At 42.2% G+C, this 57,671-nt stretch carries 45 protein-coding genes, 1 rRNA gene and 1 pseudogene (1 of these 47 running past the window's edge); 16 read left to right on the top strand and 31 right to left on the bottom strand.

From position 1 onward, the window contains the following. The 5 genes from M1P97_RS20790 to M1P97_RS20770 form a co-directional block, all read right to left on the bottom strand. Positions 1 to 2,222 carry the 5' portion of a glycosyltransferase gene (locus M1P97_RS20790; RefSeq protein WP_249390090.1) on the bottom strand. Its footprint begins 436 nt before the window's first position, so the window shows 2,222 of its 2,658 coding nt (coding positions 1-2,222); its start codon is at positions 2,220 to 2,222; its stop codon lies beyond the left edge, outside the window. A 7-nt stretch (positions 2,223 to 2,229) separates the two neighbouring features. Beyond that, positions 2,230 to 5,349 (bottom strand): alpha-1,2-fucosyltransferase, encoded by a 3,120-nt coding sequence (locus M1P97_RS20785; protein ID WP_249390089.1) that lies wholly within the window; start codon positions 5,347 to 5,349, stop codon positions 2,230 to 2,232. Positions 5,350 to 5,411: 62 nt separating this feature from the next. Further along, a complete protein-coding gene (locus M1P97_RS20780) occupies positions 5,412 to 9,419 on the bottom strand; it encodes a glycosyltransferase (protein ID WP_249390088.1) in 4,008 nt (1,335 codons plus the stop codon). A gap of 8 nt (positions 9,420 to 9,427) precedes the next feature. Further along, positions 9,428 to 9,787: a DUF3244 domain-containing protein gene (locus tag M1P97_RS20775; RefSeq protein WP_249390087.1), complete on the bottom strand. Its 360-nt coding sequence runs from the start codon at positions 9,785 to 9,787 to the stop codon at positions 9,428 to 9,430. Between the two features lie 139 nt (positions 9,788 to 9,926). Further along, positions 9,927 to 11,768, bottom strand: a complete 1,842-nt coding sequence (locus M1P97_RS20770; protein ID WP_249390086.1) for a hypothetical protein — start codon at positions 11,766 to 11,768, stop codon at positions 9,927 to 9,929. A gap of 85 nt (positions 11,769 to 11,853) precedes the next feature. Between M1P97_RS20770 and M1P97_RS20765 the strand changes: the two genes are divergently transcribed. Then, positions 11,854 to 13,752, top strand: coding sequence for a glycosyltransferase family 10 domain-containing protein (locus M1P97_RS20765; protein ID WP_249390085.1), 1,899 nt, complete (start codon positions 11,854 to 11,856; stop codon positions 13,750 to 13,752). A 16-nt stretch (positions 13,753 to 13,768) separates the two neighbouring features. Here M1P97_RS20765 and M1P97_RS20760 read toward each other — a convergent pair whose 3' ends face one another. Beyond that, a complete protein-coding gene (locus tag M1P97_RS20760; protein ID WP_249390084.1) occupies positions 13,769 to 14,848 on the bottom strand; it encodes a hypothetical protein in 1,080 nt (359 codons plus the stop codon). A gap of 424 nt (positions 14,849 to 15,272) precedes the next feature. On the opposite strand from M1P97_RS20760, the gene M1P97_RS20755 reads away from it, so the two are divergent. From M1P97_RS20755 to M1P97_RS20740, 4 genes are all read left to right on the top strand, one after another. Beyond that, a complete protein-coding gene (locus tag M1P97_RS20755; protein ID WP_249390083.1) occupies positions 15,273 to 15,866 on the top strand; it encodes an HU family DNA-binding protein in 594 nt (197 codons plus the stop codon). A gap of 297 nt (positions 15,867 to 16,163) precedes the next feature. Further along, positions 16,164 to 17,474 carry an ATP-binding protein gene (locus tag M1P97_RS20750; RefSeq protein ID WP_249390082.1) on the top strand — a complete coding sequence of 437 codons (1,311 nt, stop codon included), beginning with the start codon at positions 16,164 to 16,166 and terminating at the stop codon, positions 17,472 to 17,474. A 125-nt stretch (positions 17,475 to 17,599) separates the two neighbouring features. Continuing rightward, positions 17,600 to 18,346, top strand: coding sequence for an MlaE family ABC transporter permease (locus M1P97_RS20745; protein WP_028730620.1), 747 nt, complete (start codon positions 17,600 to 17,602; stop codon positions 18,344 to 18,346). 2 nt (positions 18,347 to 18,348) lie between these two features. Further along, positions 18,349 to 19,119 carry an ABC transporter ATP-binding protein gene (locus M1P97_RS20740; protein WP_249390081.1) on the top strand — a complete coding sequence of 257 codons (771 nt, stop codon included), beginning with the start codon at positions 18,349 to 18,351 and terminating at the stop codon, positions 19,117 to 19,119. Between the two features lie 104 nt (positions 19,120 to 19,223). Here the strand turns inward: M1P97_RS20740 and M1P97_RS20735 are convergent, their stop codons facing one another. From M1P97_RS20735 to miaB, 10 genes are all read right to left on the bottom strand, one after another. Then, positions 19,224 to 22,136, bottom strand: a complete 2,913-nt coding sequence (locus tag M1P97_RS20735; RefSeq protein ID WP_249390080.1) for a M16 family metallopeptidase — start codon at positions 22,134 to 22,136, stop codon at positions 19,224 to 19,226. A gap of 153 nt (positions 22,137 to 22,289) precedes the next feature. After that, on the bottom strand, positions 22,290 to 23,576 hold the full coding sequence (metK, locus tag M1P97_RS20730; RefSeq protein ID WP_249390079.1) for a methionine adenosyltransferase: 1,287 nt from the start codon (positions 23,574 to 23,576) through the stop codon (positions 22,290 to 22,292). A gap of 240 nt (positions 23,577 to 23,816) precedes the next feature. Then, positions 23,817 to 24,008: a hypothetical protein gene (locus M1P97_RS20725; protein ID WP_075558884.1), complete on the bottom strand. Its 192-nt coding sequence runs from the start codon at positions 24,006 to 24,008 to the stop codon at positions 23,817 to 23,819. Positions 24,009 to 24,064: 56 nt separating this feature from the next. Next, a complete protein-coding gene (gene folK / locus M1P97_RS20720; RefSeq protein WP_195373332.1) occupies positions 24,065 to 24,514 on the bottom strand; it encodes a 2-amino-4-hydroxy-6-hydroxymethyldihydropteridine diphosphokinase in 450 nt (149 codons plus the stop codon). A 9-nt stretch (positions 24,515 to 24,523) separates the two neighbouring features. Then, positions 24,524 to 25,573, bottom strand: a complete 1,050-nt coding sequence (gene queA / locus M1P97_RS20715; RefSeq protein WP_195373333.1) for a tRNA preQ1(34) S-adenosylmethionine ribosyltransferase-isomerase QueA — start codon at positions 25,571 to 25,573, stop codon at positions 24,524 to 24,526. A 33-nt stretch (positions 25,574 to 25,606) separates the two neighbouring features. Then, the gene (gene truB, locus M1P97_RS20710; RefSeq protein WP_195373334.1) at positions 25,607 to 26,338 is read right to left on the bottom strand and encodes a tRNA pseudouridine(55) synthase TruB; all 732 of its coding nucleotides are present in this window, start codon (positions 26,336 to 26,338) and stop codon (positions 25,607 to 25,609) included. 6 nt (positions 26,339 to 26,344) lie between these two features. After that, the gene (locus M1P97_RS20705; protein WP_195373335.1) at positions 26,345 to 27,145 is read right to left on the bottom strand and encodes an undecaprenyl-diphosphate phosphatase; all 801 of its coding nucleotides are present in this window, start codon (positions 27,143 to 27,145) and stop codon (positions 26,345 to 26,347) included. Beyond that, positions 27,142 to 27,384 carry a DUF3098 domain-containing protein gene (locus M1P97_RS20700; RefSeq protein WP_129732024.1) on the bottom strand — a complete coding sequence of 81 codons (243 nt, stop codon included), beginning with the start codon at positions 27,382 to 27,384 and terminating at the stop codon, positions 27,142 to 27,144. The genes M1P97_RS20705 and M1P97_RS20700 overlap by 4 nt, the downstream gene beginning before the upstream one ends. A gap of 15 nt (positions 27,385 to 27,399) precedes the next feature. After that, complete coding sequence (locus M1P97_RS20695) at positions 27,400 to 28,278, bottom strand: cell division protein FtsX (RefSeq protein ID WP_075558889.1); 879 nt, start codon at positions 28,276 to 28,278, stop codon at positions 27,400 to 27,402. A gap of 149 nt (positions 28,279 to 28,427) precedes the next feature. Next, a complete protein-coding gene (gene miaB, locus M1P97_RS20690; protein ID WP_249390078.1) occupies positions 28,428 to 29,798 on the bottom strand; it encodes a tRNA (N6-isopentenyl adenosine(37)-C2)-methylthiotransferase MiaB in 1,371 nt (456 codons plus the stop codon). A 253-nt stretch (positions 29,799 to 30,051) separates the two neighbouring features. On the opposite strand from miaB, the gene M1P97_RS20685 reads away from it, so the two are divergent. Both M1P97_RS20685 and M1P97_RS20680 read left to right on the top strand, forming a co-directional pair. Then, the gene (locus M1P97_RS20685) at positions 30,052 to 30,489 is read left to right on the top strand and encodes a hypothetical protein (RefSeq protein ID WP_195373337.1); all 438 of its coding nucleotides are present in this window, start codon (positions 30,052 to 30,054) and stop codon (positions 30,487 to 30,489) included. A 78-nt stretch (positions 30,490 to 30,567) separates the two neighbouring features. Further along, a complete protein-coding gene (locus M1P97_RS20680; protein WP_249390077.1) occupies positions 30,568 to 32,064 on the top strand; it encodes an acetyl-CoA hydrolase/transferase family protein in 1,497 nt (498 codons plus the stop codon). A gap of 610 nt (positions 32,065 to 32,674) precedes the next feature. Here M1P97_RS20680 and M1P97_RS20675 read toward each other — a convergent pair. The 5 genes and pseudogenes from M1P97_RS20675 to M1P97_RS20655 form a co-directional block, all read right to left on the bottom strand. Then, positions 32,675 to 32,928 (bottom strand): annotated as a pseudogene (locus M1P97_RS20675) (ATPase); the annotation flags it as partial. Between the two features lie 188 nt (positions 32,929 to 33,116). Further along, positions 33,117 to 33,908, bottom strand: a complete 792-nt coding sequence (locus tag M1P97_RS20670; RefSeq protein ID WP_195373341.1) for a gluconate 5-dehydrogenase — start codon at positions 33,906 to 33,908, stop codon at positions 33,117 to 33,119. A 13-nt stretch (positions 33,909 to 33,921) separates the two neighbouring features. Beyond that, positions 33,922 to 34,764, bottom strand: a complete 843-nt coding sequence (gene kduI, locus M1P97_RS20665) for a 5-dehydro-4-deoxy-D-glucuronate isomerase (protein ID WP_195373342.1) — start codon at positions 34,762 to 34,764, stop codon at positions 33,922 to 33,924. Between the two features lie 40 nt (positions 34,765 to 34,804). After that, the gene (locus M1P97_RS20660) at positions 34,805 to 36,025 is read right to left on the bottom strand and encodes a DUF2264 domain-containing protein (protein ID WP_249390076.1); all 1,221 of its coding nucleotides are present in this window, start codon (positions 36,023 to 36,025) and stop codon (positions 34,805 to 34,807) included. A 5-nt stretch (positions 36,026 to 36,030) separates the two neighbouring features. Then, positions 36,031 to 37,233 carry a glycoside hydrolase family 88 protein gene (locus M1P97_RS20655; RefSeq protein ID WP_195373344.1) on the bottom strand — a complete coding sequence of 401 codons (1,203 nt, stop codon included), beginning with the start codon at positions 37,231 to 37,233 and terminating at the stop codon, positions 36,031 to 36,033. 224 nt (positions 37,234 to 37,457) lie between these two features. Between M1P97_RS20655 and pstC the strand changes: the two genes are divergently transcribed. From pstC to M1P97_RS20630, 5 genes are all read left to right on the top strand, one after another. After that, positions 37,458 to 38,645 (top strand): phosphate ABC transporter permease subunit PstC, encoded by a 1,188-nt coding sequence (pstC, locus tag M1P97_RS20650; protein WP_249390075.1) that lies wholly within the window; start codon positions 37,458 to 37,460, stop codon positions 38,643 to 38,645. A gap of 7 nt (positions 38,646 to 38,652) precedes the next feature. After that, positions 38,653 to 39,540 carry a phosphate ABC transporter permease PstA gene (pstA, locus tag M1P97_RS20645; protein ID WP_195373346.1) on the top strand — a complete coding sequence of 296 codons (888 nt, stop codon included), beginning with the start codon at positions 38,653 to 38,655 and terminating at the stop codon, positions 39,538 to 39,540. Between the two features lie 43 nt (positions 39,541 to 39,583). Continuing rightward, positions 39,584 to 40,336 carry a phosphate ABC transporter ATP-binding protein PstB gene (gene pstB, locus M1P97_RS20640; protein ID WP_195373347.1) on the top strand — a complete coding sequence of 251 codons (753 nt, stop codon included), beginning with the start codon at positions 39,584 to 39,586 and terminating at the stop codon, positions 40,334 to 40,336. Between the two features lie 25 nt (positions 40,337 to 40,361). After that, positions 40,362 to 41,036 carry a phosphate signaling complex protein PhoU gene (gene phoU, locus M1P97_RS20635; protein ID WP_195373348.1) on the top strand — a complete coding sequence of 225 codons (675 nt, stop codon included), beginning with the start codon at positions 40,362 to 40,364 and terminating at the stop codon, positions 41,034 to 41,036. Between the two features lie 378 nt (positions 41,037 to 41,414). Further along, complete coding sequence (locus tag M1P97_RS20630) at positions 41,415 to 42,509, top strand: porin (RefSeq protein WP_249390074.1); 1,095 nt, start codon at positions 41,415 to 41,417, stop codon at positions 42,507 to 42,509. On the opposite strand, the gene M1P97_RS20625 is transcribed toward M1P97_RS20630, so the two are convergent. Both M1P97_RS20625 and M1P97_RS20620 read right to left on the bottom strand, forming a co-directional pair. After that, complete coding sequence (locus tag M1P97_RS20625; RefSeq protein ID WP_249390073.1) at positions 42,506 to 44,971, bottom strand: glycoside hydrolase family 95 protein; 2,466 nt, start codon at positions 44,969 to 44,971, stop codon at positions 42,506 to 42,508. The genes M1P97_RS20630 and M1P97_RS20625 overlap by 4 nt on opposite strands. A gap of 34 nt (positions 44,972 to 45,005) precedes the next feature. Beyond that, a complete protein-coding gene (locus M1P97_RS20620) occupies positions 45,006 to 46,835 on the bottom strand; it encodes an ABC transporter ATP-binding protein (protein WP_249390072.1) in 1,830 nt (609 codons plus the stop codon). A 120-nt stretch (positions 46,836 to 46,955) separates the two neighbouring features. Here M1P97_RS20620 and M1P97_RS20615 point away from each other — a divergent pair, with 120 nt between their 5' ends. The 3 genes from M1P97_RS20615 to M1P97_RS20605 all read left to right on the top strand — a co-directional run bounded on the left by M1P97_RS20615 (position 46,956) and on the right by M1P97_RS20605 (position 50,459). Then, on the top strand, positions 46,956 to 47,432 hold the full coding sequence (locus M1P97_RS20615) for a radical SAM-associated putative lipoprotein (RefSeq protein WP_249390071.1): 477 nt from the start codon (positions 46,956 to 46,958) through the stop codon (positions 47,430 to 47,432). A gap of 151 nt (positions 47,433 to 47,583) precedes the next feature. After that, entirely contained in the window at positions 47,584 to 48,654 is a 1,071-nt protein-coding gene (locus M1P97_RS20610; protein WP_195373353.1) for a TIGR04133 family radical SAM/SPASM protein, read from the top strand. A 47-nt stretch (positions 48,655 to 48,701) separates the two neighbouring features. Further along, positions 48,702 to 50,459 carry a DUF4091 domain-containing protein gene (locus M1P97_RS20605; RefSeq protein ID WP_249390070.1) on the top strand — a complete coding sequence of 586 codons (1,758 nt, stop codon included), beginning with the start codon at positions 48,702 to 48,704 and terminating at the stop codon, positions 50,457 to 50,459. Between the two features lie 235 nt (positions 50,460 to 50,694). On the opposite strand, the gene M1P97_RS20600 is transcribed toward M1P97_RS20605, so the two are convergent. Next, entirely contained in the window at positions 50,695 to 51,648 is a 954-nt protein-coding gene (locus tag M1P97_RS20600; protein WP_249390069.1) for a hypothetical protein, read from the bottom strand. Between the two features lie 148 nt (positions 51,649 to 51,796). On the opposite strand from M1P97_RS20600, the gene M1P97_RS20595 reads away from it, so the two are divergent. Beyond that, positions 51,797 to 51,973: a hypothetical protein gene (locus M1P97_RS20595; protein ID WP_195373356.1), complete on the top strand. Its 177-nt coding sequence runs from the start codon at positions 51,797 to 51,799 to the stop codon at positions 51,971 to 51,973. Between the two features lie 53 nt (positions 51,974 to 52,026). Here the strand turns inward: M1P97_RS20595 and der are convergent, their stop codons facing one another. The 7 genes from der to rrf all read right to left on the bottom strand — a co-directional run. Further along, complete coding sequence (gene der, locus M1P97_RS20590) at positions 52,027 to 53,340, bottom strand: ribosome biogenesis GTPase Der (protein WP_195373357.1); 1,314 nt, start codon at positions 53,338 to 53,340, stop codon at positions 52,027 to 52,029. Positions 53,341 to 53,364: 24 nt separating this feature from the next. After that, complete coding sequence (gene era, locus M1P97_RS20585) at positions 53,365 to 54,255, bottom strand: GTPase Era (RefSeq protein WP_195373366.1); 891 nt, start codon at positions 54,253 to 54,255, stop codon at positions 53,365 to 53,367. Continuing rightward, a complete protein-coding gene (locus M1P97_RS20580) occupies positions 54,239 to 55,243 on the bottom strand; it encodes a beta-ketoacyl-ACP synthase III (protein ID WP_195373358.1) in 1,005 nt (334 codons plus the stop codon). The genes era and M1P97_RS20580 overlap by 17 nt, the downstream gene beginning before the upstream one ends. A gap of 105 nt (positions 55,244 to 55,348) precedes the next feature. After that, the gene (rpmF, locus tag M1P97_RS20575) at positions 55,349 to 55,534 is read right to left on the bottom strand and encodes a 50S ribosomal protein L32 (RefSeq protein WP_081693462.1); all 186 of its coding nucleotides are present in this window, start codon (positions 55,532 to 55,534) and stop codon (positions 55,349 to 55,351) included. 12 nt (positions 55,535 to 55,546) lie between these two features. Next, a complete protein-coding gene (locus M1P97_RS20570) occupies positions 55,547 to 56,131 on the bottom strand; it encodes a YceD family protein (protein ID WP_195373359.1) in 585 nt (194 codons plus the stop codon). 88 nt (positions 56,132 to 56,219) lie between these two features. Beyond that, positions 56,220 to 57,377 (bottom strand): sensor histidine kinase, encoded by a 1,158-nt coding sequence (locus tag M1P97_RS20565; RefSeq protein ID WP_249390068.1) that lies wholly within the window; start codon positions 57,375 to 57,377, stop codon positions 56,220 to 56,222. A 190-nt stretch (positions 57,378 to 57,567) separates the two neighbouring features. After that, positions 57,568 to 57,671: ribosomal RNA gene (gene rrf / locus M1P97_RS20560) — 5S ribosomal RNA — on the bottom strand; the annotation flags it as partial.

The following is a 57,671-nucleotide window of genomic DNA, read 5'->3' as shown; positions in this document are numbered from 1 at the left end:
TCTTTTCCACGGCTATTTAGATGGCATCCCATATCCACATACAACAATACATCTCCATTATCCATCGTGTTCAACGTATCCAAGATTATCCGTGGTTTCCATACCCAATAGCCAAAACCACGAACGCCAGCATGCAACTGATCCTGAAAGTCTTGTCGGAACGACTCCGATAAATCATACTCATTATAAAAATGAATGGTATCGAATAAATCAAAATCTTCCGCTTGTTCCATCAATCTCTCACGGCTTACTTTAAAACGCGAATCACCAAAGCTACAGAGATGTAATCGTCCTTCTTGCTTTTTGAGAGGAGATAAACAATTTTGTTCATTTTTAATCAGATGGCACAGCCTGATAAACGGATGCATCTGTAGCTGTGCTGCTTTCTCTATAAAAGAGAAGCGTAATGGAGACTTACGCCATTGTTGATATTGTTCATACAATACCGGATCATCACAACAGGCTTTCAGATGAGCAGCCAATTCACTGGCTGTATTATACTTACGCACATCAACATAACAATGGTCTCCCGGAGCAAATGTATCGATATTAGGTGCTCCGAAATAAACAGGTACAGCCCCAACCAATAGCGGATCAAAAAACTTTTCTGTTACATAATCCTCTGCGCACGAGTTCTCAAAGGCGATTACAAATTTATACCGTCTGTACAAAGTCATTTTGGAGAAATGTCCATTATCTTTCTCCAACCGACAATTATTAAATAGTTTTCCATACGAGTCGATCCCTATCTCCTCCATCAATTCTTTCAAGTACTCCTGACGTCCACTTTGGTTTAACGAACTGGAAATCATCATACAAACATCGTCTCGTAATACGAAAGGGAGAGAAGTCGTTCGCAGCAAACGAACCGGATAATCTTTTTCATAATAAGGGTATAACACATCTGCACCTTGATGATAAGACATCCAATAGTCGAACAGGCTCATAAACTCCGTGCTTTTTATAAAAGGATAGTTCTCTTCACACTCCATAGTCCACCCTACCCAACGTTGACCGGGCAACTTCTCCAAATCACCTTCCAAATCGAACCTCAATGTCGGCAGGTGAAAAACTACAACATCGGCACGATCCAGGTATTTTTGATCAGAGGTGATCAAGATATCTTTAGGAACCTGTTCTTTCGGATATATCAGAGGATCTCCCCACATATGGCTATAAAAAAGGATCACGGTCATCTTTTCCGGTATCATAGCCGGTATGCCAATAACCTCCGATGATATTCGCCACGCATGGTAGTTCTTTAACTTTCCCCTAGAAGTTTGATAACAAGATAAGCATTTTGAACGTACCTCTACCGATAAACTATTCCTCCTGTGATACAAGTGAAACAAACAATGACTGACCAATCGGAAGCGACTGTCCCTATTTTTATCCAACAGTCTGAAAGCCATATAGTATAACCTGGATGCTTTCAGATAAAGCATGCTCCAAAGCAACCGGCTCTCTTCCCTGTTAAACTGATTGGCATAACGAAGAATACGATTAGCTATATAAAGCAAACTATTCAGCCGTTTTCCTGTTTCCAACGTATGCATGATGGAATCAAAACGCTGACGATAATAGTAAAAGACCTGATCCATACAAACAACCCGTTCCGCCAAACACATACACTCTACGCACCACAACTCATCTTCGTGAAGTATCGATTCAAAACGAAACTGATGTTGTTCCACCCATGCACGACGATATAAATAAGAAGTAACCATCGGTACCATTTTTCGACTCCTGGAAAGTTCGATAAAACAATAGCTGCCCGACAACACTCGTCCGGTAACCGATTCGGGCAACGGCAGATACGGGGAATAAGTGCGACCCTCGGAAGATATATACAATATATTCCCCAAGATCATATCGGCATCATCCCGTTTGGCTTGCTCATACAAACGAGCCAATTCATCCGGTATCACCCAATCATCGCTATCGACAAAAGAAATATACTCTCCTTTGGCCTCTTCTACTCCTCGATTTCGGGCAACAGAAACACCGCTGTTTGGTTGATGAATCACCTTAACTGTGGGATATTCTCCCGCATAACGATCTAAAATCTCCGCAGACGAATCAGTCGAACCGTCATCCACCAGTATGATTTCCACACGAATGCCCGAAACTTGCAACAAAGACGTTACACAGTCTTCTATATATCGTTCCACATTATAAACTGGAACAATACAAGACAATTGATATGAATAGTTCTTTTTCATAATACATTTACACTTTTCCATTCCCCCAACCCCGGATGTATCGTCTCAACTCTCCGGATGCCATACCACAAACTTTCAAAAACTCCTTACGATTTTCATTCTCTGCCTCATCGTCTCTATATCGGGAATTTTTATTTCGGGGGTGGTACAGATGAAATAAAGGACCATCTACTCTCGTTATCGGCAATCCTAGAATAAACAGACGCCTAACTCGCTCCTGATCCTCCATTCCCCAACCATAAAAAAATTCATTTTCGCCTCCAGCTTCCAGATAAATATCTTTACGAACTAAAAAAGCTCCTCCGACAGAATTAGACATACAGCAAGAGTTACCGGGACTTTTTAGCTTCAATAGATAATCGATCGAACGATCCCTACGATAAAAAGCACTCTCCTCCAATGTGCAGAAATAGAAACGACCGTCATATGGATAACTCATGCAAGCTTTTCCTTCACTAATATCCTGCAATGCATTATCTATTTGTTCATCCGAAAGAATCACATCCGTATCCCAAATTCCCACTAAAATAGTTTCTGCATCCCGTAGTAGTTGATTTAAATATTTTGTACGATGAAATACCGGATCACAATCTTCAACAAAACTATATCTTACATTCGAATATTCTTTTTTCACTTCATAAATAGGCATTGCATCCGCTTCAAGAATTAGAATGTAAGTCTGCTTTCTACGAGATAGTTGTTCCAATATGATATCCAAATTCGCACTCCGCTCGGGTGAATCAATTCGAACAGGAATAACAAATGTAACATTCGCATTTTCTATCCTGCTCAAACGAGTAGAAAAATCCATTGCAGAAACATCCTTATTCAACAATCTTGTTATCCGCTCCGAATATAATTTCCAAGCATCTATTTTCTTTATATCATCCAATAATAGACCAGTATAAAAAGAGTGGTTCTTCAAGTAGTCCAGCAAACAAATCAAATTCTGCTTATTAAGATCATTTATTCGTTGCCATGTCCCTTGTCTTTCATAATCGACATCGACTCGAAAAGTCAGATAATGAATCCAACCACATAGTAAGTCGAAATCCTTAGGACGATTCATAGCAAATGTAGTCAATCTCCAGTCTATATCAGACAAAATTTCATCTTCATTACCTGCTACAAAACTGTTACGCAATAGATAAATCAAACCACATCCCAAATAACAAACGGTATATCCTTCATTTGCTACCGCAGTAGTTGTATCGATTATAGCATCTAATAATTCATCAGCCTGACCCGCAAACCAACTATTACCGGTATAACGGGCATAGGTATACAAACAAATAACTCTTCCCATATCCGGATTCCCCAATACAAATTCATCCGGTATTTCCTGATTTTTTGATTTATAACGATAAATAGTTGCTAACTGATTTTTTGCAAGGTCCTCTGTCTTATTTTCATAAAAATCGACTCCGTGTTTCTGATATCCGGATGGATGTAACGCAATCCAACCTTTCGGAAGAATATCCGGAGCCAACATATTTGTGTACCAACGATATGGAGCTATTACAATCTTATCTATACGGGCATTCAACCAGGCACCCCACCAACTAAAGGTACTATTTGCTATAATATTATGATGACATAAAGACATCAAATACATATCCTGCCAACTATCCATCCCTTGATTCCAATCCACAACAACCGCATTCTCTATCAGCATATTTTCTTTTACCCAAACCGGATCATCACTAAACAAAAAGAAATAACACGTTTCACCTTGTAACCGTGTTTTCAACAGGGCAATCGCTCGCCTGTAATAATCGTACGTACAGATGTTTCCATATATCTCTTGATTGGTTGCTGTCTGATAATCACTTCGGCGTACATGGATACTCACCGCCATACATGAACGGATTTTGACGGCAACATCGCGTGATTTTTTATTTAAACACGCTGTGTCAAACCGAAATACATTTCTAATGACTGGAGCAATTTTTTTGAAATACAATTCAGTTTGCCAATATCCCCTGTAAAGAGAGAGCAATGGCCAATCAGTTTCAATTGGTTGCCAAAGCGAATCTGCATGTTCTTTCACCAAACGAATACACGAAGCAGGAGTTCTACTTACATATTGAACTAATTCATCATCAGCTAAATGAGTCGATGGTATATTAAACACCTGTTCCAAATTATTTGACCGAAAAGATTCATCCGGCAAAGTACCAGGAGTAAACAAACAAAAATTGCTTTCCGGACATGATGATTTCATCCCCAAAAGAAAAGCATATTGAAACATCTGATTACCTAAGCGTCCAAAACGCTCAACCAAATGAAGTGGTCTTATTTGCATTTCTTTATCCCGTAAATAAGACATAAAAGGGTTGATAAATACCTGTTTTAAAAGGTCTACATTCCCTTTGCCGAATATTTTGTTTTTATCCCGCAAGATAGCTCTACAAGCACCTTCAAATTCTTCCGGCTTACAGAACATCGTTCCGATCACTCTCGGATTTCGTTCCAATAGGTATTTATTCAGATAAGATTCATCATGCCAGACAGCCATAATACCATTTGACAAATCAATTCGAATACATTCTACACAAAATGTTGCCAAATCCAACATTTCTGATACTCTTCCTCCATAAAAACTGGCTTGATAATAACTTTTTCCTCTCCCATAGGGAATATACGCCTGACATAGAGGATTCCTGTCATAGGTATAACTATCCGGATGTTTATCGGAAAAAAAGTCAAAACTCAATACGGAAAAATAGTCGTTCACTTCCTCTGGCAATATTTCACCACACCATACCGGACTTAGAATTTCATAATTGGCATTGATATAAAAAAAATAATCGAAAGCAGCCAACTGCCTACGAATACTCAACATGCAATCATATTTCGCGCATGTATTCATAGCCCATCCATCATCCTTACGAAAGAACATTGAAACATTTGTCAATTCCATGTTCAACAGCCATTCACTATCCGTAAATACGAAATAATGTTTCTCTGCGTCCGGAAAAAGATATTGTTCACACGAACAATAGAACTCTTCCCAAAAGATATCATATTTACCGATCACCAGATAGACAATGGCTATGAGGTAATGTCGTTCCGTATCGTAGACCGGAACAACTTCAGCGTCTTGATATAACCGACTGTATTTCATGTCATCTATGCATATATTATTGTATAGCAATAAGTGATCGTATAAATATCAAGATTATTCAATCAATACGTACAAATCTCATAATCTGATTTATATAGATTCTTTATCTCAGCTATATAATCTGGATCAGTCAACTGAAACTTCACCGACGTTTCATTTGCTGATTTTTTTAACAACGGAACTCCTTGTTCTTCCAAAAACTGATTCAATTTATGGATCGGAACAATATAATCCACATCTTCCGGACGATAATAGTCCGACTGCCTACGAATATGTTCATCCTGATAGAGCGGATCTTTTTTACTTAATTCCAATCGCACAACGGACATAAAGTAATCAAATGAGTTGTTTTCATATACCCCCAAGAGACTGAAATAATAATGAGAAGTCCTTTCCAAACAAAAATGCTTATAACAAGAAACTAAACGTTCAACAGGATCTCGCCAAACTGCAAATTTGATTAACTTACCTGTTTCATCCTCTCTTTCCTTCATTTTTACAACAGGACATAAATAAGGACTGAAGTCATTATATCCGATAAAATTATGTACCTCTTCCCCATCCGGGTAAAATCCATATTTAGAAGATACTACAATATTCTTTAAATGAGTGACCGCATTTTTTGCAATTGCAACAAATGCCATATCATATTCCTCGATCAGACAAAAATAATTATCCAGAAAAGGAGATCTACAGGGTACGTCCAAAGGTATCTTCATCGCATTCTGATTACCGGTTGATAAATAAATTTTCTTTTCCATCACATCGGAAATATGGCTTCCAGAACAGATATATCCAGCCATAGCCTCCTTCGTTAAACCACAAACATGCAAATACACATTCATATTGTCAGACTCTAACTGCCTGTTGTAAAACCCAATACTTGTATTATGCCGATGGGTCAGCCGATAGATTACTCCAGTTACCCATGCTATTGGCATTCCAAGAATTTCCAACCGTTTTATCCGTTCCCAATTGTCTAATAGACCACCATAAAAATGCTCATTTTCTCCACCTATTTTCAAATAAGCTTCTTTATTTACAAAAAAGACACCTCTGGACGAATCCAAAGAAGAATAATTGGCAGTCTCCTTTTCTTTTGATAGAAAAGGATCCAAAAATCCTTGCCGGTACAGAAAGCTATCTTCTACCGAATAAACTAAAAAACGTCCGTCGCCGGGAATACTCATTAAGGCACTCCCATTGCGAATTTCCGTAATCGCATTATCCATTTGCTCACCCGGAACAAATATATCGGTATCCCAAACCCCGACAATAGAGGTATCGGCTTTACGTAAAAGTTCATTTACATATTTTGTCCGATAAAAAACAGGGGAATCATCTTTAACAAAATGATAAAGGACATTCGGATACGTTTTTTTCATCTTATATGCAGGACCTGTATCCGCTTCTAACAAAATCACTTTTACTTGTTTCCTATTGGATAACTGCTCCAGTAGCATATCCAGATTCCGCTGTTGTTCTGAATAATCTATCCGGAAAGGTATCACAAATGTAACCCCGTCATCCTCTGGACTCATGGATTCTGATAAAGAAAAACGACATTCTCTTTTCACTAATATCGGATAATATCGGGAACACAAATCCCATACAGGACGATAAACATCTTCTAAAGGTATTACAGATACTCCATGCTGTTTCAATAAAAGCGAAAGAACACCCGGATCATACCGATGTGTAAAAAGGTCATTATCATAAATATCCCGCCAGGATTGAAGTAAGGCTACGGTCGCAGGTTCTTTACGAATGAACAAAACCTGACAGAAATCCTCAGAGACCAGAAAACCACTCGCATTCTCTTTCACTTCCTTCCAGTAAGAAAACATCTTTTCTTCGCCCCTGCTGTTCAGATGGCAATCGATATCCACATAAAGCAACACGTCACCGTCATTCATTTCGGTCAATGCATCCAATATAATGCGAGGTTTCCAGTCCCAATAACCTAAGCAACGTATGCTGTCTTTCAAATAGATCGGGATATCATTTCGAAATGAACCTGGCAAATCAAATTCATTATACAGAGAAATGGCATCGAACAAGTTGAAATCTTCCGCTTGTTCCTTTAGTCTTTCATGATTTTCCTGATAACAGGAATCGCCAAAACTGCAAAAAGAGAATTTACCATCCATCTCTTTCCGATAATCTTTACGAGAGGATTCATCTTTCACCAACTGGCATAAACGAATGAAGGGATGTAGCTGTTGTTGTGCCGCTTTCAACACAAAAGTCTCCCGCAACGGTTGTTGCCGCCATTGTTGATATTGCTCATATAAAACCGAATCTTCCAGGCAGGCTTTCAAATGGACAGCCAATTCTTCAGCCGACTTAAACTTGCGCACATCGACATAACAGTTATCACCCGGGACAAATTCATCGATATTGGGTGCTCCGAAATAAACCGGAACGGCTCCTGCCAACAATGGATCAAAGAACTTTTCTGTTACATAATCCTCGGCACAAGAGTTCTCAAAAGCTATGATAAATTTATATTGTTCATATAAAGTCATTTTGGATGAACGCCCTTTGTCTTCCGGCATCTGACAGTTATTATACAACTTGCCGTAAGAATCAATCTGCACATTCCGCATCAGTTCCTTTAAATATTCTTGTCGACCGCTCCGGCTAAACGGACTTGAAACAAGCATACAGATACCACGACGGGAATTGTCTGAAAAGACAGATTCACGGAAACGAGCCGGATAGGCACTTGTATAATAAGGGATTTGTACATCTGCCCCCTGGTGATAAGACATCCAATAATCAAACAGACTCATAAACTCGGTGCTTTTGATAAAAGGATAATTATCTTCACATTCCCTTGTCCAACCTACCCAACGCTGATTAGCCGGTTTATCCAAGTCGTCTTCCAGATCGAACTCCAATGTAGGAAGATGAAAAACGACCACATTGGCACGCCCCAGATACTTTTGATCGGATGTAATCAAAAGATCTTCCGGGACATGTTTTCTTGGATACGTCAAAAGCATTTCCCACATTCGATTGTAAAACAATAATACCGTGGTTCCTTCCGATATCACTTCAGGTATTTCGATCACTTCCGGAGATACCTGCCAAGTATGGTAATTTCTTAATTTTTTTCTGGCTATTTTATAACAAGAAAGACAGATAGACCTGACATGGGGTGTTAACCGATTCCTGTCATGATAGATCTGGTACAAGGAATTGGTATCCAAACGAAAACGGCTATCACGTTTTTTATCCAATAACCCAAAGGCCAATTTATATAATTGTGCAGCTTTAACGTATACCATACTCCATACTTCTCGCTTCTCTCCCTTATCGAAACGACCGGCAAAACGGAGTATCCGGTTGGCTATATGCAACAGGCTGTTTATCCGTTTCCCCGTTTCCAATGTATTCATGATAGACCCAGGACGTTGGCGATAATAATAAAACGGCCAATCCGTGCATACCACCCGTTCTGCCAAACACAACGCCTGGACACTCCATAGTTCGTCTTCGTGAACTACCGGTTCAAAATACAGATTGTTTTGTTCCAACCATTCCCGGCGATACAGATAAGAGCAGACCATCGGAACGAATTTTCCACTTCGGATAAATTCGACAAAACAAGTTTCTCCCAACAAAACTTTACCGACAATAGATTCGGGTAAAGGTAAAAATGGAGAATATTCCGGTTCGTCAGGAGCGACATACCGGACATTCCCTAAAATCACATCCGCCTTATCCCGTATCGCTTTTCGATATAGTGTCGTCAACTGTTCGGGATTTATCCAGTCGTCGCTGTCTACGAATGCAATATATTCTCCACAAGCCACCTCCATCCCGTGGTTACGAGCTGCCGAAAGCCCTCGGTTGGCTTGACGAACCACTTTTATATGAGGATTTTCCGACGCATACCTATCCACTATGCCTGGTGACGAATCAATAGAGCCATCGTCTACCAGTATGATCTCCATACGGATAGACGAGACTCGCAATAATGACTCTACACAAGCATCGAGATATTGTTCCACGTTATAAACAGGGACAATGCAGGAAAGCTGATATGGACAGGGTTTGTTCATATCAGCTTTCAAGACAGAATAAAATCGCCCAGCAAATAACCGTATTCATGATTTAAATAAATCTGGTACGCACCAACTGTCTCATCCAACGTAAAGTTAACCGTTTCACCGGAAGAGATTGTAACGCATTCTTTAAGGATTACATTTCCTTCGGCATCAGTCACCGTAATCGTTAAACCAGATAAGACATCTGCACAATAAACAGACAATACATTTCCATCTACGAATATGATAGGTACTTTAGGGAAGATTGTTCGAATTATGTCATCACCCCATTTTCCAGTTATCCCTACTTTAGCTCCTAATGCTATCTGAGAAAAGAGACTCACAAAGAAAATGGCAAAAAATAAAAATACATAGTGCTTCATGATATTAAGTTTTTGTTTTATAGGAAACAAAGTTAAACAAGAATAACTATATTTTACTTTTTGGGACCGTAACAAAAATGTAACAAGAAAAACACCTGTACAAAAATTGAAATACAAAGCATACAAGCTCAATTAAAAATCACAAATTCGATATATATTTGTCTAATTTGGGAGCTGAACCTTTTCTTCGAGTCAATTTCGTATACAGTCTATTCTTATTGAGGGATATAGCCTGACTGGTAATACATAATAATGAGGCAATACGTCCTACCGGAATATTCAATTTTATAAGACAACAGATCTGCAATTCTATTTTTGAGACTCCGGGATAAAGGTCTTTTATTCTACGCGTAAAGTCAATATACAAAAGATGATCTATCCAATCAATCACTTCCTGCCACTTTTCTTCATCCATTTTTGGCCATTCCGTATACAGGCCGTGGTATAAATCAGAGCTAAAAAATAATGTTTTCATCTTTTCAAAATCAACACTTTCATTTCCAGCACATTGGGTTTTATTTTCATCGATAACTTTCAACACCAACGCCAAACTTTTTTCCAGTTCGACCTTCTCTTGTTGTACTGAAAACAATTCATTTTGTTGTTCAATCTTAGCATCAGTTCTTTTTTGCCGTTCCATCCCCAATTGTTGCTTCAACTCAATCTCAACAAATTTTCTCTTGCGCAATTCGAATTCCAGTTGTTCTTGCAATCTCTTTATCGAAACATCACGATCTTTCAAATATTGCTGACTTTTTCTATATTCTTGTTCCTGAAGACGTAACGACTGGTTCAACTGATCTTCTTTTCTTTGTTTCCTTTTATCCCGATAAACGAACATAGTAATTGCCGAAACAAAAAGTAATCCTCCCAGTAAAGAGACTAAATATAGACTTTTAGTTTTTTTATCCACTTTCCGCCGGTAATATTCTTTATCTTTCTCTACTAACTGATAATCATAAAGACTTTGTAGCCGGGCAAGTGTTTCCGCATGTTCCTCTTCTTCTATAGAATCTTTCAACTCTTCGTATTTTTCCTGAAAAACAACATATTCTTGAAAATTTCCTCTCTGTTTTTCCAGTTGTCCCAGAGAATAATAAATTCCTGCTAATGTTTGAATATTTGAACTCTTCTGACAAAAAGAAAGATAGCTATATGCTGAATCTAATTGATCCATTTTCAAGAACAGATCCCCTAATGTAAAACTGATTAAACAAGAATCATCCGGTGATCCTATTTGAGCATATGCTTCCTTTGCATAAGCTAATCCATTTAAATAATCTCCCTTTTTACCATAAGTATCTGCCAATTCATTGAGAATGTAAAAAGAATGAGAATCTGACGTATATGATAAAACTTTGGAATAATAACAGATAGCACTATCTAATTGATTTTTGCAGACATAAATACGAGCTATATTTCTGAAAGTCAGAGACAATGCAATTGAGTCTATCTCCTGTTGAAAATATTCCATTGCTTTTGTTTGAAAAGCCAAAGCCGGTTGATAAAGCTCTTGATAAGTATATAAAGTGCCCAAATTAGCACATAAACGTCCCAATAAAGAATATTCATCCAAATCTTTTCCTACCTCATAAGCCTTCAAATAATATCCTTGGGCTTGCAGAGCATCATTTAAATCCTGGAAAACCCTACCACAATAATAATAAGCCTGCATCTTCCGGTCATCCAAGTTTGTCTTTTCATAATACTTGACAGCTATTTGTATCAATGAATCGGATGTATGTTCTATGCGGCTTTTATCTTGTACCTGCGTATAGAGCAAACACCAAAGAGCATTTTGCTCCTTGGACATATCCTCCCGATATGCTATACTATCTAAAAGTGATAACGTACTATCAGGTCTTTCATTCATATATTCCTCTGCCTCTTCCAATAAAGGAGAGACATTGGTACTTCTACCACAAGCTACCAAACAGAAAAGTAGCAGAAGATTTAGTATTAGCTTAAGTACTTTTGACATACGCAACTGTTTTACAGAATGCAATATAGAACTTTATTTTCAAAAGATCACAAAAAAATTAATACATTTACAAAAAAATCAGACAATGAATACTTCGTGTCCTTTTTTATCTATAATAGTTCCGATATATAATGTCGAAACTTATCTGGAAGAGTGTTTGAACTCCTTGATCAACATCCGGATAATTTCAAAGGAGATTATTTTGATCAATGATGGCTCTACTGATCAGTCCGGTGAAATTGCAGAGAAGTATGCTTCTTCTCATTCCTGTATAAAACTCTTTCATCAATCGAATCAGGGATTGTCGGCAGCACGTAATAAAGGATTGTCTGAAGTTCAAGGGGAATACATAATGTTTATCGACAGTGACGACTGGATAATAGAAGGACAGACCGATAAAATGTTCTCGGAAGCTATCAGTTTTCACCCCGACATAATAATGGGAAATTCCGTTTGCTATTATCCTGACGGACAAACCGGGACCTTATTTAATTCAATCCCATCCCATTTATGCCACATCTGCCTGACAGGAAAAGAGTGTTTTTCAGAATTAATGAAACACGGGGCTTTTCCTCCGATGGTTTTTAATTACCTGTACAAAAAGGAATGGCTAAATAAGCAAACATTGTATTTTGAGAATGTTGTCCATGAAGACGAACTTTGGACTCCCAAAGCTCTTTGCCTCGCAGAAAGCGTTTACATCTCCAACATTGATTTTTACGGATACCGGCAACGGGATGGTTCTATCATGAAAACTTTGGCCACCCCCAAACGCGTACGAGACCTGATTTATATAGCTAATCGTTTGATTCGTTTTGCATCGGAATACAGTTTTGATGGTCCGGACCGGGAAATGAAAAGCGAACTATACGCAAAAGCTTATATGTTATATAATATAGCTTTCTTTTCACTGTCTAAAATCAAAAATGGAAATTTCACTTTACCCTCACATGCATTGTATGTCATTTTCAAAATATACCACCATCTCTCACCATTCTCAAAAAAGAGGATTTTCCGTTATTACAAAAATGCACAGAATAATTTGAAGAGTTATTTAAAATGGAAGATATCTTACTGGGCAGAGAAATTGTCTCCTGAAATAATAAAAAACAAACATATTATATTGATATATAATACTATGTGGGATACTCCTCTAAACATTCCCGTTGAGCAGATTCCGGAAAAATATAGATTTACGACTGACAGGCAGTATTACCCTCAGGCACAAACAGTTATTTTCCACTTACCAACTTTGATCAATGAATTAGAAAATGACCTGGAAAAGCTTGAAAATCAAATATGGGTTGCCTGGATATTGGAATGCGAAGAAAATTACCCTCTCTTCAAAGATCCGGAATTTATGGAATTATTCGACTATCGGATTTCCTATCATCAGACAGCAGATATCATCCAATCGTCTTTAAAAGAAAATTTTACTTCGTTAATGAAACAATCAATCGACACAAAGGAGAGGACGTGCAACATCTGTATGCTTATATCCAGTCCGGTTAACCAAAGTTCAAGACAGGAATACCTGAAAGAACTTATGCAGGAAATACACATAGATTCATACGGAAAACTATTCAATAATAAGAAAATGGATCAGGACAACGGACGGGAATCTAAAATTAATCTATATAAACAATACAAATTTGTCATCGCATTTGAAAATGCTTGCGCTACCGATTATGTTACGGAGAAATTTTTTGATCCATTGATTGCCGGAGCAATCCCCATTTATTTAGGAGCTCCCAACATTGACGAGTATGCACCGGGAGAACATTGTTTTATTCATGTAAATGACTTTAAATCACCTAAAGAGTTAGCCAGTTATATAAAAGAATGTTGTAATAATGAACAGGAATATCAATCATTTTTCCAATGGAAACAAAAAAATCTCCGTCCTCAGTTCATAGAGAAGGCCCAATTACAAAAAACATCTCCCTTCATCCGCTTATGCGAACTACTGGAGACAAGGATCTAAAAATACAGACCAGAAACTACTTCGTTCTCAAATTTGGCAAGTCTCCATATTTTTCAAGCTGATAATCCAATAGACAAGTATGGTAAAAATAAAACATCCAACTACAGGAATTGGGAACAATAAACAGATTTTCAGATTGCAATTCTTCGGCAGATCGTTTTTTCAGAAAAGAATAGGGCATTGTACTGATATTCCCACCTTTTATATTTTCATCCTTACACCAACGCATATGATGCCATAAGAATCCGATAAATACGGAAGATGACATATTCCCCGTATGAAAAGCCTCTATAAAAGAATATCCTTTAGGTTTACTACGGTCTGACGTACAAAACTGTTTCCCCGGATAATAATAAGTATCTTCGGTTACTTCAAAAAAACAATGATCCATTTCTCCATTATATAAACCGATCAACCGGCTCTCACCATTTTTTGAATAGGATAGCGGAACGGCATAATTACCATCCTTCACACACAAATTGACGCCACTTATCCAGGTAAATCCTTTCTCATTTGAAATTCGTTTCAATAGATACTGTTCATAAATATGACCGAACAAGCCGGAAACAATAAAAAGATTTCCCAAATACAACTTAAACCATCCCAGCTGTCCCTTCATAAAACCCTCAAAAATAGAAGCTATAAACTTTTCAACAAACGTAAAACGATATTTTTTATCAGACCTATAAGCATCACAGATTTTAGCAAAGTAAGCCTTAAAATAAATTTGATCGGCATCTATTTTGACAGCATACCTATAAGTAGCCTTCGAAAGTGTATAATTATAATAAGTACTCAATAAATGAGGAGAATCAACCGGCAGATTATAGACATAATCAAACTCCTCTAGTGTCAGATCATGCCCATAGATACGTGGAGTATAATGAAATACCCTAATTTTTTCCGGATACTCTTTTTGTTTGCGTTCCAAAATAACCGGTGTTCGATCCGAGCATTCGTGATAACAAATAATCAATTCATCCAAGGCATCGATAACGGAATCAATAGAATCCTCCAAATATTCTTCTTCATTCCTTACACGCATTAAGCCACTGACACCAACCGGTCTGTTTTGCATTAGCCAATTTGCTCCCATACAATAAAATTTATTAACTATCTAAATACAATATCACCTTTTTCCTGTAAATCCGATATTAACTCATGCATAAAAGAGCAGGCATTAATACAATACTAGCGTCTTACTTTTATTGCTTACAAGCATTAAGATTTATTTTTCGGCAATTTACATAAATTCTCCATACCCCCTCCCTCTTAAACGCTGTAAAATCTATTTATATAAAAGAATATCATTAATATATGCTATCTCCGGTACAATTCCTTCCATCTTGTAGTATATTTGTATTCGAACGTTTTTGCATTTGATATATATCAAACGAATAGAACACATATATGCTTCTTTCATTTGATAATTGTTCTCCTTTCATTTGGTATTCATAGAACGATTCATTGTTCGGGATGAAAATTGGTTTTGGCTGGTATTAATTTAAAACACGATAATAATGAGCTTAAAATTCGGATGGTACAAAACTCCGGTTCCGGGAGACAGGGAGGATAAACAAGTTCCCCATGCGCGAATCATTTCACAAGGGACACTCGACACAAAGTATATGTGTAAAATGATCTCGATGTCGAGTACCATTTCTTCGGCCGATGTAAAAGGAGTATTGGAAGCGCTAAATTTCTGGATGGGATTCTGCCTGTCGGAAGGGAACAGTATCGAACTGGATGGACTGGGTTACTTTACCCCTACACTGAAAAGTAAAATAACCACCGATGAAAACGGTAAAAACAAGGTACAGGCAGAAATAGATTCCGTCAGTTTCCGTTGTGCAACCTCCCTGAAAGAACAGGTGCGGGAAGCCGGACTCGAACTGGTGAAAAAAACGAATACGGAAAAGCTCCCGCAAGAACAACGCCTGGAAAATATCATGGCTGAAGTGGAAAAAAACAAGTGCATCAACCGCAGTGCCTGCATGAAACTGAACCACTGCAGCCAGTTCATGGCACTAAATGACCTGAAACAACTGATAAACAGTAACAAACTGATACAGATCGGCGGAGGCAAACAGACAATGTATATACGCTCATTGTAAATCTGAAATTTCGCGGCGAAATAGCTTTATTCCCATACATTTGATTTATCCACATAAAATATATCCACACTATGATAAAAAGGACGGGCAGCAGACAGAAACATCTCTTGCATCATATGCCGTTATAATTATTTCATTCGAATTATTCGAATCGAATAATTCAGGTTTAATCGTTTCTCAAGGATATACAGCCATTTTGTCGCCGTAAAATTTGTTATTCTACATCCTTTCTTTTATCTTTGTAACAGCCATTAATGTAATAGCCATTAAATTAACAGGGATTAAAATAAGACACGCATGAAATTTTACGATCGAAAAAAAGAGTTAAAGCTACTACAGGATATCAATGAGCAATCACGTAACAGCGCTTGTTTTACAGTGATGGTTGGCCGCCGTCGTATCGGCAAAACTGCTTTACTGCTCGAGAGTGTGAGGGGAGAGAAGTTTCTGTACCTCTTTGTTTCCCGCAAAAGTGAAGTACTTTTATGCGAGCAGTTCCAACAGGACATCAAAGAAAGCCTGGGGCTGGATATATTCGGCCGGGTGGACAACTTCCGTACCTTATTCGAACAATTGATGATTTACGCTACAAAAACTCATTTCACACTGATTATCGATGAATTCCAGGAGTTTGACAATATAAACAGTTCTATTTTCAGTGATATCCAGAATATATGGGATAGATATAAGGAAGAAGCTAAGGTAAACTTCATTGCTTGCGGATCTATTTATTCCATGATGAAAAAGATTTTTGAAAACAATAAAGAACCGTTGTTCGGACGCCTGACATCCAAAATTATACTAAAACCATTCAATGTTTCTACGATAAAAGAGATACTAAAAGATTACAATCCGGGATATACACCCGAAGATCTGCTGGCTTTTTATCTTATAACAGGAGGGGTGGCTAAGTATGTTGCCTTACTGATGGAAGCAGGTGCTACCACATTCAACAAAATGATTCACTATACGGTGCGGCCTGATTCTCCGTTTCTGTCAGAAGGACGCGACCTGCTTATTTCTGAATTCGGACGTGAATATGCGACCTATTTTTCCATCTTGCAATTAATAGCTTCAGGTAAGACAGCGCAAAACGAAGTCGATTCGATTATCGGAAAGAACACAGGGGCTTATTTAGCTAATCTTGAAAAAGAATATTCTCTGATAAACAGAAATAAACCGATGTTTTCAAAACCGGAAAGCAGAAACAGCCGTTGGTGCCTGAATGATAATTATCTGATGTTTTGGTTCCGTTTTATATTCCCCAACCTGTCTATGATTGAACTGGAAAAAAACGATATGCTTGAAAAATTCATTTTAAAGAACTATGAACAGTACAGCGGGCATATACTGGAACGCTATTTCAGAGACAGGATTGCAGAAAGTGAAGATATTACGGACATCGGTAATTATTGGGACAACAAAGGAGAAAATGAAATTGATCTTATCGCCCTCAACCGTTTTGAAGGGAAGGCATTGATAGCTGAAGTTAAGCGAAATCCCAATAAGATCAATATAGCTCGCCTATATGAGAAAGTTGCCTCCATAAAAAAACAATTATCGCATTACACATTGGAAATAAAAGGATTGTCAATGCAGGATATGTAAATCTTTGATAGAATTGAAAATTAATATTGGCTGTCTGGTAAGCTATAAAATCATAAAGCGTGAACAGTTGTTGACATATTTCAGTTATATTTGCAGACTGGAACAGATAAGTACTTCAAAAAATGATGAATAAAGCATTACATAGAATGGGAGAATATGTCATGTTGATGGGGAAATCCATATCAATACCTGACAGATGGAGCATGTTCTTCAAACAATTGATAAAAGAGATCTACAAACTGGGAGTAGACTCCCTTTGGATCGTAATTATCATTTCAGTCTTTATCGGTACGGTAATTGCAATTCAGATATCACTGAATATCAGTTCTCCGCTGATTCCTAAATTTACGATCGGATATACGACCCGTGAGATTATCCTGCTTGAGTTTTCATCTTCTATAATGTGTTTGATCCTGGCCGGTAAGGTGGGAAGTAATATTGCTTCCGAGATCGGTACCATGCGCGTAACAGAACAAATCGATGCGATGGAAATCATGGGGGTAAATTCGGCGAATTTCCTGATCATGCCGAAAATTGCCGGGCTGATGATCTTTATTCCGGTATTGGTTGTATTCAGTATGTTCACCGGTATGCTGGGAGGTATTGCTGCCAGCCATTCAACGGGAACAGGGATGACTCCCGCCTCTTTCGAATACGGGTTACAGTTCTATTTCAACGAGTTCTATATTTGGTATTCTATTATAAAATCAGTGGTTTATGCCTTTATTATTTCATCGATAGCCGCTTATTTCGGCTATTATGTAAAAGGAGGTGCGCTTGAAGTCGGTAAGGCCAGCACGAATGCTGTCGTAATGAGCAGCATCATGATCTTGCTGGCAGACGTAATAATGACCCATTTAATGCTTACGTAAAAATGATAGAAGTAAGAAATATAACGAAATCATTTGAAGGTCGTACCGTACTGAATAATATCAGTGCCGTCTTCGAAACAGGCAAAACCAATCTTATTATTGGGCGAAGCGGTTCCGGTAAAACGGTTTTGATTAAAAATATTATCGGCCTGATGAAACCGGATTCAGGAGAGATCCTGTATGATGGACGCGACTTGACTTCAATGGGAAAATTAGAGTTGAACATGCTCCGCCGGGAAATGGGCATGTTGTTTCAGGGTTCGGCCCTGTTCGACAGTATGACGGTTCTTGAAAACGTGATGTTCCCTCTTAATATGTTCTCAAAAGACTCTTTTAAAGAAAGGGAAAGGAGGGCGATGTTCTGCCTGGAACGCGTTAACCTTTCAGAGGCGGAACGCTTGTATCCGTCGGAGATCAGTGGAGGTATGATGAAACGTGCGGCTATTGCCCGCGCCATCGCTCTAAATCCGAAGTATCTCTTCTGCGATGAACCGAACTCCGGCCTCGACCCTAAAACATCCTTGTTGATAGACGACCTGATCCACGATATTACGACTGAATATAAGATGACCACCGTCATAAACACTCACGATATGAACTCGGTTATGAATATCGGAGAAAATATCATCTTCATCAAAGAAGGGGTAAAAGAATGGCAGGGAACGAAAGACCAGGTTATCACTTCCAACAATAAAGCACTGAATGACTTTATCTTTGCATCCGACCTCTTCCGAAAAGTCAAGGAGGTGGAGATGCATCAGGAGGAAGGATGAAGCAGGTGACAAGTAACAGTTGACAGTTTTAAGAAACAAGAAAAGGCCCTGCTATTGGATCAAAAATCAATAGCAGGGCCTTTTATCTGTCAACTGTCAACTATTTAGTAGCCGAACAGTTCTTCTTTACTCAGTTTCGTGATCGGGCCATATCCGGAGAGCGATTTCAGATCCAGGTCTTTTTCATCGCCAAGCACACAATAGGTATATTTACGGCCTTTCACCCATTTTTCCTGGAATGCTTTAATTTCATCCAATGTCATGGAAGGTGCTTTTTCATACAGTTCCTTGCGACTATCCACATTCAAGCCCAGATCCTGTGCACTCATATAAGACCATAAGACATCCGATTTTGTGATACGTTCGGTGCGCAAACGGGTAATCAATGCATCTTTTGCCAGTTCGAACGCTTTTTCCGATTCCGGCATATTATTGATAATATCGTCGAATGCCTTCATTGCATCGATCATCTTATCATTTTGAGTTGCGATAAACGTACGATATACGTACGGATATTTCAATTTGTAAGGCGTGATCAGGAACGCACCGGCCGAATAGGCCAAACCGCGTGATTCGCGCATTTCCTGGAATACAATAGCATTCATTCCTCCACCAAAATATTCATTATACATATTCAATGTTGGCTGGATAGCGGAATCAAACTTTTCTCCCCTGTTGGAAACAGCAGAGAAATAGATCTGTTTGGCATCGTACTGCGCCAGTAAAACCTTATTTTCGGTCGTTTCCTGTTGCTTGAAGTCAGCTGCAGCCGGAAGCGGGTTCAACGTGGCAGGTACGTTATGGTATTGCTCGATAATATCCAATAAGGCTTGTGCTTTTTCCGGTCCATAATACAGGATAGAATGTTCGTACGAATTTATCTTATGAATACGGTCTACCAGTTCCTGCGGATTCATCTGCTGCAACTCGGCAGTATTCAATACATGAGTTGCCGGAGAATTCGGACCCCAGATCGCATACTGGATCAACTTATTGAAATTCTCACCCTGGTTCAGCTTGGCATCCGCTCTCTTCTTTAATATATCATCCGCCAGATTGGCATAAGTATCTTTATTGACCTGTGCATCAGCCAACAGTTCTTCAAACAGAGCCATTGCCTGCGGCATCTTTTCACGCAGTCCCTGCAGCATCACATAGGTACGGTCGGAACCCGGGAAAACACTGAAGTAACAAGCCAGGCGATAGAATTCTTCATTGATCTCTTTCAGGCTTTTGGTAGATGTACCCAGGTACTTCATATATTCAAAAGCAGTACCCATCGCTTTGTCATTATTATTACCCATATCGAATACATACATCAACGAGAATATATCGTTCGTCGCATTTTGTTTGTAAAGGACAGGGATATCAGACTTAGCCGTCAACTTCTGCAAATCCTTGTCGTAATCAAGGAAGACCGGTTCGATCGGCGTCACCTTTGCTGCCTGTATTTCTTTCAGGAAGGCACTCGTGCTATCACGGTTCATTACGATCGGAGTGATCTTCGGTTTATCGATTTTCTTTTCATTCGGGTCCTTACCTTCCCTTTTATAAACAACGGCATAGTTATCGCCGAAATATTTATTGGCAAATTCTACGATCTGAGGTTTAGTGATCTTACTCATCCTATCCAATTGAGCGACCTCGTCTTTCCAATCTACGCCATTAATAAAGGAAGAGACAAACATATCGGCACGGCTGTAATTATTATCCAAGCGATACATCTGCATCAATTTATAATTGTTGATAGCAGCCTCTAAAAGTCCCTCGTCGAACTCTCCTTTTTTCAATTTATCTATCTCTGCCAGGAAGAGATCCTTCACTTCGTCAAGCGTTTGTCCCTGTTTCGGGCGACCGCCTATAACAAATGCATTATAATCTGCCATATCATAAGTTCCGGCATAACAGCTAAGAACTTTCTGTTGCTGTACCAGGTCGATATCCAACAGGCCGGCTTTTCCATTATTAATGATTTCACCCGTCAGGTTCAGTAAGTCCTGTTCAGGGGAAGCAGCACCGGGGAAACGCCATCCTAATGTCAGATTTTCAGCATCCACTCCCAATACTTCCTTTACAACCGGAGCTTTGATAGGAGATTCGTGTGTCACCGGTAATGCCGGCAAATTAGGATTCGGCTGCAAATGGCTGAAGTATTTATTGATTATGGCAATAGTCCGGTCGGGATCAAAATCACCGGACATACAGATAGCCATATTATTCGGCACATACCAGGTATTGTGGTAATTTTTGATATTGGTGATCGACGGATTCTTCAGGTTCTCCTGCGTGCCTAAAACAGTCTGTGTTCCGTAAGGATGATCCGGGAAAAGAGCATTTAAAACGGCTTCATAGACTTTACGTCCGTCACTGGTCAGAGACATGTTCTTTTCTTCGTAGACAGTCTCCAACTCGGTATGGAAACCACGAATCACATTATTTTCAAAACGGTCTGCCTGGATTTTTGCCCAGTTATCGATCTGGTTGGAAGGAATATCTTCGGTATAAACAGTCATATCGAAGCCCGTATAGGCATTTGTACCGTTCGCTCCGATAGCAGACATCAGCTTATCGTATTCGTTCGGAATAGCATATTTCGACGCTTCATAAGAAATGCTGTCTATCTGATGATAAATAGCTTTCCGTTCCACTTCATCGGTCGTCTTCCGGTATACTTCAAACAGTTGTTCGATTTCATCGAGCATCGGCTTTTCCTGTTCGTAGTTCTGAGTCCCGAACTTCTGCGTACCTTTGAACATCAGATGCTCAAAGTAATGTGCCAACCCGGTCGTTTCAGCCGGGTCATTCTTCCCGCCAACCCTGACAGCGATATAAGTCTGGATACGCGGTGTCTCTTTGTTTACGGTCAAATACACTTTCAAGCCGTTATCCAGCGTATAGATACGTGCTTTCATGGGGTCATTCGGGACTGACTCGTACTTAAACGGGGAAGTCTCTTTACAGGCTGCGGTCAGTAAAATAATTACGGCCAGCGAAAGAAGCTGAATAATTCTACGCATACGATTTAGATTTAGAGATTACTTAGGAGCCAAATATATGAAAATATAATTCAATTAACCTCCATAAACCATTTAATTATTGGTTATTACATGAAAAAAGGCGATTATTGCATATTGTTGCAATAATCGCCTTCCTATACTTTATTCCGGAGATCAGATTCCGAATGCTTCTTTCACTTTATCCACATAATCCAGTTTTTCCCATGTAAACAACTCTACTTCGCAGACAGTCGGCTTCGGGTTGTAACGGGAGGTGAATGTTTTTGTCACTGTTTCCGGTTTACGTCCCATATGACCGTAAGAGGCTGTTTCCAGATAGATCGGGTTACGTAGTTTCAGGCGTTCTTCGATTGCTTTCGGACGCATATCGAAAATGTCCCAGATCTTTTCTGCAATCTCACCGTCGGTAAACTTGACATTGGAGCGACCGAAGGTATTTACAAAAATGTTCATCGGCTTGGCTACACCAATTGCATAAGAAACCTGTACCAGCATTTCGTCGGCGACACCGGCTGCAACCAGGTTCTTAGCGATATGACGAGCAGCATAAGCGGCCGAGCGGTCTACCTTTGAGGGGTCTTTACCGGAGAATGCACCACCACCGTGAGCTCCCTTGCCACCATACGTATCCACAATGATCTTACGGCCAGTCAGGCCTGTATCACCGTGAGGACCACCAATCACGAACTTGCCGGTCGGATTCACATGATAAATGATATCATCGTTGAACAAAGCCTGTACGTGGGCCGGATATTGCACCTTTACACGAGGTACCAGGATATTCTTTACATCTGCTGCAATCTTCTTCTGCATGGCGATATCGGCTTCTTCCTGGCTGATGCCTTTCGGACCGATGAATTCGTCATGTTGGGTAGATACAACGATCGTATCGATGCGTAACGGCTTACCGTTGTCATCGTATTCAATAGTTACCTGGCTCTTTGCATCCGGACGGAGATAAGGCATCAGGTCATTTTCATTCTTACGTATCTCTGCCAGTTCCCACAACAAGCTGTGTGAAAGATCCAGCGCCAGAGGCATGTAATTCTCAGTTTCATTTGTAGCATAGCCAAACATCATACCCTGGTCGCCTGCTCCCTGGTTATAAGGATCTTCGCGTTCAACACCACGGTTAATATCTCCACTCTGTTCGTGGATAGATGAGAACACACCGCATGATTTTGCTTCGAACTGGTATTCACTCTTGGTGTAACCAATCTTTTCGATCACGTTGCGTGCCACATCCTGCACATCTACATAAGCACTTGATTTAACTTCTCCAGCCAAGACAACCTGTCCGGTTGTAACAAGGGTTTCGCAAGCAACTTTCGAGTTCTTGTCGTAAGCAAGAAACTCATCCAGCAAAGCATCCGATATCTGATCGGCTACTTTATCGGGGTGCCCTTCGGACACCGATTCGGAGGTGAATAAATAACTCATTACTTTTAAATTAGTTGACAGATGACAAGTGACAGTTATAAAAACCATAGACTGAACCTGACACTGACAATTGATTATTAATAATGAATTGATAACGGAAGGATCATATATGCCGAACGGCTAAGAAAAGTATCTTGTTTTTAGCATTTTTTCCTGTGGTTGCAAGCAATACAAATCTATCCACATCAATTCGGTTGCAAAGATACAAATAATTGAGAATTCAAAATTGAAAATTAAAAATTATTTTTTCTTCTTTGTGTTACGAAGTGCTTTTTTATACTTGTATTCGGCTTTCATCTTAGCCGAACCCGATTTATGAGTACCTTTCAGAAAATCAGAATATTTGATTTTCCTTTCTCCGGTATTTTCTTCAGTGGCCTTTTTCTTGAAGACCATACCGCCACCTGTCAGGATTTTTTCTATATCGTTCATTGTTTTATTTTTATTCGTTCATTTGAAAAACAGAAAGAAAACACAAAATGTTGCACTTACATAAGAGAGATTACCGGCTTCTTAAAAACCGGATGGATCACGTTAGGGGCAATCTCCGCCAACGGCTCCATTACAAACTGACGCTCATGCATCAGAGGATGCGGCAAGGTCAGCTCCGGAGTCTGCAGAATAAGATCGTCATACAGCAATATATCGATATCGATAATACGGTCGTGATATGCTCCGTTACTCTTCTGCGTTCGTCCCATTTCCAGTTCGATCTGCTGCGTTGCTTTCAGCAGTTCCAACGGCGACAATGAAGTCTCCAGCTGTAAGGCTGCATTCAGGAATGTATTGTCGGACTGAAAGCCCCAGGGCTCCGTTTCGTAAAAACCTGAAAGGGCGAGAACGTCTCCCACCCTTTCAGCTAACAGCGCGGCGGCCGTTATCATATTCCGTCTTTTATTTCCTATATTCGTACCTAAAGCAAGGTATGCAATAGCCATAGTCAACGATTATAAGATCAGCATGGCATCACCGTAAGCACCGAAACGATACTTTTCTTTCAATGCCACTTCATAGGCATCCATAATCAAATCGTAACCACCGAATGAAGCAGTCATCATCAGGAGAGTAGACAACGGCATGTGGAAATTTGTGATCATGCTGGTTGCCACACTGAAATCATACGGAGGGAAAATGAACTTATTGGTCCATCCTTCGAATTCTTTCAGGTGTCCGTCCGTGCTAACTGCTGTTTCAACAGCACGCATCACGGAGGTTCCTACGGCACAAATCTGGCGTCCGTCGTCTTTACCTTTGTTCACGATATCGACAACATCCCCGTTTACGATCATTTGTTCGGAGTCCATCTTATGCTTTGTCAGGTCTTCCACGTCAATCTCACGGAAATTACCCAGTCCGGAATGAACAGTCAGGAAAGCAAAACGGCAATCTTTAATTTCCAGACGTTTCATCAGTTCACGGCTGAAATGAAGACCGGCAGCAGGAGCAACAACAGCTCCTTCTTCCGTAGCGAAAATGTTCTGGTAACGATCTTCGTCCTCCGGTTCGACCGAACGGTCGATATATTTTGGCAGCGGGGTTTCGCCCAATGCATATAATGCTTTTTTAAATTCGTCGTGGTTACCGTCATACAGGAAACGCAGTGTACGGCCACGTGAAGTTGTATTGTCAATGACTTCAGCCACCATCGAATCGTCTTCTCCGAAATACAGTTTGTTACCGATACGTATCTTACGTGCCGGATCTACCAATACATCCCAAAGACGCAGATCTTCGTTCAGTTCACGCAGCAAAAATACTTCAATACGTGCACCGGTTTTTTCTTTATTCCCGTACAAACGGGCTGGGAAAACCTTCGTGTTATTGAAGATGAATACATCTTTCTCTCCAAAATAGTCCAACAGATCTTTAAATACCTTATGCTCTATTTCGCCGGTGTTACGATTAACAACCATCATACGGGACTCATCCCTGTTCTTTGCAGGATGAAGAGCGATCAAATCCTCCGGTAAATTAAATTTGAATTTAGACAGCTTCATAATGTTACTTTATTTATTTTCTTTTTATTCTTATCATTTGTCAGAGGATACAAATCCAACTTCACCAGCCGGACAATCTCCTACCGCCTCATCCAGAAAGGCATCTATCTCTTCCGGATTCATGCATTTATCCAATGTTATATCTCCGATCCGGGTACGTTCCAACCCGATCAGATGAGCACCCGAATGTAAAGCCGTACCGATATCACGGGCCAAAGCACGGATATAAGTACCTTTGCTACACACCACACGGATCTTAATGACCGGCAGGTTACATTCCAGTAACTCCATTTCGTCGATCACCAATGTCTTCGACTTCAACTCCACTTCTTCACCTTTGCGTGCCAGTTCATAAGCACGCTTCCCATCCACTTTACAAGCAGAAAAAACCGGGGGGATCTGTTGGATGGTACCTACAAACGAATTCAGTACCTCTTCTACCATCTCCCGGGTTATATGTTCTGTCGGATATACAGCATCTATCTCTTTTTCCAGGTCGAAAGAAGGCGTTGTCTCACCCAGTTTCAGAGTTGCAACGTATTCTTTGGTCTGATACTGGAATTCATCGATCCTTTTGGTCGCTTTCCCGGTACAAACGATCATTACCCCGGTAGCCAACGGATCAAGCGTTCCGGCATGTCCGACCTTTATCTTTTTTACTTTCAGCTTCCGCGACAACTTATACCGGAACTTGTTCACCAGATCGAACGACGTCCATGTCAACGGTTTGTTAAAATATAAAACCTCTCCTGCTATAAAATCCATTCTATATTATTTCATCAATGTACATGCAATAGTGATCAAACCGGCTATTGCACAATAAATAGCAAAGTAGATCAACTTTCCTTTTTTCACAATATTGATCATCCACTTACAAGCCAGACAACCGGATAGGAAAGCTGCTACAAAACCAACGACCAGTGAAAGTGTCGGAATATCTCCGGCCACATCTTCACCCTTAACCATCTTCAATACATCCAATAAAGCTTCACCCAAAATCGGAGGGATCACCATCAAGAAAGAAAACTGAGCCAGTTTCGCCTTATTATTACCCAACAATAAACCCGTAGCAATCGTTGTACCCGAACGTGATAGTCCCGGCAAGACTGCACAAGCCTGTGATAGACCGATAATAAAAGCGTCTTTCATCGAAATATTTTCTTTCTGCCGCGGCTTTGCATAATAAGAAAATGCCAGCAAAGCAGCCGTTACCAGCAACATACAACCGACGATAAGCAAACCCGAGCCAAAGATAGCTTCGACTTTATCTTTGAAAAAGACTCCCACGATACCGACCGGTATCATCGAAATCAGGATATTGATCGCATAACGTGTTTCGCTATTCATCTCAAACTTGAATAACCCGCGAAATATCCATTCGATCTCTTTCCAGAGTATTACTAATGTACTAAGTACCGTAGCCACATGGACTACGATCGTAAATGTCAGATTCTCTTCTCCTTCAATTCCAAACAGGGCCGATCCGATTGCCAGATGACCGCTACTGCTTACAGGAAGATACTCCGTCAGTCCCTGTACGATTCCCAGCACTAAGGCCTCTAACCAACTCATTCGGTTACTTCTTTACCTTTACTGTTCTTCAGGATTCCTACAATCATCAGACCGAAACCGATCACAGTTACCACCGGCGCAACAACAATACGTCGTGTACTGAATATTTCCGGATTAAAACTGGTTGCATCACCTGATCCACCACCACTCATCAACATGAAACCAATAATGATTACTGCTACAGCAACTGCAATCAGAATAAAATTTTCTTTACCGAATGCAAAATCTCTTTTAGCCATCTCTCTTTGTTTATTTTAAATGTAATACAACTTATCAACACCCATACGGAGATACTTATTTACAGCAAAAATGGTAGCCGTAATAGACAACAGTATTCCCAGCAGGAATACTGCGGCATAAACCACCAGTAAAGCCTTCATATCCAATAATTGAATAAAGCCGTCCAACTCGTGTTGTAAGTAATATAACGAACCAGTCAGCATCAATATTGCAAGGATAGAGGCAAAAATACCACTTACCACATTATAACGGACAAAAGGCCGGCGTATAAAGCCGGAAGTAGCACCTACCAATTTCATTGTATGGATCAAAAAACGTTTGGAATAGATCAATAACCGGATCGTATTACTGATCAGTACAAATGATATGGCCATCAGCATTACGGCCAGTGTGAGCAGGATAATGCTCAGACGTTTCATATTATCGTTTACCATCTGCATCATGTCTTTACGGTAAAGCAGGTCGGATACAGAAGTATATGTTTTTATTTTCTTTTCTATGTGCTGCAGGCTGTCCGGATTGGCATATTCGGAATGCAGTTTTACCTCGATCGAAGCCTGAAGAGGATTGAAGCCAAGAAATGTTTCCGGGTTTTCGCCTAACTCTTCTTCGAGTTCTTTCGCGGCTTGTTCTTTAGAAATGTATTCGGTAGACTTGATAAAAGGAAGTGCGTCCAAACTTTTCTGCATCTTCTTGATGTCTGCCTCTTTCTGATTATCTTTCAAAACAATGGAAAATGAAATATTTTCCTTCACATAAACCGATAACTGATTTCCCAGTAGCCCCATCAACAAAATCAATCCTAGCAGAAATAGCACCAGCGCTATACTGATAATGGAAGTGAGACGAGAATTAAAAAAAGAAACCGAGCTAACCTTATTATTTTCAGCCATCAGACGTACCCTTATTATTATTCAACAAATTAAGGAGATACGCACAGAGCGCATACCTCCCAATTTTTCTGCAAAAGAACGAATAAATTGCGAGACAACCGGCAGATTATAATTATTTAACCATTTCTAAACCTGCTGGTTCGCACTCATCATTCTACCGGTTCACCGAATAATGTTGCCGAAGAGGCTCTGTTGATCCTTACCTTCACAAATTGTCCGACTTTATAGTTTTTCTTATCGAAAATAACCACTTTGTTCTGACTGGTACGCCCGAACAACTGTTCGCGTGAACGTTTGGAGAAACCTTCGATCAGGACCTCAAACTCTTTTCCTATATCACGCAGGTTACTTTCTTCCGACAGCTGATTCTGTAAATCGATCATCCCCTGCAGGCGACGTACTTTTTCTTCTTCCGATACCGTATCAGGAAGATGTTTGGCCGCATAGGTTCCGGGACGTTCGGAATATTTGAACAGGAAAGCAGCGTCATATCTGACTTCGCGCATCAAGGAGAGTGTTTCTTCATAATCTTCTTCCGTTTCCGAATGAAAACCACAGAACAGATCGGTTGCAATCGAAGCTTCCGGAACGATACGGCGAATAGCGGCGATACGATCGAGATACCATTCACGGGTATATTTACGGTTCATCACCTTCAGAATCTTCGAGCTACCCGACTGGGCCGGCAGATGTATGTACTTACATATATTATTATGGGCGGCTATCACACGGAGTGTATCGTCGCTCATATCTTTTGGATGAGAGGTCACAAAGCGGATGCGCATATCCGGAGCCTCCTCCGCCACACGTTCCAATAGCATGGGGAAAGTAACCGTTTCACCGTCTTTTTCGAAAGCATACGAATTCACATTCTGTCCGAGCAAGGTCGCCTCTTTAAAACCTTTGTCACGCATATCCCTTATTTCACTCAGGATACTTTCCACATCGCGGCTACGCTCACGTCCACGGGTATAAGGTACGATACAATACGTACAAAAGTTATTACACCCACGCATGATCGACACAAAACCGGAGATATGCACACCGCCCAACTTCAGGGGCATCACATCTTTATAGGTTTCCTGGGTGGAAAGTTCGACATTGATCGCCTTTTCCCCATGTTCGACAGCACCTACCAGGTTAGGCAGATCCATATAAGAGTCCGGACCTACTACCAGATCGGCATGATGCACATTGATCAGTTCCTCTTTCACCCGTTCGGCCATACATCCCAGCACGCCCACGATCAGTGATTTCTTTTTCCGCTTCAGAGACTGAAAATACTGAAGCCGCCCGTAAATTTTCTGTTCCGCATTATCGCGTACCGAACAGGTATTTACAAAAACCGCATCCGCTTCTTCAATCTTGTCGGTCATAGTGTATCCGTCCATTTTCATGATGGAAGCTACCACCTCACTGTCTGCTACATTCATCTGGCACCCGTAGGTCTCGATGAATAACTTTTTCTCCTCATTTCCGGCTGCAGATTTTAAGTCTGCGCCATTTTCCTGATTCGTCATTTTGTTACCGTTAATAAAATTTAAATACATGTATTCTATAAAAATAAACCGCCAAAGGCTTGCACAGTTCGAATCTGACAGCTATATTTGCATACGAAAAACGTAAATTTTTTCATAGTTAAGGTTTTGGTTAAATCGAATAAGGGTGGCTGTGAAGTTACCCTTATTTACTTTTATACCTTTTATAAATCTCTTCATTCTTTCATCATTCAATAAATCTTCGTACATTTGGAGTGCAAAAATAATCAAAGTTATGGATAACCTGGGCGATTGGATATATATTGTTTTCCTGATAGTTGCAGCAGTGAGCGGTTTATTCAGTTCAAAGAACAAGAAAAAACGTCCGACTCAAGTGTTGGGACAACCCGAATACGACACAACACAAGAGGAACATACTCCCTCTGGCAAAGGCTTTTGGGAAATCCTGGAAGAGGCAACGAATGATCGTCCCAAACAACAAACCATAGCAACTGCTATTCCTGAGAAGAAAAAAAATAAAAAAGAGACAAGGAAGTCGAATCCTTTCCTGTCAGCCGAACAGGAAATCCACCAATCCAAAGTCAGTTCATCCCCTATCATGAATTTTCCGACCGAAGAAGAACATTCTCTTTTAGAGGATATTGAGTTCAATAATATCGAAGAGTTAAGAAAAGCTGTTATTTACTCAGAAATACTTAACCGCAAGTATTGACCTATTTTCTTTTTTAATACCTTTGCAGCCGTTTAGCTGACCAATAAGTATTTATCTAATATAAAACAGTATAATATCATGGCTTTAAAATTCATTACAGCTGAAGAAGCTGCTTCGTTCGTTCATCATAACGACAACGTCGGATTCAGTGGTTTTACACCGGCCGGATGCCCGAAAGTCGTTCCGGGTGCCATTGCAAAAAAAGCGATGGAAGAACATGCAAAAGGAAATCCTTTCCAGATCGGTATGTTTACCGGAGCTTCTACCGGTGATAAACTGGATGGCGAATTAGCTCGCGCCAATGCTATTAAATTCCGTACTCCGTACCAATCAAACAAAGACTTACGCGCATTACTGAATGCTCACGGAGCACAGTATTTCGACATGCACCTGTCTGAACTGGCACAGGACTTACGTTATGGTTTCCTTGGAAAGATCGATGTAGCAATCGTTGAGGCTGCCGATGTAACCGAAGACGGCGAGATCATCCCGACCAGCGGCGTAGGTATCGTACCTACAGTTTGTCGTATGGCTGACCGTATCATCATCGAGTTGAATAGTAGACACCCGAAAGAAATCCGCGGCATGCACGACATCTACGAACCGGCAGATCCTCCTTACCGTCGTGAAATTCCAGTATATACTCCGTCCGACCGTATCGGTACTCCTTATATTAAAGTAGATCCGGCAAAGATCGTTGGTATCGTAAAAACAGAAGAACCGAACGAAGGTGGTAAATTCTCACCGCTGGATGACGTTACAATGGCTATCGGTAAAAATGTTGCCGACTTCCTTGTAAGCGAAATTAAAGCCGGCCGTCTGCCGAAAGAATTCGTTCCCCTGCAAAGTGGCGTAGGAAATGTTGCCAATGCCGTTTTAGGTTGCATGGGTGCTAACAAGGATATTCCTGCATTCAATGTATATACAGAAGTTATCCAGGATGCAGTTATCAGCCTGATGAAAGAAGGCCGCGTGAAATTTGCCAGCGGTTGTTCTTTGTCTGTAAGTAATGAAGTAATCCGTGAAATTTACGGTAACCTCGATTTCTTCAAAGACAAGATCCTTCTTCGTCCGCAAGAAATCTCCAACAATCCGGAAGTGGCTCGTCGTCTTGGATTGATTGCAATCAATACGGCTCTGGAAGCCGATATCTTCGGTAATATCAACTCTACTCATGTATCAGGAACAAGAATGATGAATGGTATCGGTGGATCTGGAGACTTTACCCGTTCAGCGATGTTGTCTATCTTCACCACTCCTTCTACAGCCAAAGACGGTAAGATCAGCGCTTTCGTTCCGATGGTGTCTCACCTGGATCACAGCGAACACTCAGTAAAGATTATCATCTCTGAATATGGCGTAGCCGACCTGCGCGGAAAATCACCGATCGAACGCGCTAACTGCATTATCGACAATTGTGTTCACCCGGATTACCAGCCGTTGTTGAGAGAATATCTGGCAATGGGTGTGAAAGGCCATACTCCGCAGAACCTGAAATGTTGCTTCGCTTTCCACGAAGAACTGGCAGCCAGCGGCGACATGCATAATGTAGACTGGAGCAAATACAACAAGTAATTATCATATATAACAGCACGCAGAATAGATTACTGATCTATCTCCGTGCTGTTTTTTTTCTACTTTTCTTTTCTTTTTGTCACAAAACAGATCTTTTTCAAAACACTACAATTCATCTTTTTCTCCTTATAGACAAACAGAAATCACAATTATTAACCTATTATCGAAAAGAAACTATCTTTCATCTCATTTTAAATAAATTGCAAACTCGTTTAAAACGAGAAAAATTTCCTTTTAAACGAGTTTGCAATTTATTTAAAGGGAATACATTCATTAATTATAGTTAATAATATACAGCAAAGCTATTGAAATTTGAATCAAAACATGCTATTTAGCAGTTTTTTCCTTCTATTTCACCCCAAAAACAAGAATAAATATAAACGTCATAAAATTCATATTAGAGACAAACTCATTACATATTCACAAATATAAATCATGAACAAAATCATATCAACACAACAATCAGTAATTTTACGACATAACAACATCACACAACCCCGACTGAACAGCTTTTAATTCAACAGATCCAATCATGGACACACTAAGAACAACCATAAAAGGGATGAATTGACATTTTGATATACTCAATAAGTTTGAATAAATTCAGCTATTACATACGCTTCAGCCACAAAGAAAAAAAACGATCATAGACCATATAAAAGGGCACTTCCTTCGTTACAAAATCTTTCTCCAGCAACCCTTTTAATGCCGATTGAACGGAACTACTCGACGGCAGGCTATATTTATGGAAAATTTCCCGGATGTTAAAGCCGTAGCTTTTCCTTCCTTGCAAATGGCAATCATCAATTCTTTTTGTTTTTCCGGTAATTGATAAAGCAACTCGGAATAAGTAAAGGAATAAGATCAGTGTCATACAATTTCCTTTTTACGCAAAGACAATTATTATCTTATAATAATCATCATAACATAATCGGATTCCGATTTTAGTTCCATCCGGTAGAAAATGAAATTCCTTCCGAAAGAAATCTGAATTTCTCCCGGAAGGAATCTTTTTTATCTATAAAGACAACTGTCTTTACTATAACCAATTATCAGGGTTGTTTTCCGATATAAGCTAGGATACCGCCGTCAACATACAACACATGTCCGTTTACGAAGTCGGATGCATCAGAAGCGAGGAATACAGCCGGTCCCATCAAATCTTCCGGAGTACCCCAACGGGCAGCCGGTGTCTTTGCGATAATGAAAGAATCGAACGGATGACGTGAGCCGTCCGGTTGAGTTTCACGAAGCGGAGCTGTCTGCGGAGTAGCAATATACCCCGGACCGATACCGTTACACTGGATGTTATATTGACCGTATTCGGAAGCGATATTACGAGTCAGCATCTTCAAACCGCCCTTAGCAGCCGCATAAGCAGAAACGGTTTCACGTCCCAGTTCGCTCATCATAGAACAGATATTGATGATCTTTCCGTGACCTTTTTTGATCATGGAAGGGATAACTGCTTTTGAAACGATGAACGGAGCGTTCAGGTCGACATCGATCACCTGACGGAATTCGGCAGCCGACATTTCATGCATCGGAATACGTTTGATAATACCGGCATTATTTACCAGGATATCGATCACACCTACTTCTTTCTCGATCTGGGCAACCATAATATTTACCTGCTCTTCATTGGTTACATCACAAACATATCCTTTTGCCTCAATGCCTTCCGCTTTGTAAGCAGCCAAACCTTTATCTACCAATTCCTGTTTGATATCGTTGAAAACGATCTTTGCACCAGCTTGGGCAAAGGCTGTAGCCAATGCAAAACCAATTCCGTAAGAAGCACCTGTTACAAGTGCCACTTTTCCTTCTAATGAGAAATTTACCATTTTAGTACTCGATTTATTTTAAGTCTGTAATTTTAGAAAAATCCTGATCGCCATAATCGAGGTTCTCACCACCCATACCCCAGATAAAGGTATAATTGTGAGTAGCAGCCGCACTGTGGATAGACCATTCAGGAGACAAAACAGCCTGGTCGCCTTTCATCCAGATATGACGGGTTTCATCTACCTCACCCATAAAGTGGCAGATAGCCTGATCCTCAGGGATATCGAAATAGAAATAAGCTTCCATACGACGGCTGTGAACGTGTGCCGGCATCGTGTTCCATACGCTACCCGGTTTCAGTTCGGTCATCCCCATCTGCAACTGGCAGGTGGGCAATACCTGATTCACGATCATCTTGTTGATATTACGGTCGTTCGACATTTCCAGCGAACCCATAGCGGCAACAACGGCATCCGCCTTCGTCACTTTCTTATCAGGATAGTTACGATGAGCCGTGGTAGAATTGAAGTAGAACTTAGCCGGATTCTTCGGGTCCTTGCTTTCGAAAGTTACTTCACGGTCACCCGAACCCAGATAAAGTGCTTCTTTAAAATCCAGTTCGAATGTAGCATCTCCGGCTTTCACAATACCGGGACCGCCTACACTGAAAATACCCATTTCACGGCGCGTTAGAAAATAAGGAGCTTTCAACGGATCGATCGCTTCCAATTTCAATACTTCGCCGACAGGCATTGCACCACCTACGATCATTCGGTCGTACATGGAATAAACCATATTCACTTCATTCGGTACGAAAACCGTCTCGATCAGGAAATCCCGACGAATACGCTTGGTATCGTACAGCTTTGCATCTTCCGGATGCGCAGCATAACGCAATTCATAATTTGTTTTCATCTTCTTATTCTATCTTTAATTTTCAATTCTCCATTTTCAATTACTTAAGCGCATGATCGGCTTTCACATCGCTTTCACCGTTCCAGGCACGAAGATTCGTCCATTCGGTGTAAGGAGCCGACCAGAACTCGTCGGTTGCCGGTAACCCCAGCGGCAACAAACCTACTGCACAAAGATATACACTCCCCGTATTTATATAAGACTCTGACATATCGATTTGTTCACCGGTGAAGCCTACACGTAACCAACCGTTCGCGTCAAAGTTTTTCGGTGACTTCATCACATTACGGATCACGGCAGTCAGGCCGCAACGTACCTGTGCCGGTTTTACCCGTTCAGGCAGTATATGCATCAGGCTGGCTTGTGCCAGTGCGTGGAATGCTCCGAAGCGATATACGATAGAACGACCTACCACAGGGAAAGTACCTTCCGGCGAGATAAATCGTTCCAGTTGTTCCGCATACCGGGTATGACGAGGCAACTGTGTCTCTGCAAAATCAGCTCCCTCGATAGCATGCTTCTTCATAACCAACAATACATCCGTCAGCATCGGATGGATAACGAAGCTGTTATAATAGTCCATGTGGAAATCAGGGCCATCGCCATACAAAGCATCCCCTTTATACCACTGATCACGGAATTTGTAAACGCCATAGGTTAGACGCTCCATATCACATTCACCGGTAAATTCAAGCAAAGCGGCTTCTACCGTAGATGCGAATAGCAACCAGTTGTTTTCCCAGGGTTTAATATTGCGGCTACGTTTCAATTCGGTAATCATCCATTCTTTCGCCTGCGGGTCGAGGTTTCCCCACAACTGTTTCGGAGCACGCAGCAATCCCTGTGCCAGGAAAGCAGCATCCACCAGGGGTTGATAAGGTTTACCAAAAACCAGATAGTCGGGCGAGTCGGGATTTACAGCATTCTTCAAACCTTTTACGGTCAGGCGGATATATTTATCGCGCAATTGTCCTTCCGGTGTATTGTCAGGTCCCAGTTCCAACCAGGGAGCAATACCGCAGATCAGGCGACCGACAGCTTCCAGATGAGAGAAATCGCTTCTGTCTTTCGACAGAGATTCGTAAGGCATATTCTTCTTCAGTGTATTGTTACTCAGGTTTGTCAACACCGGGTCGGCAATACGGGTTAAGGTTTCCACCCAAAAGGCACGATCCAGCGTACCGTCCTGCTGCGCTTTTCCCGCCAGGGAGAAACACAGGCTACATACTAAAATGACTGTTGTTTTTAATAGATTAGTCATGGTATTTATTTTTCAGTCAGTTTTTTTAAACGCATCAATGCCTCTACATAATAATAATCGGCATAGCTCAAAGGAACATCCACTTCACTGTTTCCGGGGAAATGGCCGGTTGAATGCATCAAGGCAAAATTGCAGTTTGTACCTTTAGCTGCCAAATATTCAGGACTGGTCAACGAGCGCACCTGTTGTTCTGCAAAATCCAGATAATTCTTTGCCTCTTCACTCTTATCCAGCTGGCTCAGTTCGATCAGGGCAGAAGCCATGATAGCGGCAGCCGAAGCATCTCTCGGAACGTCAGGAATACCCGGAGCGTCGAAGTCCCAATACGGCACCTTATCTGCCGGCATATTCGGATGGTTCATGATAAATGCAGCAACATGTTTAGCCTGGTTCAAGTATTCCGGTTTACCGGTTTCGCGGGCCATCATGGTAAATCCATATAATGCCCAAGCCTGGCCACGGGCCCATGCCGATTCGTCGGCTGCTCCCTGATGGGTTTGTTTCTTATGAGGAACCCCCGTTATCGTATCGTAAGATACGACATGATAACAGCTATAATCGTCACGAAAATGATTGTTCATTGTTTTATCTGCATGGGAGATAGCCATCTTACGGAAACGGTCGTCACCGGATGCTTTCGACGCCCAGCTGAAAAATTCGAGGTTCATCATATTATCTATAATAACCGGGAACTGCCAGATGTTCTTATTAAAGTCCCAGGAACGGATCGCGCCCACCCGGTCATCAAAACGGGTAGCCAGCGAATTTGCCCCCGTCAGCATCACGTCCTTATATTCCGGTTTGCCGGTCAGGCGATAACCATTACCATAACTGCAATACAACATAAAGCCGACATCATGACTATAAGTAATATTCTTCACTTCTTCCACGCGATCGGTATACATTTCTGCATATTTCTTCAATTCGGGAGTCGGGTTGTTTTCATAAAGATACCATAATTCTCCAGGGAAGAAACCGCTACACCACCAGGAATAATCGCTGGTTTCGAGTGTACCTTCTTTATTAACCGCTTTAGGTAGACGACCTTCCTGATTTTCCAGATCTTTAGCCATTAGAAGGGCTTGTTCTGTAGAGGCTTTCAGACCCCGGTCGATAACATCAGCGATAGGTTCTTGTTTTGGCTGTGAATCACAGGCCGAGAGTAAAATTGTGGCCGCGAACACGCCATAAGAGAGTAATTTATTCATGATAAAAATAGGTTATTAAGTTTTTAAGTTTGTGGCAAATATACTGGTTTATATTCTAAAAAACGACATCGCTTTATGAAAAACACTAAAAACACAGAATATTAGCGGCTTTCTTTTACTCGTAACACGTTTGAAATATCAATGTAATATTTACTTCAAACGGCCTTAATCCCATCTTAATACATGTTACCTTACTTTGCACTCAGAACAAACAGGTAAATGACGTGAGAAAGTTTTTTGAAAAAATTGTAGAAGGAGGACTCCTGATCAGTGGAAGTATAACCAGTTTCACGATCCTATTGATTGTCTTTTTTCTTTTTAAAGAAGCATCCGGTCTTTTCAGCAGTCCGGTAGTTGAAGAAGGATATGTACTTGCTGTGAATAAGGGGAATGACGTAAGTCATCTTTCACCGGAAACGATCATGGATATTTTCGATGCCAAGATAACCAACTGGAAAGAGGTGAACGGCAAAGATGAAGAAATCCTTGTTTTCCGTTTTTCCGATCTGACACAGTATTACAGTGAGGAAGAACTGGGTGACGAATTCCAGTATGTCCCCGAAAAGATCAGTGAACTGGTCGGTAAAGAACCGGGAATAATTGCTTTCTTCCCTCAACAATATCTGGCTGAGTCTTTTGACGGGACAGTCCTCCCGGAAGAAAAGATCTCACTCTCCGATTTCTTTGCCGGAACAAAATGGTACCCGACCTCAGCACCAGCTCCAATCTTCGGATTGATTCCTTTATTATTGGGAACCTTGTTGGTCAGCATCGGAGCAATCGTTCTTTCTTTACCTTTCGGTATAGCAGTTGCTATCTACCTGGCAGAAATAGCCAACAAACGCACCCGGGAAATACTCAAACCGGTTATCGAACTTCTGGCAGGTATCCCTTCCGTTGTATACGGCTTTTTCGGATTAGCGGTAATTGTCCCGTTGATACAAAAAGGACTGGACCTTCCGGTCGGAGAAACAGCTTTTGCCGGTAGTGTCGTTCTGGCTATCATGGCATTGCCGACCATTATCACTGTTGCCGAAGATGCCATGCGCACCACACCACGAGCAATGAAAGAGGCTAGCCTCGCATTAGGAGCCACCCAATGGCAGACAATTTATAAGGTAATCATTCCCTACTCCATTTCGGGTATCACCTCAGCGGTTGTTCTCGGTATCGGCCGGGCTATCGGCGAAACAATGGCCGTACTGATGGTAACAGGGAATGCCGCAGTCATACCGACCTCGTTCTTTGAACCGGTACGAACCATCCCTGCCACGATCGCTGCCGAACTGGGAGAAGCTCCGGCCGGAGGCGCTCATTATCAGGCTTTGTTCCTGCTGGGAGCCGTTTTGTTCATTATCACATTGATATTAAGTATCACGGTAGAATATATTTCATCCAAAAGAAAAATCTAAATAAGTTATGGCACCTATTCTTAAACCAGGCAATATCGATATAAAAAAACGGACTTCACAGAAGCTGGCGTTCGGCATATTTACGCTCCTTAGCTATCTGGTCGTCGTTATTCTTTTCCTTATCCTCGGATTTATCATTATAAAGGGAGGTAAAGTAATCAGTTGGGATTTTCTCACGAAAGCTCCCGCAGAAGGAATGACTGCCGGAGGGATCTATCCCGCTATCATCGGTACGCTTTACCTGGTACTGGGTAGCAGCCTGATCAGCTTTCCGATCGGGATCATGAGCGGTATTTATATGAATGAATATGCGACAAACGGGAAACTGACGCGTTTCATACGTATCATGACAAACAATCTGAGCGGTGTCCCTTCAGTGGTGTTCGGTTTGTTCGGTATGTCTCTGTTCGTTGTCACGCTCGGATGGGGAGACTCGATCATTGCCGGTTCATTCACACTGGCACTAATGTCGTTGCCGCTGATTATCCGTACCACGGAGGAAGCTTTGAAAAGTATTGACGACTCCTTCCGTCACGGGAGTCTGGCACTAGGGGCTACCAAATTACAGACTATCTGGCGCGTGGTACTCCCGATGGCTTTTCCGAATATCATTACCGGGCTGATCCTGTCGGTGGGACGTGTATCGGGAGAGACAGCTCCTATCCTGTTCACCGTAGCTGCCTACTTCCTGCCTCAGCTGCCGGAAAGTATCTTCGACCAGTGTATGGCATTGCCTTACCATCTGTATGTAATCTCAACCAGTGGTACGGACATCGAAGCATCCCGTGGAATGGCCTACGGAACAGCATTGGTCCTGATCGCAATCGTGTTAGTTGTCAACTTACTTGCCAATGCACTGAGAAAGTATTTCGCAAAGAAAGTAAAGATGAACTAACCGGTATATTACAACTACAACAATAAAAAAACAACAAAAGAATATGATAAAGATTGATGCCCGTAACGTGGATTTCTATTATGGCGACTTCCATGCCTTAAAGAATATCTCGATGCAAATTGAAGCAAACACCTCCGTTGCCTTTATCGGGCCGTCGGGCTGCGGTAAGTCCACCTTCCTGCGATTGTTCAACCGTATGAACGACCTGATCCCCGATACCCGTATGACCGGCAATATCCAGATCGACAACCGCAACATTTATGATAAGGGAGAGAAAGTGGACCAACTCCGTAAGAACGTAGGTATGGTATTCCAGAAACCGAACCCTTTCCCTAAAACGATCTTCGAAAACGTTGCCTACGGACTACGTGTAAACGGAATAAACGACAACGAATATATCGAAGAGACAGTTGTCAAGACTCTTAAACAGGTAGTTCTCTGGGATGAGGTAAAAGACAAACTGAAAGAGTCGGCCTTCGCATTATCCGGCGGTCAGCAGCAACGCCTGTGTATTGCCCGTGCATTGGCGATCTCCCCCTCAATTCTTTTGATGGATGAACCGACTTCGGCCCTCGATCCGATTTCCACCAGCAAGATCGAAGATCTGATACACGAGCTCAAAAGCGAATATACGATCGTGATCGTTACTCATAATATGCAGCAAGCAGCTCGTGTGAGCGACAAAACGGGGTATTTTTATCTGGGCGAACTGATCGAGTTCGATAATACACGGAAGATATTCACCAATCCGGAGAAGGAGTCGACTCAGAACTATATTACGGGAAGGTTCGGGTAATTGAAAATTAAAAGATTATATATATATGAAAGTGATAGATCAGGAGATTGCCTCCTTAAAAAACAGTATCAGCGAAATGTGGGCTCTTGTCCATCAACAGTTATATAATGCCGGCGAAGCGATGCTTACCGGAGATAAAGAACTGGCTTATAAAGTAATCAGCCGGGAACGTCGTGTGAACGCTTTCGAGTTGAAGATAGACAGCGATTGCGAAGATATCATCGCCCTTTACGCTCCCGTCGCCGTCGACCTGCGTTTCGTTCTTGCCATGTACAAAATCAATACGAACCTGGAACGTCTGGGTGACTTTGCCGAAAGCATCGCCCGTTTTGCCGGTAACCTGCCGGAAGGTGCCCCCGTCGATCCGCAACTGATCAAAGAGACACGGGTGGAAGAAATGCTGAAAGAACTGCTCAGCATGCTCAGTCTCAGCCAGGAAGCCTTCGAAAAAGAAAGTTCGGAAATAGCCTCCCGCATTTTCCTCAAAGACAACCTGATCGACGAGATCAACCATAACTCGACCAAGATCATTGCCGACTATATCGAGAAACATCCGGGAAGCGCCCTGGTCGGACTTTATATGGCAGGTGTGATCCGTAAGATGGAACGCTTCGGCGACCATTGTACGAATATCGCTGAAGAGCTGATCTTCTATCTGGATGCTAAAGTAATGAAGCATATCGGAAAAACAGAAAATTAAAATAGGCATAAATAAGGTTTGTATGTTTCCGACAATCGGAAAGCTAAAAAAAGACGCATTAGCACTTTCCCGATAGCCGGAAAGCTCAAAAAAGACGCATTGGCATTTTTCCGATAGTCGGAAATCTTTAAAAAGATGCATTACCGTTTTTCCGACTATCGGAAAGCTCAAATAAGACGCATTAGCACTTTCCCGATAACCGGAAAGCTTAAAAAAGACGCATTAGCGTTTTTCCGACAATCGGAAAGCCTCTGTGAGATGTTGGGGAGATTTTCCGACAGCCGGAAAGCATTGTCGAGCAGACAACCGACATGATCCGGAGTCAATTATTCATTTTCTTTATATCTTTGTTCCCAAATCAACAAACATAAAAGATTCATGAAACGACTAACAGTACTCTATCTGTCAGCCCTTCTGGCGGGAACAGCCTTTACTGCAACTTCTCAAACATTGATTCCCAACAAAACGGAAGTTTTTAAACTTTCTCTCGAGACGCATGGATCTTATAACGAGGCACTTTCCGGAGAGGCCGAACGCGACCGCTTTTCACTCAACAGCTTCAAGGTGGAAGCCACAGGTACCGTCACACCCTGGCTTTCCTATGCCTACCGGCAAGTACTCTGCTACCAGAACGAATGGGTACGGGCCAATGGCTTCGGCTCCTATATCGAGAATGCCTGGGTAAACTTCCGGTTATCGGATAAGTTCTCTGTGACAGCCGGTAAACAGGATGCAGCCTGGGGAGGCTTCGAATACGACGAGTATGCTTATAAGATATACGATTACAGCGATATGAACGAATGGATGGATTGCTATTTCACCGGTATCGGCATCAGCTATGAGCCGGCAGAGACACAGGAGCTTTGCCTGCAGGTGACCAACGGCAACGATAACCGCAGGAAATCCCCTTCCTTCTATAATATCGGATGGAACAGCAGTTATCTGGATGAGTTGTTGTCTCTGCGTTACTCCGTCACTGCCGGGCAGCAGGCCAAAGGGGAATGGATGTGGATGATGTGGGCCGGACAGCAGGTGGAATCCGGCAAATTCCTCGGTTATTTCGATGTGATGTATACAAGGGGGAAAATAGACCCGCCAGGTTTGTTGGCGGAGCAGTTTGAACCGGAAGAGGAAGAATCGGGAAGTTCGATTGCAAATACCAGCTATCTCTCTCTGGTAGCTCGCCTGAACTATCAGATTCATCCGAAATGGAATCTATTTATAAAAGGAATGTATGAAACAGCCTCTGTCTACAAAACGAACAATCTGTATGAATCCGGTAAATACCGTACTGCCTGGGGATATCAGGGAGGAGTAGAATTTTATCCGATGGGCGACGACAACCTGCACCTCTTCCTCACCGGCACCGGACGGGCCTACAGCCTGACAGAAAGAGCAAAGGCGCTCGATGCCTTCTCAGAGAACACCGGACGCCTTTCCGTTGGGTTTGTTTATAAGATACCTCTGTTCTAAAATTGTAGCAACAACGAATCCCCTTCCTTCATATCGACTGTCAGCATGCCGTCGATAACAGGTAGGGAAACTGCTTTCTGATTCATCTTGATACTCATATTTTCCGAATAAGCCGGCAACTTGATACTGAATGTGCCGGGAACGACCGCTTTCAATCCGGCTTCCGTCAACTGCCCTTCTGCCCATTTGGCGGAGACTTCACCTCCACCCTGTACTTTCAGGCCTTTAAAACTACCGGTCTGCCAGGCTGAAGGTAAAGCCGGGAGCAATTCGATACGTCCGGTCTGGCTCTGTACCAGCATCTCGGCGATACCTGCACAACCACCGTAATTACCATCAATCTGGAACGGGGGATGTGCACAGAACAAGTTCGGATAAGATCCACCGCCATTGACCATATTGGTCGTCTTTTCCACACAAGGACGAAGCAGGTCTACCAGCAACTTATAGGCATGGTCGCCATCGTGAAGACGAGCCCAGAAATTGATCTTCCAGGCCATCGACCAGCCTGTACTCTTATCGCCACGCACTTCAAGGGTCTTACGGGCAGCTTCCGCCAGTTCCGGTGTATGTTCCAGGGAAATCTCATTTCCCGGATAAAGGCCATATAAGTGGGATACGTGACGATGGGTAGGTTCTGCCTCCTCATAGGGTTCGAGCCATTCCAGGATACGTCCGTCTTTTCCGATCGTTGTCGGCATCAGGCGCGAACGTTTGTCGGCCAATTCCTTACAAAATGCAGAATCGACACCCAGTATGGTAGCCGCTTCTATCGTGTTGGTAAACAGTTCGCGTACGATCTGATTATCCATAGTCGAACCGGCACAGATATTTACGACACTGCCGTTCGGCATGCGATAACCGTTTTCCGGGGAAGTGGTCGGGGCAGTGACCAGATAATTGTTCCGCGGATCACGCACCAGCATATCGGTAAAGAAAAGGGCCGCCCCTTTCATCACCGGATAGACGTCTTTCAGATATTCTTTGTCTTTGGTGTATTGATAATGAGTGAACAGATGTTCACAGAGCCAGGCTGCAGAAGTATTGGTTGCGCCCCACGAGGGATGTTCGCCCGGTGCGGTAAATTCCCATACATTACCCAGTATATGCGTCACCCAACCACGGGCATTGTAGAATACTTTGGCTGTGCGTTCGCCGCTTTCCACCTGTTGTTTTGTCCATTCGATCATCGGCATATGCAGTTCCGACAAATTGGTCACTTCTGCCGGCCAGTGATTCATCTGGAAATTGATGTTCAGATGATAGTCGCCGTTCCAGGGCGTATTGATCGTGTTACACCATACCCCTTGCAGGTTGGGAGGCAACGAACCCGGACGGGTCGACGAAATCAATAGATAACGGCCGAACTGGAAATAAAGGGCTCCCAGGGACGGGTCGTTATGGTCTTCCTGAAATGCCTGCAAACGCTTATCGATCGGCAGATTATCCTTTTCGGTACGTCCCAGATCCAGGTCCACCCGGTCGAATAAAGCACGGTAAGCATTGATATGTTCTTTTCTTAATGTCGAATAATCTTTTCTTTCAGATTCTGCCAATAGGGAGAATAACTGATCTGCAAAACCTTCATTCTTATAACTTGTAGCCATGCTGACCAACAAGATGGCTTCGGAAGCATTCTGAACACTCAGCGAACTGTCTCCCGCTGTAAGGGAACCGCCTTTAGGCAGAACAACCCGTACACGTGCTTCATATTTGATCCCTTTCATTTCGAGCGTATCCACACCGTCGAACAACTGTCCTCTCATCAACAGGTCTTTACCGTCGGTCGATACGGAATAATATTCCGGACGGTTCATTCCTATCCGAAAGTTCAATGCTTTATCAGCGTCTGCCTGTAAATGAATGATACCCAGGTCGCCGGAGAAAGAGGTAAAAACTTCACGGCTATAATTCACTTTCCCTTTGCGAAAAGATGTCGAAGCAATGGCATTGTTCAGATCGAGCTCACGACGGTAGGCGGCGATAGAGTCAGCCTCGTTATTATACGTATAATCAAGTATCAGGTTTCCCAATAATTGGTAACTGCCATAAGGGACTTTCGCTCCCTGGCCCTGTCCGCTACCGGCTCCACCACAAACAAATGTGCGGTACATCAGTTCCTGTGCTTCATCGTTACGGCCTTCGAAAAGCAGACGGCGAATAGCAGCCAGCGACATGACTGCCTGCGGGTTATCCGTATCCTGTTTACTTCCCGACCACATGGAGATTTCGTTCAATAGGATGTTTTCCTTACTGACGCCGCCATCGGGCATCATTCCCAATCGTCCATTACCCAAAGGCAATGTTTCTTCCCAGATACGGGCTGGTTCATCAAAATGATAAGCGAGTTTATTACCGGTTTTTACGTCCGGCATATCGCAGGCTGCCAGCAAAAGTAACAAGGCAGCGATATAGGGACGGAATATTTTTCGCCCTATCTCCTTTAATCGAATTGAATTCATAGTATTATAAATAAAATATGTCTTTTAAACCGGATCAGAAACTTTGCATATCACATAGTCTCTTATAATAACCGTTCAATGCTAACAACTCTTCATGGCGGCCGCGCTCCACGATTTCTCCTTCATGCATCACGCAAATCTCATCGGCATTGCGGATGGTAGAGAGACGGTGGGCAATCACTACGGTTGTCCTGTTACGCATCAGGTTCTCGAGAGCATCCTGCACCAGGCGTTCCGACTCGGTATCCAGGGCCGACGTCGCTTCATCCAGGATCAGGATCGGCGGATTCTTCAGGATCGCACGGGCTATACTGATACGTTGGCGCTGACCGCCGGATAGCTTTCCGCCACGGTCACCGATATTCGTATTATAGCCATCTTCGCTTGCCATGATAAACTCATGGGCATTCGCGATACGGGCAGCTTCCTGTACTTGTTCCAACGTAGCACCTTCCACACCGAAAGAGATATTATTGAAGAAGGTATCGTTAAAGAGAATCGCTTCCTGGTTTACATTCCCCATCAGGCTACGGAGGTCGTAGAGGGAGGTATCACGAACGTCAGTTTCATCAATAGTAATACTTCCTTTCTCCACATCATAAAAACGGGGCAATAAATCCACGAGTGTACTCTTTCCTGAGCCGGATTGCCCGACCAAAGCAACTGTTTTTCCTTTGGGGATTTCCAGTGTTACATTTTTCAATACCCACTCATTCTGATATTTAAACCAAACATTATTATATCTGATCGATTCATTCAAGTGGATCGGTTGCGGGGTTACCGGATTCTGAATCGTACTTACCGTTTGCAGAATCTTATCCACACGTTCCATAGAGGCTAATCCTTTAGGGATATTATAACTAGCTTTCGAAAATTCCTTCAACGGATTGATCACATTATATAATATAACCAGATAAAAGATGAAAGAAGGAGCATCGATCGTCGAATTATTGTTCAATATCAACGTCCCCCCAAACCAAAGGACGATAACGATCAATACGGTTCCCAGAAATTCACTCATCGGATGGGCCAGCTGTTGGCGGGTGTTAACACGGCTGATCGTGTTACGGTAAGCATTATCGGCATTGATAAAACGCTGATCCATCTTATTCTCAGCATTGAATGCTTTGATAATACGCAAACCACCTAACGTCTCCTCTACCTGCGACATAAGGTCGCTCCACTGATTCTGAGCCTCCATTGACTTCCGCTTCAATTTCTTTCCGACCGTTCCCATTACCCATCCCATCAACGGAAGGACAATGATGGTAAAAAGAGTTAACTGCCAGCTCACGGCGATCAATGTTCCGAAATAAACAAGAATAAGGATAGGGTTCTTAAACAGCATATCCAACGAACTCATAATAGAATTCTCTATTTCCTGTACGTCACCACTGATACGGGCCAGTATATCCCCTTTCCGCTCTTCGGAGAAAAAACCTAAAGGCAGATACAATATCTTTTTATACAATTGATTCCTTATATCGCGCACTACTCCCGTTCGGATAGGAATCATTACGGCTGACGACAGGAAATAAGTACCGGTTTTCAACAGCGTCATCGAAGCCAGGAATATTCCGAGGAGAAGTAAAGCCAGACTCGGACCATAGAAACCGATCATTTCCGAAATATAATAGTAACAATTATTGTACAGAATTTCTTTAAGGCTCACACCTGCCGTATCCCAGGGGATAAACTCAAAGGCTTTGTTATTCAGTTTGAAAAGTATCTGCAGGATAGGTACTAATGTCAGAAAAGAAAAAACATTTAATATGGCTGACAATATATTCAATAAGACAGCCCATACCAGATGCTTCTTATAAGGAGGCACAAAACGCCGTAATACGCGTATAAAATCTTTCATGTTTATTTAGTCGATTGGATTTGGTGCGCAAGTTACTCATAAAAAACAGGTGGTGCAACGTTTCTGGTTATCTTTGCATCTATTAGATATATGATTATACAATAAAAAAGCAATACAGATATGAACGGAACAAATCACTTTTTCCTGACCTTTACAAATAGAATATTGGCAGGATTACTCACGCTTCTGGGGTTTTCGGTCACCTCATGCGGGGGTGAAGATGAATACGGATGCCCTTATGCCGAATATGAAATAAAAGGGAAAGTGGTAAACGACAAAGGAGCCGCCATCCCTAACATACAAGTGGTTATCCCTGCACCGTTTGAAGCCAACGAATACATGTGGGGAGATACGGTAACCACAAACAAATCCGGAGAGTTCGATATTAAACCTGCGGTTACTTCTTTCGGGGAAGACATCACATTCAAAATTAAAACAAAAGATATCAACGGGGAAGCCAACGGTGGTTTATTCGAAGACAAAGAAACGGAAATAGCCTTCAAAAAGGAAGATTTGAAAGGTGCAAATGGTAACTGGTATTATGGTAAGGCCACCAAAGAGGTCACCATCACAATGAAACAGGCCGTAAAAGAATAAAACAGAAACAAATAAACAAATTAAGTATAGGTACAGACAATGCTGCAATAATTTATAGCCGATAAAGGACAACCTGTGCAGTATTTTCTCTACTTTTGTATTTAGTCTTAGTTACAATCATAATGGACAAACAGATTAACACTGAAAAATAATGGATAAACGCCCCGGATTTCGTAAACGCATAGCTCTGGAACTCTTTCGAAGTATACGTAAAAACAGGGCCAAACTACACGAACTACGCACACTCTTTTGGGAATGTACGCTTCGTTGCAATGCTTCCTGCCGTCATTGCGGCAGCGATTGCCACGTATCGGCCGACATGAAAGATATGCCGATGGAAGATTTTCTGAAAGTAATAGACGATATTACCCCTCATGTCGACCCCAACAAAGTATTGGTTATATTCACCGGTGGGGAAGCCCTCGTTCGCAAAGATATTGAAACCTGCGGACTGGAATTATACAACCGAGGCTATCCCTGGGGGATTGTCTCGAACGGCCTGTTGCTTACCCGCGAACGGCTGGACTCCCTATTAGCTTCCGGGCTGCACTCGGCAACGATCAGCCTCGACGGCTTCGAGGAAGCACACAACTGGTTGCGACGTCATCCGAAGAGCTTCGAGAATGCCGTCAATGCCATCTGTATGTTGGCCGAAGAAAAAGAGATCGTCTGGGATATCGTCACCTGCGTGAACCAGCAAAACTTCAAGGACCTGAAACTATTCAAAGAGTTCCTGGTCGAGATGGGCGTAAAAAGGTGGCGTCTGTTCACCATCTTTCCCGTCGGACGCGCCGCCGAAGTGCCGGAACTGCAACTCAGCAACGAGCAGTTCACCTGGATGCTCAACTTCATCCGTTATTGCCGCAAGGAAGGACAAATCCACGTCAGCTATGGCTGCGAAGGATTCCTGGGTAATTACGAGGCAGAAGTACGCGACTCGATCTTCCAGTGCAACGCCGGGATCAATACGGCCTCTGTACTGGCAGACGGCAGCATTTCAGGCTGTCCGAGCATCCGCGCCAATTTCCACCAGGGAAATATCTATAAAGATAAATTCATCGACGTATGGAACAATGAGTTCAAGCCCTACCGCAACCGCGAATGGACACGCAAAGGGCAATGTGCCGACTGTAAAATGTTCAGGTATTGCGAAGGGAACGGCATGCACCTGTATGACGACGAAGGCAATTTATTATTCTGCCATTACAACAGGATCGTATAATTTTTTTATCTTTATCCCCGATAAAACTTTTTAAAACATAGTTATACATGAAAAACTCTCTTATTCTCTGCGCCTTGCTTACGCTCGGCCCGGTTTGTTACGCACAGCAATCTGACAAAATCACAGATTACACCGAACTGACCGACACCAAGCCACACGACAGTGAGGCTGTATGGAATAAAATTACAACTCCTACGCAATTAAGCTGGGCAAGTACAGATGTTCGTTACCCGAAACTGAGTATCCCGACCGTTACAAAAAACTCCCGCTGGCAGACAAAAGCCTGGAAAGGCGAACGCGTCAATGCCCAGGCTGTGTTGTGGACAACCAACGATCTGTCGGATGCGACCATCACGGTCAGCGACCTGAAAAACGGTTCATCCGTTATCCCGGCATCTGCCATTACGACGAACTTCGTGCGCTACGTCATGACCGATGAATTGAACAAAGATCGTAAAGGCGGTTGCGGACATCGCCCCGACAAAGCGGAATGGGACTCTTCCGTCGTTGCCGATGTGTTGGATATTGTAAAGATACGCGACATTGCCGCCCGTACCACCCAGCCGATCTGGATGAACGTATGGGTTCCGTCGGATGCCCGTGCCGGAAAATATAAAGGAACTCTGACCGTTGAAGGTAAGAACTTCCAGCCAATGAATTTGCAAGTGGAGATAGATGTATTGAACCGTACCCTACCGGAACCGAAAGACTGGAAATTCCATCTGGACTTGTGGCAGAACCCGTACTCTGTTGCCCGTTTCTACAACGTTCCTCTCTGGAGCAAAGAGCATTTCGACCTGATGCGTCCGGTTATGAAGATGCTGGCGAATGCCGGACAGCGTGCCATCACCACCAGTATCATGCACAAACCGTGGGCCGGACAGACGGAAGATCATTTCGACAGCATGGTATTCCGCATGAAGAAGCTTGACGGCAGCTGGGAATTCGATTATACGATATTCGACAAATGGGTGGAATTTATGATGAACGAAGTGGGTATCAACGACCTGATCAGCTGCTACACCATGATCCCGTGGGCACTTAGTTTCGACTATTTCGATCAGGCAACCAACCGCGTCCAGTTCATCGAAGCAAAACCGGGTGATGCCGAATATGCTGATTACTGGGGTTCTTTCCTGAAAGATTTCTCGCGCCACCTGCGTGCTAAAGGCTGGTTCGAAAAGACAGCTATCTCGATGGACGAACGTCCGTTGGATGCCATGCAAGAGGCCATCAAGGTGATCAAGCAAGCCGACCCTGAATTTAAGATCACGCTGGCCGGCAATTATCATAAAGAGATACAGGGCGACCTTTATTACCTGAGTATTCCGTACGGCAATAAGTTTCCGGAAGACGTGAAAGCCGAACGCGACCGCAAAGGCCAGATCAGCACGGTTTACACCTGTTGCTCGGAAGCCTTCCCGAATACATTTACCTTCTCCGATCCGGCCGAAGCACCGTGGACGATCCTGCATGCAGTTGCCGGAGGTTATGACGGTTACCTGCGTTGGGCAGTCAACAGCTGGACAGCCGATCCGTTGCGCGACTCCCGTTTCCGCTCCTGGGCAGCCGGCGATACTTACAGTATCTACCCGGGTCCCCGCAGCAGTATCCGTTTCGAACGTCTCGTTGAAGGTCTTCAGGATGCAGAAAAAATCCGTATCCTCCGCGAAGAACTGAAAGGCGGCAAACTGGATAAGCTGAACAAAACGGTTGCCATGTTTACACCGGAAGGTCTGGCTGAAACACAGAAATCGGCAGCCGAGATGGTGAATGAGTTAGGTAAAGTGTTGAATTCGTTCTGATAAATTGCTTTTCATAAAATAATCGAAAGCCGGTGTGTCAATCAGAATGACACACCGGCTTTTGTATATAAATAACCCGTGACGGAATTGATATGACACACTTTTTGCCAAATTTGAATGTAGTGTCGTTGGTAGAGGCGGTTCGCGAACCGCCCTTACAGGCGCCGTCACAATGGAACAGGCAGGTTCGACCGTAAGGGCGGGGTCTGCCCGCCCTTCTTCACCGGTTGTTATATTATTGTCGCAAAGAAGGTATCTGAAAAGGATGCATTCTTTTAATTTGTTTCAAATAGCGCCCCAAATCCGGCAGCCTACAACGTGCCGCTTCAGCAGCCTCCAGCTTCTCAAGATTGTCGATAGCCAAGGTTTGTTCTATAATCTGTTCAAAATACCCCCAGATATTTTCCAGTACATCTTCCGTCATATCTTCCCTGACAGAGGTTCGCAGCAGATACCTTCGCAAGATTGCTTTCGTCTTTTCTGGATTACGGCAATGCTTCATATACAGAGCCTGTTTCAATTCTAATGTAAGTTTCGGATTTTCCGTACTGCTTAGGTCTCTCCATAAAGCTTCTTCTTCATAGACCATCGCTTTATAACGGCTCAGGTTCTCCTGATCGAGGAAAGTGATATAGGTGATCAGTTTTTTGTTGAACCGAACCAGCGACAATCCCTGTTGCGAGATCATGAAACCTTTCTCTTCCATTTCCTTCTCGGTCCATTTTTCGGGCATGTAATAAGTCAGTGTATTGTCCTGGTTATGCAGCATATAATATAAAGCCGGATGCGAGCCTCGCAGATTTATCCCGTTGCTTTCGAGATACCGTTCCTTGTAGCGCATCAAAAAATGGGTTGAAAGCTTTTGCAGTACAAAATTCTCAAGATTATTGATGAAAAGATAGTCCACCTCCTCACCCCGGTACAAAGGTATATATATGAAACAACCTGCCATAAATTCTCCTTGAGGAGTATAACCGAGATTCACAAAAATGACATGCCAGGTATTTTTTGATTTGGTCGATACCTTTTTTTCTTCGAACAGCGAATGGAGGACTCCTCGTTTTCCTCCTGTGAACCTCATACGGTAAATAAATTGCTCGAAAGCGATCTTCACTTTTATCCGCATCTCCAGAAAGTCTTTATAAGCGGCTGCCTGCAACTCTTCTTCGGTCATGTGTGGTGTAAACATATCAGTAAAGTTTAATATTATTCCCTACTCTGTTTTTAGCTTTTCGGTTCTGCTAGTGTTATTTATTACCGGATAAATTCATTATGTGTCCACAAAGATCGTGTTTTATTCCGTATATTTGCAATAGAATGTCCTAAAATAGAGCAATATGGAAACAACAACATCATTCAAGACATTCGAAGTGACCATTCCGGAAAAATATGCCGATACGTTGAAGAAATTCATCAAAGCCTTGGAAGGTAAGGTGAAAACGCAGAAGAAAACTGGGCTGGACGAGGCTTTGGAAGACGTGAAAAATACCGGGACACATGCCGATCTGTTCTAAATATAAAAAAAGTCGCTTTCCTATTCAGAAAGCAACTTTTTAGTATCTGATAATTATTTCTCGCGAATGAAAATATTAATCGGTGTCCCCGTGAAATCCCAGTTATCGCGGATCTTATTCTCCAGAAAGCGTTTGTAAGGTTCCTTAATCCATTGCGGCAGGTTGGCAAAAAACACGAATGACGGAACCTGTCCGGCCGGAAGCTGGGTGATGTATTTGATCTTGATATACTTTCCTTTCCATGCCGGGGGCGGATAATTCTCGATGATCGGCAACATGATCTCGTTCAGCTTGGCTGTCGGGATACGTTTCTTGCGGTTTTCGTACACATCACGGGCGGTTTCGAGCACTTTCAGGATACGTTGCTTGGTCAGCGCCGAGATAAACAGGATGGGAAAATCGGTAAACGGCGCCAGACGTTCGCGGATCGCATTCGTGTAGCTTTCGATCACCTTCTGGCTTTTATCTTCCACCAGATCCCATTTGTTTACACATACAACCAACCCTTTTTTATTCTTCTGAACCAGGGAGAAGATGTTCAGGTCCTGGCTTTCGATACCACGCGTCGCATCCACCATCAATACACAGACATCTGCGTTTTCAATGGCACGGATCGAACGGATCACCGAATAGTATTCCAGGTCTTCATTCACCTTTCCTTTCTTACGAATACCGGCTGTATCTACCAGATAGAAATTTTGGCCGAATTTATTGTATTTGGTATAGATCGAGTCGCGGGTCGTTCCGGCAATATCGGTTACGATATGACGGTCTTCACCGATAAACGCATTGATCAAAGAAGATTTACCTGCATTCGGACGACCGATAACAGCAATACGGGGCAACTCTTCTTCTAATTCTTCATTCTTGTCTTCCGGAAGGATCTCCACGATCTTGTCCAGCAAGTCGCCAGTGTTAGACCCGTTGATAGCCGATACACAGAAAGGATCGCCCAGACCGAATGAATAGAACTCGGCTGAAGCAGCATGCATTTCAAAGTTATCCGCTTTGTTGGCTACTATAATAACCGGTTTTTTATTGCGGCGCAGTATTTTAGCGACCTCTTCATCCAGGTCTGTAATACCGTTCAGTACATCTACCACGAACAATATCACGTCCGCTTCATCCAAAGCGACCTGTACTTGTTTATTTATCTCTTCTTCAAAAACATCATCCGAATTAATTACCCATCCGCCGGTGTCAATCAGCGAAAACTCTTTACCAATCCAGTCCACTTTGCCGTACTGACGGTCGCGGGTTGTACCTGCTTCCTCATTTACAATGGCCTGACGCGATTGTGTCAGACGATTGAACAGGGTGGACTTTCCTACGTTGGGCCTACCAACTATTGCTACAATATTTCCCATAAATCTCTTTTCTGTATGCTGTTATTAATCCAGCTGATAACCGAAACTCTTCAAGATGTTATCCCTGTTGCGCCAGTCTTTCTCGACCTTGACAAACATTTCCAGGAATACCTTCTTACCGAAAAATTTCTCGATATCCTTGCGGGCCATGGCACCTACTTTTTTCAGTGCCTGCCCCTGATGTCCGATGATGATCCCCTTCTGGGAATCGCGTTCTACCATGATCAGGGCCTTGATGTGTATCAGTTCTTCCTCTTCCTTAAACAGCTCGACTACGACTTCCACCGCATACGGTATTTCTTTCTGGTAATACAACAGGATCTTCTCACGAATGATCTCTGTAACAAAGAAACGGGCCGGCTTGTCGGTAAGCGCGTCTTTTTCAAAATAAGGAGGGGATTCGGGCATCAACGCCTCTACCCTTTGCTTTACATAATCAATATTAAAGTTCGAAAGCGCTGAGATCGGAATGATCTCTGCTTTCGGAAGCACTTCTTTCCAGTGGGCTACGATCTTTTCAAGCTCAGCCTGGTTGCTGGTATCGATCTTATTGATAAGCAACAGGACCGGATACTCTACCGACTGCACCCGCTTGAGGAAGTCTTCGTTTTTATCGATTGTCTCAACGACATCGGTCACATAGAGTAACACGTCGGCATCACCTAACGCCGACTCTGAAAAATTCAGCATAGATTCCTGCAACTTATAATTCGGATGCAGGACTCCCGGCGTGTCTGAATACACGATCTGCATATCGTCGGTATTCACAATCCCCATGATACGGTGACGGGTAGTCTGTGCCTTTGCCGTGATGATGGAGATACGTTCTCCCACCAGACGGTTCATCAGCGTAGACTTTCCTACGTTCGGATTACCGACAATATTAACAAAACCGGACTTATGCTTGTTTTCCATCATAACCCCATTTAAGATAAATTGCACCCCAGGTAAAGCCTGCTCCAAACGCTGCCAGGATCAGGTTGTCTCCTTTCTTCAACTTGTCTTCCCACTCCCAAAGACAGATAGGAATTGTTCCGGCGCTTGTATTTCCGTATTTCTGGATATTGATCATAACTTTCTCCATATCCACACCCAGACGTTTGGCTGTCGCATCGATAATGCGTAGATTAGCCTGGTGAGGCACGATCCAGGTAATATCGTCGTGAGTCAATTTATTTTTTTCTGCTATCTCTGCTGCCACATCGGCCATATACGAAACAGCATATTTGAATACATATTTACCATCCTGCAGGACGAAATGTTCACGGTTATCCACCGTTTCGTGGCTGGAAGGATAGGCCGAACCACCGGACTTCATAATCAGGTGAGAATATCCAACTCCATCTGTGCGTAAAATCGTATCCATAACGCCGACTTCTTCCGTCGTCGGTTCCAACAAGACTGCACCACAGGCATCACCGAACAGAGGACAGGTCGAACGGTCCTGATAATCGGTAATCGAGGTCATTTTATCACCTGAAACTACGATCACTTTCTTGTAACGTCCCGAACGAATATAGTTCGCACCGGTCTCCAATCCATACAAAAATCCGGCACAAGCGCCCTGCAAATCGAAAGTCATTGCATTCTTGCATCCGGTATGATAAGCGATGATTGAAGAAGTTGTTGGGAAATGATGGTCGGCTGTAGTTGTTGCAGTCAGGATCACTTCGATCTCTTCAGGATTTACTTGTGTCTTTTCGAGCAGTTGCTTCACAGCACGAATGCCCATGTAAGAAGTTCCTACCCCTTCACCTTTCAATATTCTGCGTTCTTTGATGCCAACACGCGTCATGATCCATTCATCCGTTGTATCGACCAATTTAGAGATATCTTCATTTGTCAACACATCTTCGGGAACGTATCCTCCTACACCTGTTATAACCGCATTTAATTTATCCATAACTTAAAAAATAATAGAGACTATATCCCAATTAAAAAATTAGCCCTAAAAATATTTTTAGGGCTATTTCTTTCGTTTATCAAAATCAATATGATAGTGACAAACTTACACAGCTGCTTCTTTTACGATAGCTAACTTACCTCTGTAGTAGCCACATTCGCCACATACAGTGTGATAAATATGCCATGCGCCGCAGTTCGGGCAAATAGCCATTGTTGGAGTGACAGCCTTGTCATGAGTTCTTCTCTTGGCTGTTCTTGTCTTACCTTGTCTTCTTTTAGGATGTGCCATGTTTTAATTTATTTAATTGTTATCATTCTCTATTAAACCTTTCAGGGCATCCCAGCGAGGATCAGAATTATCGCTTACGTCATTATCCATGGAAACATCGTCCATTTCCTCTTCTTCGTAATCATCATCTCCATCATCTGTACTTCTGGATGTGTGCTTCTTGAGCTTCGACGACATAGCTTTATTGCATTTTCCCGGAGCATGAACATGCTTCATCGGTACCGCCAATGCAATAAACTCATAAAGAAACCATGCCAGATTGATGGCACCTTCCTCTTCTGGTATTACTACTACCTCGTCGCTTTCTTCGGCATATTCTTTGCCGAACTTCACAACCAAGCGATTATGGGTATCAACCGGAATCTCCATATCGTCCAGACATCTGTCGCACGGAACGATTGCTACACCTTCAATCTGAAAGTTCATTTCAAAAGCCACTGACGTACGTTTCACCGTCAGGTGAACCTTGACTTTGCCCTTCTGGACTTCGTCTCCGTCAATGTCCACAAAAAACTTGTTCTCCAGTAAATACTCGAATTCGTGTACTCCTGGAGCGAGATTTTTCAAATCTACGTTATATAATTTAAATTTCCCCAAAGCCTTTTAGTGTAAAAACCTTGCAAAGGTACGAAAAAACTAAACACAAATGCAACACCTTTACAGTTATTTTTTATTATTGAATTATTTAGCCTCTATATTTACGAAGCTCTATACGAAATGTCGTGCCTTTACCGACCTCCGAACTCTTCACGAATATCTTACCGCCATGATAGGATTCAATGATACGCTTGACCAGCGACAAACCTAGTCCCCATCCGCGTTTCTTTGTCGTATACCCAGGATTAAACACCGTCTTATATTTCGATTTAGGAATACCTTTTCCCGAATCGGTAATGTCGATCCGAACAGTCTTTTCGCGCTCTTCTACCTGGTATGTTATTTCCCCTTGGCCTTCCATTGCATCTACCGCATTCTTGGTTAGATTCTCAATTACCCAGGCAAACAAAGAGTCATTCATCAAAACCAATACCGGATTTTCCGGAAGATGCGTATATATCTTTACTTTCGAGGATATACGCGTTTCCATATAATTTAAGGCTGTTTGAATCGAATTACAGATATTTACCGGAGCTGGATCAGGATTTGATCCGATCTTTGAAAAACGCTCCGCTATCATCTCTAAACGCTTTACATCCTTTTCCATCTCACGCAACAGAGAAGGATCGATTTCCTTCGTTCGAAGATATTCTACCCAGGCGATCAAAGAAGAAATAGGCGTACCCAACTGATGGGCTGTTTCCTTCGATAATCCGACCCAAACTTTATTTTGTTCGGCTTTCTTCGTGCTTGCCAATGCCAGAAAAGCAATCAGAATAAAAATAAAGACAACAGCCAATTGTGCATAAGGATAAATAAGAAGTCTTTTTAAGATGATCGAGTCGTCGTAATAAAGATATTGGAAAGTCCCATCCTGCATATCAATCAAGATCGGCGGATTCTTACTTTTCAATTCCCGGACTTTTACTTTCAGGAAACTGTCGAGATCCTTTTCCGGAAGTTCGATATTCTTCTGATCCATGACACTATCCTTCTCGTTGCACCATAATACAGGAATAGTAGTATTACTCTGTATAATCTTCAGGATAAGTGCCATATTGGAACCATTTGTTTCAGAAGCGATCATACGTTGCGCCTCTGCCCAAATTTCAACTTTCTGCCGCTCTTCCTGTGCCAGACTTTTTACGATCTGGTCAGATACAAACACCGAAACAATTGCGATCAATGTAGCTATTAATATAAAAAGATACTTCAACCGTTGCCGGGAATCATATATACTGCTCATAATTATACATTCATTCTCAATGTATATTAAAACGGGAAAGAGATTAGATTATTATAAGAAAGAAGTTAATTCGTAAGAAGAAATAGATCCAGTCTTCCCCTCTGAGAGGCTCAATAGAGTATAAAACCAGAAAAGGAGTCAGTTCTTTCGAACTAACTCCTTTCTAGCATTCAGTCTTTCGACCTGACAAAAACGGCGGTTATCTACTCTCCCACTTTTACGCAGTACCATCGACGTGGTTGGGCTTAACTTCTCTGTTCGGAATGGGAAGAGGTGGATCCCCAACGCTATAAC

Origin of the sequence: Parabacteroides leei, from assembly GCF_023369805.1 — a bacterium.
GTDB classification, from domain to species: Bacteria; Bacteroidota; Bacteroidia; order Bacteroidales; family Tannerellaceae; genus Parabacteroides; species Parabacteroides leei.
Note: the sequence above shows the minus strand (reverse complement) of the source record. Positions and strands in the feature narration are given on the sequence as shown.

Excerpts from the sequence above, each read along its gene's own strand:
- M1P97_RS20735 (WP_249390080.1), bottom strand. The coding sequence starts at position 22,136 with ATGCGTAGAATTATTCAGCTTCTTTCGCTGGCCGTAATTATTTTACTG.
- M1P97_RS20580 (WP_195373358.1), bottom strand. The coding sequence starts at position 55,243 with ATGGATAAATTAAATGCGGTTATAACAGGTGTAGGAGGATACGTTCCC.
- pstA (WP_195373346.1), top strand. The coding sequence starts at position 38,653 with ATGGCACCTATTCTTAAACCAGGCAATATCGATATAAAAAAACGGACT.
- M1P97_RS20760 (WP_249390084.1), bottom strand. The coding sequence starts at position 14,848 with ATGGGAGCAAATTGGCTAATGCAAAACAGACCGGTTGGTGTCAGTGGC.
- kduI (WP_195373342.1), bottom strand. The coding sequence starts at position 34,764 with ATGAAAACAAATTATGAATTGCGTTATGCTGCGCATCCGGAAGATGCA.
- truB (WP_195373334.1), bottom strand. The coding sequence starts at position 26,338 with ATGGATTTTATAGCAGGAGAGGTTTTATATTTTAACAAACCGTTGACA.
- phoU (WP_195373348.1), top strand. The coding sequence starts at position 40,362 with ATGAAAGTGATAGATCAGGAGATTGCCTCCTTAAAAAACAGTATCAGC.
- metK (WP_249390079.1), bottom strand. The coding sequence starts at position 23,576 with ATGAGTTATTTATTCACCTCCGAATCGGTGTCCGAAGGGCACCCCGAT.
- M1P97_RS20740 (WP_249390081.1), top strand. The coding sequence starts at position 18,349 with ATGATAGAAGTAAGAAATATAACGAAATCATTTGAAGGTCGTACCGTA.
- M1P97_RS20565 (WP_249390068.1), bottom strand. The coding sequence starts at position 57,377 with ATGAGCAGTATATATGATTCCCGGCAACGGTTGAAGTATCTTTTTATA.
- M1P97_RS20780 (WP_249390088.1), bottom strand. The coding sequence starts at position 9,419 with ATGAACAAACCCTGTCCATATCAGCTTTCCTGCATTGTCCCTGTTTAT.
- der (WP_195373357.1), bottom strand. The coding sequence starts at position 53,340 with ATGGGAAATATTGTAGCAATAGTTGGTAGGCCCAACGTAGGAAAGTCC.
- M1P97_RS20745 (WP_028730620.1), top strand. The coding sequence starts at position 17,600 with ATGAATAAAGCATTACATAGAATGGGAGAATATGTCATGTTGATGGGG.
- M1P97_RS20775 (WP_249390087.1), bottom strand. The coding sequence starts at position 9,787 with ATGAAGCACTATGTATTTTTATTTTTTGCCATTTTCTTTGTGAGTCTC.
- M1P97_RS20620 (WP_249390072.1), bottom strand. The coding sequence starts at position 46,835 with ATGAAAGATTTTATACGCGTATTACGGCGTTTTGTGCCTCCTTATAAG.
- M1P97_RS20655 (WP_195373344.1), bottom strand. The coding sequence starts at position 37,233 with ATGAATAAATTACTCTCTTATGGCGTGTTCGCGGCCACAATTTTACTC.
- M1P97_RS20785 (WP_249390089.1), bottom strand. The coding sequence starts at position 5,349 with ATGAAATACAGTCGGTTATATCAAGACGCTGAAGTTGTTCCGGTCTAC.
- M1P97_RS20685 (WP_195373337.1), top strand. The coding sequence starts at position 30,052 with ATGGATAACCTGGGCGATTGGATATATATTGTTTTCCTGATAGTTGCA.
- M1P97_RS20695 (WP_075558889.1), bottom strand. The coding sequence starts at position 28,278 with ATGGCTGAAAATAATAAGGTTAGCTCGGTTTCTTTTTTTAATTCTCGT.
- pstB (WP_195373347.1), top strand. The coding sequence starts at position 39,584 with ATGATAAAGATTGATGCCCGTAACGTGGATTTCTATTATGGCGACTTC.
- queA (WP_195373333.1), bottom strand. The coding sequence starts at position 25,573 with ATGAAGCTGTCTAAATTCAAATTTAATTTACCGGAGGATTTGATCGCT.
- M1P97_RS20680 (WP_249390077.1), top strand. The coding sequence starts at position 30,568 with ATGGCTTTAAAATTCATTACAGCTGAAGAAGCTGCTTCGTTCGTTCAT.
- M1P97_RS20705 (WP_195373335.1), bottom strand. The coding sequence starts at position 27,145 with ATGAGTTGGTTAGAGGCCTTAGTGCTGGGAATCGTACAGGGACTGACG.
- M1P97_RS20605 (WP_249390070.1), top strand. The coding sequence starts at position 48,702 with ATGAAAAACTCTCTTATTCTCTGCGCCTTGCTTACGCTCGGCCCGGTT.
- rpmF (WP_081693462.1), bottom strand. The coding sequence starts at position 55,534 with ATGGCACATCCTAAAAGAAGACAAGGTAAGACAAGAACAGCCAAGAGA.
- M1P97_RS20765 (WP_249390085.1), top strand. The coding sequence starts at position 11,854 with ATGAATACTTCGTGTCCTTTTTTATCTATAATAGTTCCGATATATAAT.
- M1P97_RS20610 (WP_195373353.1), top strand. The coding sequence starts at position 47,584 with ATGGATAAACGCCCCGGATTTCGTAAACGCATAGCTCTGGAACTCTTT.
- M1P97_RS20670 (WP_195373341.1), bottom strand. The coding sequence starts at position 33,908 with ATGGTAAATTTCTCATTAGAAGGAAAAGTGGCACTTGTAACAGGTGCT.
- M1P97_RS20625 (WP_249390073.1), bottom strand. The coding sequence starts at position 44,971 with ATGAATTCAATTCGATTAAAGGAGATAGGGCGAAAAATATTCCGTCCC.
- M1P97_RS20725 (WP_075558884.1), bottom strand. The coding sequence starts at position 24,008 with ATGAACGATATAGAAAAAATCCTGACAGGTGGCGGTATGGTCTTCAAG.
- M1P97_RS20600 (WP_249390069.1), bottom strand. The coding sequence starts at position 51,648 with ATGTTTACACCACACATGACCGAAGAAGAGTTGCAGGCAGCCGCTTAT.
- M1P97_RS20630 (WP_249390074.1), top strand. The coding sequence starts at position 41,415 with ATGAAACGACTAACAGTACTCTATCTGTCAGCCCTTCTGGCGGGAACA.
- era (WP_195373366.1), bottom strand. The coding sequence starts at position 54,255 with ATGGAAAACAAGCATAAGTCCGGTTTTGTTAATATTGTCGGTAATCCG.
- M1P97_RS20660 (WP_249390076.1), bottom strand. The coding sequence starts at position 36,025 with ATGACTAATCTATTAAAAACAACAGTCATTTTAGTATGTAGCCTGTGT.
- M1P97_RS20615 (WP_249390071.1), top strand. The coding sequence starts at position 46,956 with ATGAACGGAACAAATCACTTTTTCCTGACCTTTACAAATAGAATATTG.
- M1P97_RS20770 (WP_249390086.1), bottom strand. The coding sequence starts at position 11,768 with ATGTCAAAAGTACTTAAGCTAATACTAAATCTTCTGCTACTTTTCTGT.
- M1P97_RS20755 (WP_249390083.1), top strand. The coding sequence starts at position 15,273 with ATGAGCTTAAAATTCGGATGGTACAAAACTCCGGTTCCGGGAGACAGG.
- miaB (WP_249390078.1), bottom strand. The coding sequence starts at position 29,798 with ATGACGAATCAGGAAAATGGCGCAGACTTAAAATCTGCAGCCGGAAAT.
- M1P97_RS20700 (WP_129732024.1), bottom strand. The coding sequence starts at position 27,384 with ATGGCTAAAAGAGATTTTGCATTCGGTAAAGAAAATTTTATTCTGATT.
- M1P97_RS20595 (WP_195373356.1), top strand. The coding sequence starts at position 51,797 with ATGGAAACAACAACATCATTCAAGACATTCGAAGTGACCATTCCGGAA.
- folK (WP_195373332.1), bottom strand. The coding sequence starts at position 24,514 with ATGGCTATTGCATACCTTGCTTTAGGTACGAATATAGGAAATAAAAGA.
- M1P97_RS20750 (WP_249390082.1), top strand. The coding sequence starts at position 16,164 with ATGAAATTTTACGATCGAAAAAAAGAGTTAAAGCTACTACAGGATATC.